Source organism: Cohnella terricola (assembly GCF_007786475.1).
Lineage (GTDB): Bacteria > Bacillota > Bacilli > Paenibacillales > Paenibacillaceae > Cohnella > Cohnella terricola.
The window spans coordinates 1-57,671 of record NZ_VNJJ01000007.1 but is presented as its reverse complement, the minus strand read 5'-3'; the positions used below and the strand labels follow the sequence as shown (position 1 = coordinate 57,671).

43 protein-coding genes and 1 pseudogene (1 of these 44 running past the window's edge) are annotated in these 57,671 nt (G+C 51.2%); 33 read left to right on the top strand and 11 right to left on the bottom strand.

Features of this window, described 5'->3' with window-relative positions; all coding sequences use genetic code 11:
• Positions 1 to 230, bottom strand: partial view of a VOC family protein gene (locus FPZ45_RS13970; protein WP_144702800.1) — the 5' portion only. 199 nt of this gene lie to the left of the window's left edge; only the first 230 of its 429 coding nucleotides appear in the window; it begins with the start codon at positions 228 to 230; its stop codon lies beyond the left edge, outside the window.
• A gap of 193 nt (positions 231 to 423) precedes the next feature.
• On the opposite strand from FPZ45_RS13970, the gene FPZ45_RS13965 reads away from it, so the two are divergent.
• From FPZ45_RS13965 to FPZ45_RS13940, 6 genes and pseudogenes are all read left to right on the top strand, one after another.
• Positions 424 to 1,266: a helix-turn-helix domain-containing protein gene (locus tag FPZ45_RS13965; protein ID WP_342780056.1), complete on the top strand. Its 843-nt coding sequence runs from the start codon at positions 424 to 426 to the stop codon at positions 1,264 to 1,266.
• Positions 1,267 to 1,392: 126 nt separating this feature from the next.
• Positions 1,393 to 1,617, top strand: coding sequence for a hypothetical protein (locus FPZ45_RS13960; protein WP_144702796.1), 225 nt, complete (start codon positions 1,393 to 1,395; stop codon positions 1,615 to 1,617).
• 342 nt (positions 1,618 to 1,959) lie between these two features.
• Positions 1,960 to 3,684 (top strand): restriction endonuclease, encoded by a 1,725-nt coding sequence (locus tag FPZ45_RS13955; RefSeq protein WP_144702793.1) that lies wholly within the window; start codon positions 1,960 to 1,962, stop codon positions 3,682 to 3,684.
• A 194-nt stretch (positions 3,685 to 3,878) separates the two neighbouring features.
• Positions 3,879 to 3,953, top strand: a pseudogene (locus FPZ45_RS13950) (IS200/IS605 family transposase); the annotation flags it as partial.
• 307 nt (positions 3,954 to 4,260) lie between these two features.
• Positions 4,261 to 6,186, top strand: coding sequence for an FAD-dependent oxidoreductase (locus FPZ45_RS13945; RefSeq protein WP_144702790.1), 1,926 nt, complete (start codon positions 4,261 to 4,263; stop codon positions 6,184 to 6,186).
• Positions 6,187 to 6,207: 21 nt separating this feature from the next.
• On the top strand, positions 6,208 to 7,413 hold the full coding sequence (locus FPZ45_RS13940) for an acyltransferase (RefSeq protein WP_246120452.1): 1,206 nt from the start codon (positions 6,208 to 6,210) through the stop codon (positions 7,411 to 7,413).
• Positions 7,414 to 7,446: 33 nt separating this feature from the next.
• Here FPZ45_RS13940 and FPZ45_RS13935 read toward each other — a convergent pair whose 3' ends face one another.
• Both FPZ45_RS13935 and FPZ45_RS13930 read right to left on the bottom strand, forming a co-directional pair.
• On the bottom strand, positions 7,447 to 8,697 hold the full coding sequence (locus tag FPZ45_RS13935; RefSeq protein WP_246120451.1) for a sensor histidine kinase: 1,251 nt from the start codon (positions 8,695 to 8,697) through the stop codon (positions 7,447 to 7,449).
• Positions 8,698 to 8,705: 8 nt separating this feature from the next.
• The gene (locus FPZ45_RS13930) at positions 8,706 to 9,401 is read right to left on the bottom strand and encodes a response regulator transcription factor (RefSeq protein ID WP_144702788.1); all 696 of its coding nucleotides are present in this window, start codon (positions 9,399 to 9,401) and stop codon (positions 8,706 to 8,708) included.
• Positions 9,402 to 10,052: 651 nt separating this feature from the next.
• Here FPZ45_RS13930 and rbsK point away from each other — a divergent pair.
• The 6 genes from rbsK (at position 10,053) to FPZ45_RS13900 (ending at position 15,681) form a co-directional block, all read left to right on the top strand.
• Positions 10,053 to 10,967: a ribokinase gene (gene rbsK / locus FPZ45_RS13925; RefSeq protein WP_144702785.1), complete on the top strand. Its 915-nt coding sequence runs from the start codon at positions 10,053 to 10,055 to the stop codon at positions 10,965 to 10,967.
• 153 nt (positions 10,968 to 11,120) lie between these two features.
• Entirely contained in the window at positions 11,121 to 11,963 is an 843-nt protein-coding gene (locus FPZ45_RS13920) for a class I fructose-bisphosphate aldolase (protein WP_144702782.1), read from the top strand.
• A gap of 1 nt (position 11,964) precedes the next feature.
• Positions 11,965 to 13,137: a Gfo/Idh/MocA family protein gene (locus FPZ45_RS13915; RefSeq protein WP_144702779.1), complete on the top strand. Its 1,173-nt coding sequence runs from the start codon at positions 11,965 to 11,967 to the stop codon at positions 13,135 to 13,137.
• A 4-nt stretch (positions 13,138 to 13,141) separates the two neighbouring features.
• On the top strand, positions 13,142 to 14,359 hold the full coding sequence (locus tag FPZ45_RS13910) for a carbohydrate kinase family protein (protein WP_246120450.1): 1,218 nt from the start codon (positions 13,142 to 13,144) through the stop codon (positions 14,357 to 14,359).
• Positions 14,356 to 14,901: a D-lyxose/D-mannose family sugar isomerase gene (locus FPZ45_RS13905; RefSeq protein WP_144702776.1), complete on the top strand. Its 546-nt coding sequence runs from the start codon at positions 14,356 to 14,358 to the stop codon at positions 14,899 to 14,901. Before FPZ45_RS13910 ends, FPZ45_RS13905 begins: the two co-directional genes overlap by 4 nt.
• A gap of 27 nt (positions 14,902 to 14,928) precedes the next feature.
• Positions 14,929 to 15,681 (top strand): DeoR/GlpR family DNA-binding transcription regulator, encoded by a 753-nt coding sequence (locus tag FPZ45_RS13900; protein WP_144702773.1) that lies wholly within the window; start codon positions 14,929 to 14,931, stop codon positions 15,679 to 15,681.
• A gap of 281 nt (positions 15,682 to 15,962) precedes the next feature.
• Here the strand turns inward: FPZ45_RS13900 and FPZ45_RS13895 are convergent, their stop codons facing one another.
• On the bottom strand, positions 15,963 to 16,244 hold the full coding sequence (locus FPZ45_RS13895; RefSeq protein WP_144703195.1) for a winged helix-turn-helix transcriptional regulator: 282 nt from the start codon (positions 16,242 to 16,244) through the stop codon (positions 15,963 to 15,965).
• Positions 16,245 to 16,525: 281 nt separating this feature from the next.
• On the opposite strand from FPZ45_RS13895, the gene FPZ45_RS13890 reads away from it, so the two are divergent.
• The 3 genes from FPZ45_RS13890 (at position 16,526) to FPZ45_RS13880 (ending at position 18,852) form a co-directional block, all read left to right on the top strand.
• Entirely contained in the window at positions 16,526 to 17,374 is an 849-nt protein-coding gene (locus FPZ45_RS13890) for a VOC family protein (RefSeq protein WP_144702770.1), read from the top strand.
• Between the two features lie 49 nt (positions 17,375 to 17,423).
• A complete protein-coding gene (locus FPZ45_RS13885) occupies positions 17,424 to 18,017 on the top strand; it encodes an NADPH-dependent FMN reductase (protein ID WP_144702767.1) in 594 nt (197 codons plus the stop codon).
• 211 nt (positions 18,018 to 18,228) lie between these two features.
• Positions 18,229 to 18,852: a 2OG-Fe(II) oxygenase gene (locus tag FPZ45_RS13880; protein ID WP_144702765.1), complete on the top strand. Its 624-nt coding sequence runs from the start codon at positions 18,229 to 18,231 to the stop codon at positions 18,850 to 18,852.
• A 71-nt stretch (positions 18,853 to 18,923) separates the two neighbouring features.
• Here FPZ45_RS13880 and FPZ45_RS13875 read toward each other — a convergent pair whose 3' ends face one another.
• A complete protein-coding gene (locus FPZ45_RS13875) occupies positions 18,924 to 20,129 on the bottom strand; it encodes an S-layer homology domain-containing protein (RefSeq protein WP_186438396.1) in 1,206 nt (401 codons plus the stop codon).
• Between the two features lie 169 nt (positions 20,130 to 20,298).
• Between FPZ45_RS13875 and FPZ45_RS13870 the strand changes: the two genes are divergently transcribed.
• The 5 genes from FPZ45_RS13870 to FPZ45_RS13850 all read left to right on the top strand — a co-directional run bounded on the left by FPZ45_RS13870 (position 20,299) and on the right by FPZ45_RS13850 (position 30,983).
• A complete protein-coding gene (locus FPZ45_RS13870; RefSeq protein ID WP_144702759.1) occupies positions 20,299 to 21,531 on the top strand; it encodes an aminopeptidase in 1,233 nt (410 codons plus the stop codon).
• A gap of 390 nt (positions 21,532 to 21,921) precedes the next feature.
• The gene (locus FPZ45_RS13865) at positions 21,922 to 25,059 is read left to right on the top strand and encodes a hybrid sensor histidine kinase/response regulator (protein WP_186438395.1); all 3,138 of its coding nucleotides are present in this window, start codon (positions 21,922 to 21,924) and stop codon (positions 25,057 to 25,059) included.
• Positions 25,053 to 26,192: a response regulator gene (locus FPZ45_RS13860; RefSeq protein WP_144702753.1), complete on the top strand. Its 1,140-nt coding sequence runs from the start codon at positions 25,053 to 25,055 to the stop codon at positions 26,190 to 26,192. Before FPZ45_RS13865 ends, FPZ45_RS13860 begins: the two co-directional genes overlap by 7 nt.
• 187 nt (positions 26,193 to 26,379) lie before the next feature.
• Entirely contained in the window at positions 26,380 to 29,877 is a 3,498-nt protein-coding gene (locus FPZ45_RS13855; RefSeq protein WP_186438394.1) for an InlB B-repeat-containing protein, read from the top strand.
• Positions 29,878 to 30,086: 209 nt separating this feature from the next.
• A complete protein-coding gene (locus FPZ45_RS13850; protein ID WP_144702747.1) occupies positions 30,087 to 30,983 on the top strand; it encodes an SDR family oxidoreductase in 897 nt (298 codons plus the stop codon).
• Positions 30,984 to 31,167: 184 nt separating this feature from the next.
• Here the strand turns inward: FPZ45_RS13850 and FPZ45_RS13845 are convergent, their stop codons facing one another.
• Entirely contained in the window at positions 31,168 to 34,542 is a 3,375-nt protein-coding gene (locus FPZ45_RS13845; protein ID WP_144702744.1) for an S-layer homology domain-containing protein, read from the bottom strand.
• 546 nt (positions 34,543 to 35,088) lie between these two features.
• Here FPZ45_RS13845 and FPZ45_RS13840 point away from each other — a divergent pair.
• The 5 genes from FPZ45_RS13840 (at position 35,089) to FPZ45_RS13820 (ending at position 41,362) form a co-directional block, all read left to right on the top strand.
• Positions 35,089 to 35,385 carry a hypothetical protein gene (locus FPZ45_RS13840; protein ID WP_246120449.1) on the top strand — a complete coding sequence of 99 codons (297 nt, stop codon included), beginning with the start codon at positions 35,089 to 35,091 and terminating at the stop codon, positions 35,383 to 35,385.
• Positions 35,372 to 36,100, top strand: coding sequence for a TDT family transporter (locus tag FPZ45_RS25345; protein ID WP_186438393.1), 729 nt, complete (start codon positions 35,372 to 35,374; stop codon positions 36,098 to 36,100). Before FPZ45_RS13840 ends, FPZ45_RS25345 begins: the two co-directional genes overlap by 14 nt.
• A gap of 199 nt (positions 36,101 to 36,299) precedes the next feature.
• The gene (locus tag FPZ45_RS13830) at positions 36,300 to 36,593 is read left to right on the top strand and encodes an AbrB/MazE/SpoVT family DNA-binding domain-containing protein (RefSeq protein ID WP_144702741.1); all 294 of its coding nucleotides are present in this window, start codon (positions 36,300 to 36,302) and stop codon (positions 36,591 to 36,593) included.
• Between the two features lies 1 nt (position 36,594).
• The gene (locus FPZ45_RS13825; protein ID WP_144702739.1) at positions 36,595 to 37,020 is read left to right on the top strand and encodes a type II toxin-antitoxin system death-on-curing family toxin; all 426 of its coding nucleotides are present in this window, start codon (positions 36,595 to 36,597) and stop codon (positions 37,018 to 37,020) included.
• 22 nt (positions 37,021 to 37,042) lie between these two features.
• Positions 37,043 to 41,362, top strand: coding sequence for an AAA family ATPase (locus tag FPZ45_RS13820; RefSeq protein ID WP_144702736.1), 4,320 nt, complete (start codon positions 37,043 to 37,045; stop codon positions 41,360 to 41,362).
• A gap of 73 nt (positions 41,363 to 41,435) precedes the next feature.
• On the opposite strand, the gene FPZ45_RS13815 is transcribed toward FPZ45_RS13820, so the two are convergent.
• Together FPZ45_RS13815 and FPZ45_RS13810 are read right to left on the bottom strand one after the other, a co-directional pair.
• A complete protein-coding gene (locus tag FPZ45_RS13815; RefSeq protein WP_144702733.1) occupies positions 41,436 to 43,175 on the bottom strand; it encodes an ABC transporter ATP-binding protein in 1,740 nt (579 codons plus the stop codon).
• 174 nt (positions 43,176 to 43,349) lie between these two features.
• Positions 43,350 to 43,949, bottom strand: coding sequence for a TMEM175 family protein (locus tag FPZ45_RS13810; RefSeq protein ID WP_144703192.1), 600 nt, complete (start codon positions 43,947 to 43,949; stop codon positions 43,350 to 43,352).
• 216 nt (positions 43,950 to 44,165) lie between these two features.
• Between FPZ45_RS13810 and FPZ45_RS13805 the strand changes: the two genes are divergently transcribed.
• Positions 44,166 to 45,359: an MFS transporter gene (locus tag FPZ45_RS13805; protein ID WP_342780053.1), complete on the top strand. Its 1,194-nt coding sequence runs from the start codon at positions 44,166 to 44,168 to the stop codon at positions 45,357 to 45,359.
• 450 nt (positions 45,360 to 45,809) lie between these two features.
• On the opposite strand, the gene FPZ45_RS13800 is transcribed toward FPZ45_RS13805, so the two are convergent.
• Entirely contained in the window at positions 45,810 to 46,439 is a 630-nt protein-coding gene (locus FPZ45_RS13800; protein ID WP_144702730.1) for a YfbR-like 5'-deoxynucleotidase, read from the bottom strand.
• A gap of 64 nt (positions 46,440 to 46,503) precedes the next feature.
• Complete coding sequence (locus FPZ45_RS13795) at positions 46,504 to 47,247, bottom strand: sulfite exporter TauE/SafE family protein (RefSeq protein WP_246120448.1); 744 nt, start codon at positions 47,245 to 47,247, stop codon at positions 46,504 to 46,506.
• 147 nt (positions 47,248 to 47,394) lie between these two features.
• Between FPZ45_RS13795 and FPZ45_RS13790 the strand changes: the two genes are divergently transcribed.
• The 3 genes from FPZ45_RS13790 to FPZ45_RS13780 all read left to right on the top strand — a co-directional run bounded on the left by FPZ45_RS13790 (position 47,395) and on the right by FPZ45_RS13780 (position 48,928).
• Positions 47,395 to 47,967, top strand: coding sequence for a DUF1349 domain-containing protein (locus FPZ45_RS13790; RefSeq protein ID WP_144702727.1), 573 nt, complete (start codon positions 47,395 to 47,397; stop codon positions 47,965 to 47,967).
• Positions 47,968 to 48,072: 105 nt separating this feature from the next.
• Positions 48,073 to 48,639 (top strand): hypothetical protein, encoded by a 567-nt coding sequence (locus FPZ45_RS13785; protein ID WP_144702724.1) that lies wholly within the window; start codon positions 48,073 to 48,075, stop codon positions 48,637 to 48,639.
• Between the two features lie 10 nt (positions 48,640 to 48,649).
• Complete coding sequence (locus FPZ45_RS13780) at positions 48,650 to 48,928, top strand: hypothetical protein (protein WP_144702721.1); 279 nt, start codon at positions 48,650 to 48,652, stop codon at positions 48,926 to 48,928.
• 323 nt (positions 48,929 to 49,251) lie between these two features.
• On the opposite strand, the gene FPZ45_RS13775 is transcribed toward FPZ45_RS13780, so the two are convergent.
• Positions 49,252 to 50,097 carry a S1C family serine protease gene (locus FPZ45_RS13775; RefSeq protein WP_144702718.1) on the bottom strand — a complete coding sequence of 282 codons (846 nt, stop codon included), beginning with the start codon at positions 50,095 to 50,097 and terminating at the stop codon, positions 49,252 to 49,254.
• Positions 50,098 to 50,302: 205 nt separating this feature from the next.
• Here FPZ45_RS13775 and FPZ45_RS13770 point away from each other — a divergent pair, with 205 nt between their 5' ends.
• The 4 genes from FPZ45_RS13770 to FPZ45_RS13755 all read left to right on the top strand — a co-directional run bounded on the left by FPZ45_RS13770 (position 50,303) and on the right by FPZ45_RS13755 (position 57,444).
• Complete coding sequence (locus FPZ45_RS13770) at positions 50,303 to 52,057, top strand: methyl-accepting chemotaxis protein (RefSeq protein ID WP_186438392.1); 1,755 nt, start codon at positions 50,303 to 50,305, stop codon at positions 52,055 to 52,057.
• Positions 52,058 to 52,230: 173 nt separating this feature from the next.
• Complete coding sequence (locus tag FPZ45_RS13765; protein WP_144702712.1) at positions 52,231 to 54,993, top strand: response regulator; 2,763 nt, start codon at positions 52,231 to 52,233, stop codon at positions 54,991 to 54,993.
• A 13-nt stretch (positions 54,994 to 55,006) separates the two neighbouring features.
• Positions 55,007 to 55,897: a CheR family methyltransferase gene (locus tag FPZ45_RS13760; RefSeq protein ID WP_222430779.1), complete on the top strand. Its 891-nt coding sequence runs from the start codon at positions 55,007 to 55,009 to the stop codon at positions 55,895 to 55,897.
• Positions 55,894 to 57,444: an ATP-binding response regulator gene (locus tag FPZ45_RS13755; protein WP_144702709.1), complete on the top strand. Its 1,551-nt coding sequence runs from the start codon at positions 55,894 to 55,896 to the stop codon at positions 57,442 to 57,444. The genes FPZ45_RS13760 and FPZ45_RS13755 overlap by 4 nt, the downstream gene beginning before the upstream one ends.
• Positions 57,445 to 57,671 lie beyond the last annotated feature (227 nt).

Sequence of the window (57,671 nt, the reverse complement as noted above, 5' to 3'; positions counted from 1 at the left end):
AACTCGGAATATTTGCCGGTGTCGACGATTTCCTTTTTCGTAAACGACTTGAAGTAATCTTCCGTCAGCAACATGGCAAACATGTTGTCGCCGATCACGAGACAAGCCGCTTTTTCTTCGTCCGTAAATTGCATGTTGAACTCGAAGCCGAGCTCCGTGAAGAACGCCATCGTTTTTTTCACGTCCTTCACATGCAAGTTCACAAAAATGTGGGTTGATGTTAATGCCACTTCGATCACCTCAATAGTATTTTTGTTTAGCTTATCACAGTATGTGCATCGTATATCAATAGGGACAATCTGTATTGTACGAATCGGAAGTTCTGTGTCCATGCGCACTTGTTCAAACAATGGATGATGTGATACATTAGCGTCGAAAAGCTGTCCGAACTCGAAATGAGATATTCGCAAAGTATTCTCGGAGGTGGGACTCCTGGGCAACCTTGCTATCGGGCGCATCTTGCCGCGCCTTATTCTGAAAGAATACATTAGAGACATCTGGGTGTTTGAGAGCGAAGGCGGGCTTACCGAAGACGAGATGCAGATCGTCGCGCCCAACGGCTCCGTAAAGTTGCTCTTGTACTATAAGGGGCAGCTTGCTACAGCCCGGATCGGCGAGCATGCATTTTGGATGCCGAAACACCGGCTGTTCGTCGAAGGGGTATCCGACTGCCCGATGATCGCCGGTTTCGATCGGGACAAGCCGTTCGGCTGCATCAGTATCGAACTCCATCCCGCCGCCGCCTATCGGCTGCTCTCCGTTCCGCAACACGAATTGCGCAATGCGATTGTGCCGATTGGCGAGCTTATCGGCGCACCGGCCGCCCGTATCCTAGAAGAGCGGATTTATTTGGCATCGAATCCGGCGCAAAAGGCAGCTTTGATTCAAGAGTACCTGACCGGGCTGCTTGCCCGGACGGAGAGGGACGCGACGTTCGAACATGGCGCGACCACGATCATGAACTCGCGCGGCCTGGTCTCGATGGCGGCGCTGTCGCGCGAGACGGGCCTAAGCGAGCGATGGCTTCGCGCCAAGTTTGCGGAGCGGCTGGGTATCAGCCCCAAGACGTTCGCCTCGATCGTTCGGTTTCAATCGTGTTATCAGGCGATGCTCCGAGACAAGCGCGGCTACCTGCAAGAAGGGCATTTTAACGATCGGTACTATGATCAGGCGCATTTCATCAAGGAATTCAAACGATTCATGGGGCACTCACCGGCCAGGTATACGGCACTGCAGAACGAGGTGGGCGAGATTATCTACAAATAAATAAGAGTGCCTGTCGGTTGGAGGCGTACTTTTTCTAGCAGGACTTCATAATCGTTCCCTCTCAATGTTTTTTTGTTATAATTTGATATATGAGAGTATCCATCACAAGAAAGGTGGACAAGCTTAATGAATATAAATATTGCAAGCCGAAACAAGAAAAAGGTGCCGCTTGTGAAAAAATATACTCATGAAAAGAGACTCCATGCATTGTTAAATGCTAAAGCTTCTCTTTCGATTGAAGGAATGCATCTCACTGCTCTTGAAGAACAATTAATACTAAAAAGAGCTAATGGGAAGATGAAAAATAAAGAATTTTTAGCTCTTGCTATGGAAATCTCAAAAAATGTATAACCCGAATAATTCGAAGTATTGTTACCCTAATAGCGATGTTTTAATTAACATACCTGGGTTTACAGAGCAAGAGCAATTAGATGCTTTCGAAAGGATCATAACACTTGATCGATTGAGACTGCTCAATGAGTAAAAAATCTGCGCTAAGGGCTCGCTTCCCTCGCCTCCTCAAGCAAATCCACAACCTTCGGTTGTGGATTTTGCACGTTTATATGCCCAAAACTAATCTGTCCGAACACCGTTCAGTCGACCGACTCAAAATTGGGGATTTTAAGAGGAAAAGTATGATTCATGTAGAAAATTGTAATATTGGTATTTCAACAAAGGATTGGAGGGGCATATATGAAAGGCGATCTTGTTAGAGCAGGCAACACCCAAGCGCATTGGAATGTACAAGGTACCCGAATATTGAAATATTCTTTAGAACTTTATCACAATGGTTTGAAAGAGCATAAGGTCATTTCTGCGCCAGAGATGGACATTCTCAATAATAAAGTACAATTGCAAATACAGAAATGGTCTGAGAAGTGGTATGCGGTTCAGTCCAAGCAGAGAATAGCTGAAGAAAAGGAAGCAAGCATAGAAGAAGCAAATCGATTAACAGAAGATGCGCAGGAAGCGATCCATGTTATTGAGAATATATTGATCCAGACTTTGTCCATTGACGATACAGCCAATTGGGATATTTTAAAGAAAAACGAGAAATATGCGGAAAAATCTCCATCGAAACCGACTCCGCAAGCCAAGAAGGAGTATCCGCAACAGCCAATCAGAATGGAGCCGTCCTTCTCTATCCTGGATAAAATCTTCAAATCAAGAAAGGAACAAAAAATCAGGTTTTCAGAATTAAAATACCTGGAGTCGGTAGGAAATTGGGAGAATGAAAAGTCGGAAATTGATCGTTACAATCTTATGATCGACCAAGAAAATGAAAAAAGTGTTCAAGAGTGGCAGCTTCTTCTGAGTGAATGGGATAATAACAAAGACAGATTCGTGAAAGAACAGGATCAATACAATAAAAAGATCGACGAAATGAAGGAAGCGTACTTCAATCTTAATGAGGATTACGTCGTTCAGTATTGCGAGATGGTCTTGGAGAACTCGGCGTACCCGGAAGCCTTTCCCAAGAGCTTTGAAATAGAATATAATCCGGAAACTAGAATACTAATCGTTGAATACCAGTTGCCGTCGCTTGAGTGTTTCCCGACTTTGAAGGATGTCAAATACGTTGCTACGAGAAAGGAATTAAAGGAAACTCCTCTCTCGGAAAATCAGATTTTGAAAATGTTTGATGAATCTATGTACAAAATCACCTTGCGAACGATACATGAACTGATTGAGGCGGATGCAGCTAACGCAATTGATGCTATCTCGATTAATGGTTGGGTTAGCGCAATGAATCGGGCAACGGGCAAGGAAGAAAATAACTGTATCCTATCAATTCAAGTTAAGAAAAACGAATTTTTAGAAATCGATCTGGCAAATGTTGATCCCAAAATCTGCTTTAAAAGCTTAAAGGGAGTGGCAGGAAGCAAGCTTAGCGCGCTAACTCCGGTGAAGCCGATCCTGCAGATCAACAAAACGGATAAGAGATTCGTTGAAAGTTATGATGTAGCCAATCAACTGGACGATACGACGAACTTGGCAGCGCTGGACTGGGAGGATTTCGAACATTTGATTCGAGAGGTTTTCGAGAAAGAATTTCAGACTCACGGCGGCGAAGTCAAGGTAACGCAAGCCAGCAGAGACGGCGGCGTTGACGCTGTAGCATTTGATCCCGACCCCATTAGAGGGGGCAAGATTGTCATACAAGCGAAAAGATATACCAATACTGTGGGCCTTTCAGCCGTTCGGGATTTATACGGGACAGTCGTCAATGAAGGAGCCACCAAAGGAATTCTCGTTTCCACCGCCGACTACGGACCTGATGCTTACGAGTTTGTAAAAGATAAACCGTTGACGCTGTTAAACGGATCGAATCTATTGCATCTTCTGGAGAAACACGGGCATCATGCCAAAATCGATCTTAGAGAGGCCAAGCGTATATTGGCTGAAAAAGCTAAGTGACGTTATTGGGATTGAATCACGTTGCATTGTGTTTCAATGATGTCAACAAGTTGCCTAAAGGAATACGAATGATTCACCATATCTACGGTAAAATTCTCGGGTGTTGTCTTCGGGCAGAAGCTCGATTCTCACCTCCATAATTGTGAAAGCCGACCAGACGGTCGGCTTTTTCTATGCCTTTCTAGTTCGTCTGGGATAAGAGCGGTTTAGCGCATACAAAATGGAACTGCAAATATCACATCGTATTTGTGCCCATATATCGTCGACAAGGGAAGCCTGATTCGTCAGGCTTTTTCACTTTTGTGTAGGAAAATTATTGTCTTCAAATATTGCACAAATTTGCCCACATTGCCGACAACAGACACTATGTCACCAACATTATGGAGGATATAAAAGGATAAAGCATTTCTCGAAGCTGGAATCGTTATTATTTTTTCAGCAAAAGTTAAGAAATCGGGAAGAAGTCGGTGCACCGGTTCATAAGAACTGTTGGCTATACTTGACCTCGTTGACGGCAACTACGGATTTCCTTCAACGATGCAAGCATAACTCTACTTCTAAGGACGGATACCATCGATGAAAAACTTGTTTGCAAGACGCATTACGACGACCGGAATAGCCATTCTTCTTCTTTTTGGACTGCTTGCCGCGGGTTGCAGTCCCTCTTTATCCGACAAGCGTAAGGATGATCCTTCTGTAGTCAAGACTCAGAAAGCCGTCGAATCGGCGTATCGGATCGACCCCGATTACGACTTGATTGTCGCGGGTACCGATCCCGAAGGGATTGCCGCTGCAATTTCCGCCGCGCGCAACGGCCTGCACGTGCTTCTTGTCGACGGCAGAGGCCGCGGCATGCTTGGCGGTCTGCTGACGGAAGGCGGACTGAATTCACTGGATTTGAATAGAATTCCCGGGAGCCAAAGCTCTTTTCTGAATAAAGGATTGTTCCAGGAGTGGTACGACAAGATAGAGGGAAGCTCGTTCGACACGATCACCGGCGCTAACGCATTTTACGATATGGTGAAGGTCGAGCCAAACATCGATCTGATGATGGGTCTTCAGGACTGGAAGCCGTTCGCGGAGAACCGCAACGGTAGAATTCAAGTAACGGGAATGGAACTGACCAAGTCGGACGGCGCTGTCCTCGCCGTCCGTTCCGGCGCCGTCATCGACGCCACGCAAGATGGGGACATCTATGCGATGGCAGGCTCGGACTACACTGTCGGCAGGGAAGACGTTGGCGATAAGACAAGCCTGATGGTGTCCACGTTGGTCATTCGGATGAGCGGCGTGACCGACTCGATATGGAAAAAGATGAGGAAACACGCCGGATCGGGGTCGGACGAGAGGAGCATCTGGGGATACAACGAAGCGAGGGAGTATCAATCGAGCGATCCCAAGCGAATCAAGCTTCGCGGATTGAATATCGGCAGGCAAAACGACGGAACCGTCCTCATCAACGCCATGCAGTTGTTCGGAGTCGATCCCCGCGATCCCGAGTCGGTCGAACGGGGGCTGAAGGACGCCAAGAAGGAGGCTCCGTTGATTGCGGATTTCCTTCGAAAGAAGTTTCCGGAGATGAAGGATTTGCAATATGCCGGAACGGCCGAGGAACTGTACACCCGGGAATCCCGGCATCTGATCGGAGAGTATCGGCTCACGACGGCCGATGTCATGGAGGACCGCACGCACTGGGACGACATCGCTTACGGCTCCTATCCCGTCGATATTCAAAGCACGAACGACGGAGTTGTCGGCACGGTTCTTATGAACCCCAAGCAGTACGGGATTCCTTTCCGCTGTCTCGTTCCTGCCGGAACGGACGGTCTGCTGGTCGTCGGGCGTTCGGCGAGCTACGACTCGATCCCGCACGGAAGTGCCAGAGTCGTCCCGCTCGGCATTGCGACGGGGCAGGCGGCCGGAGCAGCGGTCAAAATCGCGCTAGACCGCAAGATCAGCTTCGCCGATTTATCGCGTTCGAAGGAGGCAATTGTCGAACTACAAGGCACGCTGGTCGAGCAAGGCGTAGAACTGACGGCCCAAAAGCTGCCGACTCCGAGCTATATGAAGCATGAGCAGTACAAAGGACTGTTGTTCGCCGCCAGCACCCTGTTCGTCTCGGGGGGCCTCAAGAACGATTGGAAGCTGGACAGCCCCACGAACTTGCAACGGTTTTACAATTCTGTCAGCACTGTCAGGAACCTGCACTCGGATTTGTTCCACGGCGATCTGTCCGGCGTATTGACCGATTATGACGCTGCCGCCAAAATGTCGTTGTCCCTGGACGATGCTGCCTTCATATTTGCCAAGGCCGCGCAGGAAGACGACGAGCTCACGTCCGAGAACGCTCTGGATGAACTGATCTCGCACGGCTGGATCACGAACGAGACGTTGGATACGATCTCCAACCGCAGCCGTCTGACAAACGGGGACCAGTATATGCTGCTCCGCGATATAATGGTGAACGGGCTGGGATATCGTTTCGATAGCGATCCGGCCTAAGATAAAGGGAGGCCTATTGGATTGAACGACACCGCCGCGCCCTTGCGCAGAGAGAATCTCGCCCCGTTGCAGATCGTCAGGGCGCTTTGCATCATTGCAGTCCTCTGCGTTCATTCGACTTCCAATGCTATCGCAGAGATGAAAGAGTCGAACTATTACCTGGTATACAATTTTCTGAATACATTCATGAGGTACGGCACCCCTACGTTTATTTTTTTGAGTAGCTTTGTTTTGTTTTATAATTACTACGAGGCGCCGTTGACCGGCGGCCGAATCGGCCGCTTCTACGGCAGAAGGTTGAAGTTCATCTTGCTTCCGTACTTCCTCTTCTCGGTTTTTTATTATCTCGTGGCTTACGAATTGAACCATTACGATCTTTCGTTGGCGGAGGCGATTGGCCAGTTCGGCAGGAAGGCGCTTGTCGGCAAGGCGTTTTTCCATCTTTATTTCGTTTTCGTCAACGTTCAGTTTTATTTGTTCTTCCCGCTGGCCCTCTGGACTCTGAAGAAGGTTCCAGGGTTGCTGAAATGGTGTATTCCGCTCGGACTGGCTCTTGAATACGGCTTTGTTCTGCTCAATAAATACGACTGGCATGTGACCCATCCGGGCAGTTGGATGCTCTCGTACGTCGCTTATTACTTGCTAGGGGCGTACCTGGGAAGCTGTTTTCCGAGAATCAAGGGTTGGATCGTCGCCAGTCGCGACAATGCGACGAAGGCGAGGGTTGCGTTCTGGGTGCTGATATGGGGAGGGTGGCTGGCCGCGGCGTTGAGTCACGTGTTCGTTTATTATCAGCAGCGCATGTACGGGACGCGTTACAATACGCTTTTGTACGACTTTTTATGGAATGCCCACACGTATCTCGGCGTCGTCGTTCTGATTCAAATCGCTTTTTTCATCCACCGCCGTCTCTCCAAGAGAGCGTTAAGGATGTTGAGTCTTCTCGGCTCGCTTTCCTTCGGAATCTATTTGATCCATCCGTTCTTCCTTGTTGTCTATGAGAGCCATCCGCCGTCAACCGGCAACTCCATGCTTATTCATGCGTGGTATGCGGGAAAATTTCTAATTGTGTTGGGCTGCTCCTGGCTGACGGTAGGGTTGGCTGCGAGATATTTCCCCTTCTCCTGGATCTTCTTCGGAAATTCTTCGTTACGCGAGGTGGGAAAAGCGCGGCGTGTATCGGACCCGGGGGAGACCGGGAAAGGCGGAGCTTGGCATGCCGATTAGTATGGGAGACAGCCCGAGACGGCGGCCTTCCGCTTATTCGGCCGCCGTCTCGGCTTTCTCGCGAATCGGAAAACGGGTTTCGAAGGACGTGGCTTTCTTGCTGCTCTGTGCGTTAATGCTTCCACCTTGTATTTCGAGGATGCTTTTCGTGATGGCCAAACCGAGTCCGGTTCCGCCGGTCTCCTTGGATCTGGAACGTTCGACCCGATAGAACCGGTCGAAGATAAACGGCAGTTCAAGTTCAGGGATCGGCTCTCCGTAGTTTTGCAGCCGGACCACCATCTCCTTGCCGTCAATGAAGAAGTCGATGTCGATATATTTGCCGGTATGACCGTAACGGATGGCGTTGGAGAGCAGATTTTCATACCCCCGTACTAACAGCCCGCCGTCCGCGAGCATGGTGAAGTCGCCCTCGTGCACGTTTAGCCGGCATTCCATGCCCGCCTGTTCCAACACCGGCACGAACTCTTCGACTAACTGCCGAATGAGCCCGACGAGATCGAGCTCGCTCAGATCGAGGGGGATGCCGTTGTTGATGCGGGTATATTCGAACAATTGGTCGATCAATTTCCGCAAAGCCAGCGATTTCTCATAGGCGATATTGACGTAGTAGCGCAATTCGGTCTCATCTTGATAACGATCCTCCTCGATCACTTCGAGAAAGCCCAGAATGGATGTAAGCGGCGTCCGCAGATCGTGCGATACGCCCGTGATTAGATCGTTCTTCGTTTTCTCCGCTCTGCGCTCCTCGTCGATCGAAGACTTTAACTGCCCGCTCATCCGGTTGATGCTGAAGGCCACTTCCCCCAGCCTACTGCCGGAGACTTTCGGAATCTGATAATTGAAATTCCCTTTGGCGATTTCCTCCAGGCCGCGCGTAATCTCCCGGAGCTCATGGTCCCACTCGACGCTCAGCTTGTTCATACTATCCGCGATCGCGCTTAGCTCATTCTTGCCCTTTACCGCCGCTTGATGTTCGAATCGTCCGTTCGCGATTTCCTGCAATCCTGCGTCGAGCTTCTGCAGATCCTGCACCAGAAAGGCGCTGGCCGGGAAGAAGGCGAACGGAAAGATGACGGTACCCGCGACGATCATGGCGCGATTCGAACCGTAGTTTTCGATGATCCATACAAACGGGATGTTCGCGACTGGAATTTGGACGAGCATCTCCGTCAGGAAGTAGCCGACCAGGATCGTAACCGCCGTCAGGCCTAGACTGGAAAGAATAATCAGCAGCAGGCGCCAACGAATCGTATACCGCCAAGAATATCGGATTTTTCTCACCTCTTATCTCAGAATGTTTCGATTTTGTAGCCGATTCCCCATACCGTTTTAATAATTCGGGGTTCCCGGGGGTTCGTTTCGATCTTCTCGCGGAGCTTGCGGATATGCACCATCACGCTGTTCTTTGATTCCATGAACGGCTCGTTCCAGACTTCCTCGTAGATTCGATCCATGCTGGGCACCACGCCGCGGTTGACCGCCAGAAGGCGGAGAAGCGCAAATTCCCGAGGCGTAAGCTTGACCTCCCGCTGATCCACCGTGACCGTATGGGAGGCGATGTTAACGACTACGTTATCGATCTGGATCTCGTTCGCGTTAGCCGGCGCGGCTCCGAAACGGTTCACCCGCCGCAACTGCGACTTGATGCGAGCGACCAGTTCCAGCGGGTTGAACGGCTTGGTGACGTAATCGTCGGCTCCGACACTCAATCCGGATATTTTATCGATATCCTGGCTTTTGGCCGACAGCATGATAATGGGAATGTGGTTCGTCTCCCGTATTTTCATGCACGCCTCAAGTCCGTCCATCTTCGGCATCATAAGGTCGAGAACGATCAAATCGACCTGCTGGGCCTGCAGGATGTCGAGCGCCTCCAAGCCGTTGGAGGCTTGCAGGAGCCGATAACCTTCGTTCTTTAGATAAAGACTCATTAGCTTGATGATCTCCGCTTCGTCGTCGACCATCAGAATCGAGCTTTTGTTCATGGTTCCTCCTTCATACGCCTCTTTATACGAGGGTTGTTCATACAGCGATCAATAGAAGACTGTCCATGTTGAGTATAGGCTAATCTTCTTAACAAGAAGGCTTGAAAAATCTTAATAAATGCTTAATTTGGGGGACCCACTGGGGCGAACGAATGGGAAATATACCGGCGATGTCGAGGATGTCTCTGTCCCCTTCTTCTTGGATTATTTGCGTTCACATCTGCATTTCTTAGAAGATCGTCGGCGAGGGAAAGCCGCCCGACGACTGGCTCGGGTACGTTCTTCCCGTGTCCGCCGATGCTAGTATGTCCATGCTCGCATGGCTAACGGACGTCCGCGCCGTTATTTCTATGAAATCAGCGTTTTCCGGGATCTTGCGGACACCAGAGCGCTTATTTGTCTGAAAAAGCATAGATTTGGCCATTTTTGCACGATTAGCGGCTGTCACGTCCGTAAGAATTTCAATCAGCGGATAATCGGACAATTAAGTGCTGTCAGGTCCGCTAAGCTCGGTGGTGCAGGGGTGGGCTGCTTGCTTTCCTTAGTCAAACGAATCGTCTATCCTAATAGTGTACGATATTCAAAAGAGTTCGCTTTACCGTAAGATGCCTCTGCGCAGGGGCGTACACTTTTAAGGATCAGGTGACGATAATGACCAATGTTTTCTCTATTGGAAGCTTGAATATGGATGTCGTCTATCAGGTTTCCGCTCTTCCTAAGCCGGGAGAGACGATCCAAAGTTTATCTCGGAAGCTCTTTCCCGGGGGGAAAGGAGCGAATCAAGCCGTGGCCGCCGCGCGAAGCGGCGGTTCCGTCTGGATGATCGGAGCGGTAGGCGACGATTCGTACGGAGAAGCGTTGCTAAGCGCGCTTCAGGCTGACGGTATCCGGACCGAGACCGTTCATCCGACGGAAGGGGATACGGGTACGGCATTTATTACCGTGGATGCGCATGCCGAAAATCATATCGTCTTAGCAGCCGGGGCAAATGGCCGCCTGTCGCCTTCCGATATTCCGGAATGGATATGGGGAGAAGCGGCGATGATCATGCTCCAGAACGAAATTCCATGGCCGGTGAATTGGCATGTGCTGGAATCTGCCCGGAAACGGGGCATTCCCGTCATCATGAATGCCGCGCCTGCCATGCATATAGAGGAAGAGGCGTTCCCGTTAATCCCGATTCTGGTCGTGAATGAAACGGAGTTGGAAGCGATTAGCGGGCAGCGCGTAAGGGACTTAGCCGATGCTCGGGCTGCCGCGGGAATGTTAATCGTTCGTGGCGTTAACAACGTGCTCGTTACTTTGGGCAGCCAAGGCTCTTTGTGGGTCGCGCACGGAGAAGAAGAGTTCTGGACGCCTGCGTTCCGGGTTGAGCCGGTCGACACGACTGCCGCCGGCGATACATTCATCGGTGCTTTCGCTGCGGAGTACGCATCTGGCGCTCCCGTTCAGCAGGCACTCCGCTTCGCCTCGGCTGCGGCCGCCATCGCCGTAACCCGCGAAGGAGCGCAAATATCCGTGCCTAGACGCGAAGAGATTCTGCATTTCATGGAACAGCGCGGTTGAATACAAACCGAGCCATATAAATTTGGGCAAACCTGACATGCGTTACTTGGTTGGGTTTGCCTTTTTTTCTCGACATCCATCGGTTAATCGTTTATGCTAATGTTTGAAACGAACATTAATGTTGTAAACAAAACAATTTCCGAGGTGACGAGGATGAGCGCAAAAGCTCGAATGAAACGAATGTTCAGCGAAGAGGGTAAATGTTTCGATGTTGCGATCGATCACGGTTTTTTTAACGAGTTCTCTTTTCTGGCATCCATCGAAAATATGAAACAAGCGGTCGAGACGGTTGTCGACGCGAATCCGGATTGCATCCAGCTTAGCATTGGCCAGGCCAAGCATTTGCAGGAGCTTCCCGGCAAGCACAAACCGGGTCTCGTGCTGCGTACGGACGCCGCCAACATCTACGGTACTAAGCTTCCGAAATATTTGTTCAGCGAAGTCGCCGATAACGCGATCGAACACGCGGTCCGTCTCGACGCAGTTGCCGTATGCGTGAATCTCCTGCTTTTGCCGGATCAACCTGATCTTCATTACCAATGCGTGAAGAACGTGATGAAACTGAAATCCGAAGCCGAACGGTATGGCATGGTGCTCATGGTTGAGCCGCTTGTCATGCTTCCGAACGATAAGAACGGCGGCTATATGGTCGACGGAGATATCGAGAAAATCATGCCGCTCGTTCGGCAAGCCGCCGAACTCGGCGCGGACGTCATTAAAGCGGACCCTTGCGATAACGTGGACGAGTACCATCGCGTCATCGAAGTCGCATCCGGCGTTCCGGTGCTCGTTCGGGGAGGCGGCCGCGCTGCCGACGAAGAAATCATGGACCGCACGGTCCGGCTTATGAATCAAGGAGCCGCGGGTATTGTTTACGGAAGGAACGTGATCCAGCACCCGAACCCGGCCCGGATGACCAAAGCGCTCATGCAAATCGTGCATAAAGGCGCAGACGCCGAGACGGCGTTGGCCATTGTGAGAGGGGAGCGCGACTGATATGGCGGGGACGGAAGCGGCTAGAAAAATAATCCGATTCGGCGTCATCGGATGCGGCCTGATGGGCAAAGAGTTCGCGAGCGCGGCGGCACGTTGGTGCCATCTGTCGGATGTGAACTTCGAACCTCGCATCATCGCTGCGTGCGACGCGAATGCTTCGGCGACATCTTGGTTCGAGCAGGCGGTGCCGAGCGTCAAGTATGTTTATACTGACTACAAAGACTTGCTCGAAAATCCGGAAGTGGACGCGGTCTATTGCGCCGTACCTCATCATCTTCACGAGCGCATTTACATCGATATCATTCGGGCAGGCAAGCATCTGCTCGGGGAGAAGCCGTTCGGTATCGATCAAGAAGCGAACCGTCAAATCTTGAGCGAAATGAAGGCACGCCCGGACGTTATCGTACGTTCTTCCTCGGAATTCCCGTTCTTCCCGGGCGCCATGCAGATTACGAAGTGGGTTAACGAAGGGCGGTTCGGGCGAATCATCGAGGTGGAAGCGGGCTTCTGGCACTCCAGCGATCTCGACCCGCGCAAGCCGATCAATTGGAAACGCAGAATCGCGACGAATGGCGAATACGGCTGCATGGGCGATCTTGGACTTCATGTGCTACATTTGCCGATGCGTTACGGCTGGCACCCTCGCAACGTCAGGGCGCTGCTGAGCAAAGTCGTCGAGGAACGTCCCGACGGCAATGGCGGCATGGCACCTTGCGAAACGTGGGATAACGCGATCCTCGCCTGTGACGTTCGGACGGCAGACCAAAGCTTCCCGATGGTACTTTCCACGAAACGTATCGCTCCCGGTCACGCCAATACGTGGTTTATCCGAATTCAGGGAACGAAGCTGTCCGCGGAATTTTCGACCAAAAATCCGAAGCAAGTCGCGTCCTTGCCTTACGAACCCGGCGGCTCGCAAGCGTGGCATGTCGCGGACGTGCCTTACCAGTCGGCATACGGGACGATCACGGGGGGGATTTTCGAATTCGGGTTTTCGGATTCCATCCTGCAGATGTGGGCGGCTTTCTGTGACGAGGTTGCGAACGGAAAAGACGGCATGCTGCAGCCTTTCCATTGCGCGACGCCGGAAGAAGCGGCCGGAAGCCACGCTTTGTTCACGGCGGCGCTCGAATCCCACGCCACGGGGCAAACCGTTAACGTGATCGGAGGTTAAGGCCGTGACCACCTGGAACCTGCCCTATCCGGTAGCGGTAGCCGGACACATATGCTTGGACGTTATCCCCGCCATGCGCGGTACGCACGAATCGCTGCAAGACGTATTTGTCCCGGGCAAGTTGATCGATATCGGCCCGGCCGTGCTCGCGACCGGCGGTGCAGTCGCTAATACCGGGCTCGCGCTGTTCCGCCTCGGCATACCGGCCCGGTTGATGGGCAAAATCGGGGACGACTGGTTCGGTCAGACGATTCTCGGCATTTTGCGGCAGCACGATCCTTCCTTGGCGGAAGGGATGATCGTCTCCCCGGGAGAAGCGAGCTCATACTCCGTCGTGATCAATCCGCCGGGGATCGATCGGATGTTCCTGCACTGCACGGGCGCGAACGATACGTTCGCATCGGACGACGTCTCCGACGAGGCGCTGCGGCAAGTCGGTCTATTTCATTTTGGTTATCCGCCGCTCATGCGCCGTATGTACGAAGACGACGGGACGGAGTTGGCCTTGCTGATGCAACGGGCGAAAAGGGCGGGCGCGACGACTTCGCTCGATCTGGCAAGGCCGGACCCCGCCTCGGACGCGGGCCGGGCGGATTGGCGGAATATTTTGAAGCGCGTATTGCCATCCGTGGACTTGTTCCTGCCGAGCATCGAGGAAATCATGTTTATGCTTCGCAGGGAGCAATATGATACACTTTCGAGTAACGAGCTAAGCGCTTATATGAATGCTGAATTGTTAAGCGAGCTTACCGATGAACTGATTGGCATGGGCGCGGCCGTTGTCGCGCTCAAGCTTGGAGAGTACGGGTTATACTTGCGCACGACAAGCGACGAAGTCCGATTGGCCGAGGCCGGTCGATACGCGCCCGGACTTCAGAATGAATGGGCAGGTAGGGAACTGTATGCTCCGTGCTTTAAAGTGTCTGTCGCGGGGACGACCGGCGCGGGAGATTGCACGATCGCGGGATTTCTCGCGGGCTTCGCCCAGGGGCTGTCGCCGGAGGAAACGATGATCGGCGCGGTAGGAACGGGCGCTTGCAACGTAGAAAGGCCGGATTCGGTCAGCGGCATCGTGCCATGGGAAGCGCTGCGCGAACGGGTCGCTGCGGGATGGCGACAGCACGGCACCGGCGACTTGTTAAGCGGGTTCGAAGAGAATCCGCGGGAAGGTGCAGTCGTCTGGAGCGGACCGAACGATGCGAAGGGGGAGAACAGGACATGAAACGAAGCGAATACGAGAGTGCAAAGCAGCGTACGGAAGAGATGTTCGCGAAGGCGGGGATCGTCCTGACCGCCGAAGAGGCAGACAAGATCGAAGTCGCCGGCTTCGGCTTGAACGATCTTGAACGGCAAGGTCTAGAGCTGATCACGTACGTGAACAGCTCGCGCTATTGCGCGAAGGAACTTGTCCTGTTCCCGAGGCAATCTTGCCCGGAGCACCTTCATCCTCCGGTCGGAGACGATCCCGGCAAGACGGAGACGTTCCGTTGCCGCGCGGGTAAAGTGTTCCTCTACGTGAACGGGAGATCGACGGACGGCATTCAAGCCGTCGTTCCGGCGGGAAGCGAAGCTTACTATACCGTAAATCATGAAATCGTATTGGAGCCGGGACAGCAATATACGATCGAGCCGGGAACGCTCCACTGGTTCCAAGCGGGCGATGAAGGGGCGATCGTGTCGGAGTTCTCGAGCACAAGCCGGGACGAATACGATATTTTCACCGATCCGCGCATCGAACGGATGCCGGTTATCGAAGAAGAGTAGCCCATGAAGTAAGGAGTTGGATTTACTTTGCACGAACTTAACGAACGCCAGCAGAAGATCGTCGAACGGCTGGAATCGGAAGGCGAAATCAAAATCAACGAGTTGAAGCTGCTGTTCGACGTCACGGAAATGACCATTCGCCGGGATCTCGAGAAGCTCGAGCAAGCGGGCTTCGCCCGTCGGACGTTCGGCGGAGCGATCTTTATCGGGAAAGACGTGGCATTGAAGGTGCGTACCGGCATTCAGGTGGAGGAGAAAATCAAGATCGGGCGCAAGGCGGCATCGTTGATCCAGCCTGGCGACTCCATCTTCATCGACGGCGGCACAACGACATTTGAAATTGCCAGATCGATTAAGCCTAGAATGGATATCACGGTCGTTACGAACGCCTTAAACGTCGCCCACGAGCTGCTGGACAAAAAAATACCGACGATCGTCGCCGGGGGGATGGCGATGGAGGCGACGGCAACGCTCATCGGTCCGATCGCGGCTTCGACGATCGCTTCGCTGGCGTTCGACCGCGTGTTTCTTGGCGCAACGGGGCTTACCGCTTCGCACGGTTTTAGCAACTCCAACGCCCATGAGACGGAAATCAAGAAACTGGCGATTTCAAAGGCGGCCGAAGTGAATATCGTGATCGACCATACGAAATTCGGGGCTAAAGAATTATTTTCCTTCGCGCGTTTGGGCCAAGTTCACAGGCTGATCACCGACCGGTTGCCCGAAAACGAGCTAAAGGAGGCTTGCCAGTCTGCTGGCATTTCCGTGATTGAGGCATAAGCAAATACATTTTCTGTCGTTCATCGTAACGGAAATCAGCGACGTTATTTCATCGAAATCAACGTATTACAGAATCTAGCGGAAGTCAGAGACCTTATTGTGCCTCGCATAGCATGAAACCATCCGTTATCGAGCGATTAACGGCTATCATTTCCGCTAGAATTCACATTGATGGCTGATCGGACAAATAAGAGCTGTCATTTCCGCTAGCTTCCCGGTGGCTCCCATCAGCAACACAGAAAAGCCGACCCGAGGTCGGCTTTTTTGCGTTGGAGGAGAATTTACGGGGAGGCGCTGGGCAGCCAGGTTTGCGACCATCGTTCGACTTCCCTCATGATAGGTTCGAAAGCTAAACCCTTATCCGTCAATGAATATTCGATTCGAACGGGCGTTTCCGGGTAGATCGTCCGCTTGACGATCCCCTCGTTTTCTAAATCCTTTAACCTATCCGAAAGGACTTTGCCGCTTATGCCGAGGGCCGATTCCATATGGCAAAAACGCTGCGGACCGGACAACAACTGATAAATGATCATCCCTGTCCATCGTTGGGCTAATAAACGCATGGCTTTTTCAAAACTGGGACAAATCCATGTATGCAATCGAATCCCTCCTTAGCCTCGTTCTATTATCTTACAATACTTCATATAAAATATCTAATTACTTTTTATTCGTAACTATATTGACTAACGGTGGTTATGTGTAATAAAATTACTTACATAAAGTAACTAACTGTATAACATACAGAGACTGGCTGGTGGTTAGTGAATAATCATGATAGCAAGGTCGTGATATGGAAATCGTAAAAGCGAGCGATATCGGTGCAGTCCTGTTAAGGAGGTAGAAAATGAATTTTCATCGCAAGCCAATCACATACGTTGGTCAAGTAAATCTCAAGGTAACGGACTTGAACCGTTCTTTGGAATATTACCAAAAGATTATCGGTTTTCGGGTATTAAGCCAAACTGAGAAATTTGCTGAGTTAACGGCCGATGGAAAGACCGTCCTGTTAACGATTGAACAGCCGGACGACGTTGTAGCCAAGCAAGGAAGAACGACCGGATTGTATCATTTTGCGTTGCTTCTCCCTTCGCGCTCCGATCTTGCGCAGTTTGTCGTGCATCTTTCCGAACGGAACATCCCGATCGGTTCGGCCAACCATTTGGTAAGCGAGGCGCTGTACTTGTCGGACCCGGATGGAAACGGGATTGAAGTATATCGGGATCGCGATCCTTCGGAGTGGTCATGGGACAATAACGAAATCGCGATGGCTACGGATCCATTGGACTTTAGAGACCTTCTTGCAGGCGTTAAAGAACGGACTTGGAACGGTTTGCCTTCCGATACCGTGATGGGGCATATCCATTTGCACGTTTCCGATCTGAACCAAGCCAAACAATTCTATCTTGAGGGACTTGGATTTGAGCTTGTTTTACGCTTCGGTGGGCAAGCGCTGTTCTTCGCCGACGGTAAGTATCATCATCATATCGGTTTTAATACATGGAACGGGGTTGGCGCGCCCCAACCACCTGAAAACAGCGTTGGCCTTAAATCGTATACTATCGTTTATCCGGACGACGAGGCCAGAGCGAAAGCCGTTGCGAATTTAAATCGGATCGGTGCTTTCGTAACGGAAGATGGCGAAGAATTCCTAGTTGCCGATCCGTCGGGAAATCGAATTCGATTATTGGTGTAACCACGCAAGAAACGAGCAAATAAGGGCAATATATAGGCGGTGCGAAAACATGGCATTATGGGATAAATGGTTTGGAAAAACAACCAAGGAGGAACATACAATGACAAAGCTTAATATCGGGATTATTTTAGGAAGCACACGCGAAGGACGCGTAAGTCCGCAAGTAGGAGATTGGGTAAAGGGGATCGCGGACAAACGTGGGGATGCCAATTATGAGATCGTGGATATCGCCGATTATAAGTTGCCGTTCTTGGGCACAACCGACGGCACGGAACCGGGGATTGCAGCCTGGAATGGAAAGCTTGCAAGTTTAGATGGTTTCGTATTTATCGTACAAGAATACAATCACAGCATTACGGGTGCATTAAAGAATGCGCTCGACTTTGCCCGGGAAGCATGGAACAACAAATCGGGAGGAATCGTAAGCTACGGATCGACAGGCGGGGCTCGTGCTGCTGAACATCTGCGGGGGATCATGGGCGAATTGCTGATTGCGGACGTGCGTGTGCATCCGACGCTTTCCTTGTTTACGGACTTCGAGAACGGCACGGTTTTCAAACCGAACGAGTTGCACCTTAACAACGTCAATGCCATGCTCGACCAAGTAATCGCCTGGGGCGGCGCTCTGAAAACATTGAGATAAATTGCATGATAAAATCATAGCCCATAAGTAGGCAACCTAAAAGGCGTGAGTTCGGTACTTTACCGGACTCATGCCTTTTAGGTTTGTAGTCGAGGAGAATGCAAATTGTATAAACATTATGTATAAAATTGCATGTATTCATTTGAACTAATTTTTTATCATATAGGTATTTAGTGGAATTATTTGTATTCGAATAGTGGAGGCCGACTCTATGATTTCGGAAATTTCTATTTTACCTATTCAACTTTCTTATCCTATCGATGATCGCATCATTACGGCCCTTGTTTTGAATGATGCGCCTTTGATTATGAAGTTCGATCATGTATTAAGCGATGATGAATGCCAGGCCCTAATCGAGTCGGCTTCGTCTCGTTTGACGAGATCGAAATTAGCAAACAAAGAGGTCAGCCAAATACGCACGAGCAGCAGCATGTTTTTTGACGAAAACGAAAACCCGTTCATTGCTGCGATTGAGAATCGCATAGCGAGTCTGATGCATGTGCCCCGTTCCCATAATGAAGGGTTACAAGTTTTGCATTACGAGCCCGGACAAGAGTTTAAGCCGCATCACGATTACTTTGGTCCCCATCACCCTTCTAGTCAAAATAATCGAATAAGCACGTTAATCCTGTACTTGAACGATGTAGAAGAAGGAGGGGAAACCACGTTTCCTCGCTTAGGGATTGCCGTTAAACCGACAAAAGGTTCCGCCGTATACTTCGAATACTTCTATAATGACCCGCAAATAAATGAACTAACGTTGCATAGCGGCGGGCCTGTTATCAGAGGCGAGAAATGGGTAGCTACGCAATGGATGCACAGGCAACCGACTTGAAATTGTTGAAAAAGGCAAATACCTAGATCACGCCATGTGACCTTTAGGTATTTGCCTTTTGAATTTCTTTCTTAATAACCGCCTACATATTTTCCGCCGACCCATATGATAACATCGTTATCGCCGTTTTTAGTCAACTGTTCCGGATACCTTGCCTTGTATTCAATCGTAAATTTCAAATACCATTTATCCCCAGGCGGAAAGGCTACCGGATGGGCCTCATCGGTTAACTGTTCGTACGTGTACTTCGTCGTTACGCCATCGACTGTTATATTCAAATCCAGCACTTGTTCGGATCTAAGGCTTATAATAACGGACTTGGCCTTTTGTCCGTTATTAGGATCGAATGCGGCATAGAAAGTTTTATTGCCTTTTTTATTTTTATACAAGTCGACATCGACCCCGGTTGCAGAATCAGGATAGACGTAGTGCACAGCAAGCCCATCCCTTGGAAGTATATCAGCCAAATCTATCTGAGGTTCCCGAAGCGGAGCTTTTTGATAGATGTTATAGAGCCGGTACAGAATAGATGAGATTTCTGCACGCGTGACAACCCGCGAAGGATAGAAATTGCCCTGCTTATCGATAACCATAAGTCCAAGCTTATTAAATCTATATAGTGCTTCAGCTTTCATATATTCAATATCCGACGAGATTTGAATACCGGATTTGTTATTTTTGTCTACGCCGACGATCGGAGACATCGTGGACGCCGTTTTCCACCAAGTATCATATTGCTTCTCGTTCAGCAGCACCTTCTTTTTAATATCCTTTGCCTTTGCCAGCGTCTGCATGATCGATTTGTTGCTTGGTTCATCCATATACAGATATAGATCGCTGAATAAAGCATCCAGAACCATCATCAATTCCCATCTCGTCATTACCTTGTCCGGCGAATACGAATAGGTTTCCTTGTTCCAATTTTGCTTGTCGGCTGCATAGATCGGATCGATTGCGCCGTATACCTCTGAAAATGGTTTGCTTGCCCAGTGTGTTTTAGGAACGCCCGGAATGCTTTTCGGCTTGGATGCCCTTAACTCCGGAAATAAGCGATAGATCATGACGGTTACATCCGCCTTGGTTACCGATTTGCCAGGCTTAAAGGTGCCGTCTTTGTAACCTTCGATGACTTTACGTTTGACCATGAAATCAATCGCCGTGCGTGCCCAGCTAAATTCTTTGGTATTGACATCGGAAAACGCGGCGTTGGCTGGCGGCGCAACTAATGTAAAAATCAAAATAAAAGCAAACGCGGATAAAATCCATTTTTTAAGCAAGGGTGGCACTCCTTTTTCTAGTTGTTGGAATTTGTCGAATTGCGAACTAGTTAATATTACCACGTGCGGGGGACAAATGGGGCAATATAAGAGGGGGAGCGGCAAGATTTTCCGATTTGGTACAATAGACGATAAGCGTTCCGCATCTAAACTAAAGGAGCCCTAAAAAATGAAAAATTTCGAAGTCCTTCTCAACAAATATGCCGAACTGGTTATCCGGGTCGGAGTGAACATCCAGGCCGGGCAAGTGCTTATCGTGCATGCCCCGATCGAGACTGCCGAGTTAACGCGAGCCATCGTGGCGAAAGCCTACGAAGCGGGAGCCAAATACGTCCTGGTGGAATGGGGGGACGATGCGGTTACTCGGGCTCGGTTCGAGAAAGGATCGGACGATTCCTTCGATTATTACCCGCAGTGGCAAGCTGACAGCATGGTGAAGTTTGCCGAAGAGGGCGGAGCGATCTTGCATATTAAAGTGCCTAACCCCGATCTGTACCAAGGAATCGACTCGGGCAAAGTATCGCGAGCGGTCAAAGCCGCGGCCGTCGCGAATAAAGAATATTCAAAGTATACGAGGAATAGCAAAATCAGCTGGTCGCTGATCAAAGCGCCGACTCGCGCATGGGCGAACAAAGTGTTCGCCGACCTTCGGGAGGAGGAGCGGGTCGATGCGATGTGGGAGGCGATTTTCCATATGGTTCGCGTATATGCGGACGATCCGGTCGCCGCGTGGCAGGAGCACATTTGGCAATTAAAGACGAGGCAGGATCTCCTCAACGATAAGTGTTACAAAAGCCTCCGCTACCGAGCTCCCGGAACGGATATCCGCGTGGAGCTTCCCGAGGGGCATATATGGCGCGGCGGTGGTGGAGAGAACGAGAAAGGCGTCTACTTTGTCGCGAATATGCCGACCGAAGAAGTCTATACGATGCCGCATCGTTTGGGCGTAAACGGGACGGTGAAGAGCACTCTGCCTCTCAACTTGAACGGCAGGCTCGTCGAGGGGATAACTTTTACGTTCAAGGACGGTAAAGTGGTTTCCTACGACGCGGAATCGGGCGGTGAACATCTCGCCTCCTTGCTGGACACGGACGAAGGCGCGTCTTATCTCGGGGAGATCGCTTTGGTCCCGCACGACTCGCCGATCTCCAACATGAACAGGGTTTTCTACAATACGGGAATCGACGAGAACGCCTCATGCCACTTCGCGCTGGGCAGTGCATATCCCGTTAATCTGGAGGGCGGCACGAAGCTTTCCCCCGACGAGCTGCTGGAGCGGGGGGCGAACGTCAGCTTGACGCACGTCGATTTTATGATCGGTTGCGCCGATCTCGATATAGACGGCGAGCTTCCAGACGGCACCTGCGAACCGGTTTTCCGCAAAGGAAACTGGGCTTATTAACGCGGATCCCCCGATATAGGGGGATCTGCTTTTTTTTGAATGCGGACGGCGGCAAACTCTAACGGAAATCAGCGTCGCTATTTCGTTGAAATCAACGTATTACAAAATCTAGCGGAAGTCAGAGACCTTATTGTGCTTAGAAAGGCATGAATCCGGCCTTTTTCGGGCGAATAACGGCTGCCAGTTCCGTTAGAATGATATTCAGCGAATGACGGGGCAATTAAGTGCTGTCAGTTCCGTTAGCATCGGCGGTTTAGGCGAGATCCCCATCCGAAGAGCATTTTGACGCCGAAGACGGTTTTTGCTTGCTTGTGAGGATTTTGGGAGAATGCTGTGGTAAAATCCGCGTATGAGCGTTTTGGAGTCTAAGAGGGAATGAGGAGGTTGACAATGCGAAGCTTGAGCTTGCGACGAGGAATGCGTTTCGGTTACCGGGCGGCGGGGCTCGCGTTGATTCCACTGTTTTCGTTCGTTATTCTGACGGCTATCTATCAATATACCATTCCCGACCGGACGGCTCCGGAAGCGCGGCAGGGCGTACTTGATCTGAGCCAATGGGATTTCGGCAGCAAAAGCTTCATCCCTCTTAACGGGGAATGGGTATTCTACCCGAATGAGCTTTTTACGCCGGATGATTTCCGCAATGGGCGCGCGGCGGACACGCCTTCCATCTACGCCGATATTCCAAATGCATGGTACGGCAGCAACCCTGCCGACGAAGCAAGCCAGGCGAAATACGGAACCTATCGCTTGATCGTGAAGTTGAATGAGACCGGGGGCGGCAACTATGGCTTGCGGGTATCCAACGTCAACTCGGCGCATCGCCTTTACGTGAACGGTCTTTTGCTTGGCCATGGAGGCACCCCGGCTGCCGAGAGCCAAAACTATATTGCTGAAAATAAGCCATACAGCACGTTTACTACGATACAAGGGCCGGAAATGGAAGTCGTCTTGCAGGTTGCGAATTTTACGTTATCTAATGGCGGAGGATTCGAGGATTTATATTTCGGGTCGCAGGCCGATATTCTCCGGTCGGACCGCATTTTATTTGCTTTCGAATTTTTCGGACTGTTCATCTTGCTACTTTTCGGAGGGTACCACCTCAGCATTTACGCCATGCGTATGAAAGACAAGGCGTACCTTTACAGCGGACTTTACTTCCTTACCTTTCTGGTGTTGGTCGTACTGGACGGAGACAAGCTCGTACTGCAGCTTGTGCCTGGCATTTCAAGCGAAGCGTATCACAAGATGTATAACTTGGGCGGATTCTCGAACATTGCCGTCTTAGCGATCTTCCTTTATTACTTGGACGGCAAGCTGCTTACACGCAGACATCTCGCCGTGCTGCTATCTCCGATCGGCATCTATTTGGGAGCCGTGCTTGTATTGCCTTACGAGGTATATTCCAAGACCGGCAATCTGCCTTGGGATTACGTCACGCTGGCGGTTGCTTTCTATTTATACCGAGCCATCAGACTTTACGTGAAGAAGGATGGGAAGCTGGAGCGCAAGGAAACCATACTGGTGATCGGAATGCTGGTCTCCGTCATCATGGTCCTGCTGGTGGGAGTGCTTTACTCGCTCGACTGGGTACAGACTGACTTCGGGCGGCGGATTGCTTTCCTAGCAGTCATCATGTTCATGAACACCTTGCTCGCGCTGCGACTGACGCATGCAACGGAGCAGACCGAGAAGCTGACGGAGCAGCTGCTCGTTCGCGACAAGCTGAAGGACGAGTTCCTGGCGAATACGTCGCACGAGTTGAAAACGCCGCTGCACGGCATCCAGAGCATCGCTTCTTATTTGCTGGACGGCAAAGCCGGCGATTTAACCGATAGGCAGCGCACGGAGCTGTCTCTTATTCAGGATACCTCTACTAAGCTTTCGGCGCTCGTGAACGATCTGGTCGATGTCGTTCGCTTGAAGCATGGCGATCTTCAACTGAGCCAAACAGCCGTGGATCTCCGGGTCGCCGCGGAGACGGCGTTTCAGGTGCTGGAATTCGAGCTGGCCGGCAAGGAAGTACGGTGGGTGAACCGTATTCCACCCGGCGCTTTGGCCGCTGCGGATGAGAATCGGGTGCGGCAGGTGTTGTACAACCTGATTCACAATGCCATTAAGCATACGAAAATGGGCCATATCGAGATCGACGCCGCATCGGCGGAAGGCTGGCTGAGCGTATCCGTCGAGGATACGGGGATCGGCATTTCGCCCGATCTCCACGAAGCAATATTCGGCTACTTCGAACAGGCGGATCAAGCCATGCCGAACGACGGTTACACGGGAATGGGGCTGGGGCTTTATATCGGCCGTCAATTGATCGAGAGGATGGGGGGCCGTATTTTCGTCGAGCGGTCCGAACCGGGACAAGGCACGCGGATGACCTTTACGCTCCCCCTCGCACAGGAAGGCAGGGAAGCAGCTTCCTTATCGGCTTCATTTTCAGCGGAAGCGAGAAGCGAGATCGCCGCTGCGGTTCATACGCAGTTGGATATCGTCGACCCGATGAGGGAGAATACCGTGATGATCGTTGACGACGAGGCGTCCAACGTAAGAATTCTACTCAATCTGCTGGGCGACGAATACAACGTGATTACGGCTTTTTCCGCGAAGGAGGCGCTTCGTAAGCTCGAAGCTTTCCCGCATATCGATCTGATGATTCTCGACGTCATGATGCCCGAGATTTCGGGGATCGACCTATGCCGGACAGTGCGGGAAACGCGCTCGGTGCTCGAGTTGCCGATCCTGTTCGCCACCGTGAAGGATTCCCTGCATGATATCGAGCTATGTTTCCGGGCAGGAGGAAACGACTTCATCGCCAAGCCGTTCGACGCGAAGACGTTGGCTGCCCGGGTTCGGACGTTATTGTCGATGAAGACCTCGATGGATCAAGCCATCCGCAATGAGATCGCGTTCCTTCAAGCACAGATCAAGCCGCATTTTCTATACAACGCGATCAGCAGCATTATTTCCTTCTGCTATACGGACGGAGCAAAAGCCGCTTATCTGCTCTCGATGCTGAGCCGCTATTTGCGAATGGTGTTTCAGCGGGATCTTCACACGCTATTTGTACCGCTTAGCGTTGAATTGGAGCTCATTCAGGCTTATGTGGAGATCGAGAAGGCGCGGTTCGGCGACCGTCTTTCCTTCAAGCTGCAGCAGGATCCCGGGCTAGAATCGGTGGTCATTCCATCTCTTACGATCCAACCGTTCGTCGAGAATGCGATACGGCATGGCATCTTTGAAAAAGACGGCGTAGGAACCGTGACGTTATCGGTTGCGGACGGGAACGGGTACATCCGGTTTGACGTTCTCGACGACGGCGTCGGCATGGCGGACGATGTGCTCTATCGGTTAAAATCCGGAGAACGTCCGGATGGGTCCGGCATCGGAGTGACCAATGTCCGCAGACGGCTGGAAGCCATGTCGGGCACGAGCATATCCATCGAGTCCGCCTTGGAGCAAGGAACGAGGGTAACCGTATATTTGCCGAAACGAGAGACGGACGGAGGGGAGCCGAATTGCTGAACGTCATGATTGTAGAAGACGAGAAGCCGATTTTGGATCTGATGGAGAGGCTTGTCGGACAGCAACCGCTGTTGAACGTCGTCGGGGCGTTCACCAGTCCGATCACCGCGTTAGAAAGTCATGAGGAGTTGAAGCCCGACGCCGTTTTCCTCGATATCGAAATGCCGAAGATGGGCGGCATTGAGCTTGCGGACAAGCTTAGAATGCAAAACGAGGAGCTTCAAATCGTGTTCACGACGGCTTATCCGGGTTATGCGGTAGAAGCCTTCCGCGTCAGCGCGGTCGATTATTTGCTGAAGCCGGTCACCCCTGAGGCGTTGGAGCGGGTCGTGGCAAGACTATCGAAGATTCACGCCATGCGCTCGGCGCTTAATCCTGTTAGCGCGGATAAAGAGGAAGCGACCGTTCGTTGCTTCGGCACGTTCCAAACTCGGGGTCAAGACGGAAGCCCGATGAACTGGCCGACCCGAAAGACGGAGGAGCTGTTCGCTTATTTGCTTGCCTATCCGAACCGGCTAGTGGGCAAATGGCAGCTGGCCGACCTGCTCTGGCCCGATCTGGATGAAGACCGCGCGCTCCATAATGTGCATAACACCGTCTACCGGTTAAAAAAAGCGCTAAAGGACGCGGGAGTGGGCGTAGACTTATCCAATAGCAACGAAGGTTATCATTTGCGGATGTCCCCCGGTTTCTCGGATCTGGAGCGATTCCGGGACTTCATGAACGGTACGGCGGAGATCGACGAGCGAAATGCGCCGGAAGGCGACAAGCTGCTTCGGTCCCATGCCGGACCTCTGTTCGGAGGCAAGGACTATGTCTGGAGCGCGGGTCTCGCCGCCGAGATTTCGGCGCAGCAAGCAGGTCTTGCCCGCATGATGACCGCCTATTATCGTCGAAGCGGAGATCGTGCGGCGGCGAAAGAGGCGCTGCGCGTCTACTTGTCCTATGCCCCGCTGGACGAGGAAATGACGGGCGAGCTTCTTCGCTTGTATGCCGATGACGGGGAAGCGGGTCCTCTTCGCGCGCAATACGAGCAGCATGTCAGAAGAATGGAGAGCGAGCTTGGCATAGCCCCCTCGCAGGAGATCCGGAAGCTGGCGGCTAAATTCGCCACGGCGTCGACGGAAGCGTAGGGAATTCGAATCGTATATTCGATCAGGAGCAGGAACGGAGGGATCGGCATCCCTCTGTTTTTTTTGCGTTATTGCTTGCGAAGGCGATCTTGGGAGTAATTTGGGAGAACGGTTTGATATTCTGGCGATAGTTGCCATACTTTGGCGATAAACCGAGAAACTGGCTCGATTAATGGGAGGGAAGAGAATGTTCAAAAGAATGAGGAAAGGTTTCAACTACGTATTGGCATCGGCGGTATTCCTTGGCACGGTGCTCATGACATCCCCGCAAAGCGTATATGCGGCTCCGGGGTTTGCGGGCGGAGACGGTTCGGCCGGTTCTCCTTTCGAGATTGAAACCGCGGAGCAACTAAGTCTGGTCAAGAATCATTTGGGCGAGAACTTTAAGCTGATCGATGATATCGATTTGACGGACTATCTCGCGTCCGGAGGCGCGGGATATAACGGCGGCGAGGGATGGGAGCCGATCGGATCGGGAGGCGGGGGCTTTGCCGGTACGTTCGATGGAGACGGGTGGACGATTAAAGGTTTATTCGTAAATAGGCCTAACGATAATTATCAGGGATTATTCGGATTTACCGAGATAGGCTCTACAATAAAAAATGTTGGTTTAGTCGATGCGACTGTAATAGGCGGTAACGGCGTCGGCAGTCTCGTCGGAGTTAGCAAGGGATCCATTGCGGGCTCTTATGCCTCGGGAACGGTAGAAGGGAATACTGCCGTCGGCGGGTTGGCGGGTTATAACTACGCTACGATTTCGAACTCTTATGCTTCAAGTGATTTAATAGGCGATGGCGATAATGTCGGCGGTCTGGTCGGAGAAAATACAAATGTCATTACGGACTCCTATGCCTCCGGAACCGTAACAGGCCGCAGCGATGTCGGCGGGCTTGCGGGCAAGAATAACGGATCGATCGCTAATTCCCATGCCACGGGCGACGTAACGAGCAGCCAGTATGGCGCGGGCGGGCTGGTCAGTTACAATAACGGAGGCTCCATATCGAATTCTTATGCCACGGGAAAGGTAAAGAGTAACGGGATTGGCGACAACGTCGGCGGTCTGATCAGCGTGAACGCCAGCAATGGTTCCGTTACGAACTCTTATGCCACGGGAAATGTAGAGGGGGGAGATCATGTCGGGGGCCTTCTGGGATTTAACTCGGGAAGCGTTACCGGCTCCTATGCCTCGGGTGACGTACAGGCACGAAATGAAGTCGGTGGGCTGGTAGGCTTTAATGCTGCATCGAATCATATCGGGGACTCCTATGCCACCGGAGCGGTAACGGGCACGGACCGTGTCGGCGGGCTCGCGGGGATCAACCAAGGTACGATTACTAGATCTTATGCCGCGGGGGCCGCGACAGGAGTCAACGAAGTCGGCGGTCTTGTAGGCCATAATGATGCGATTATTGAACACTCCTATGCCACGGGATCGGTAACGGGCACGGACCGTGTCGGCGGGCTCGTGGGGTCGGATACCAACAACGGCATTGGGTCTTCCTACTACGATATGGATACAACGGGAATGCAGGATGAGAATAAAGGCGAGGGCAAATCATCCGATAAAATGAAGACGCAAAACGAATATGCGGGATGGGATTTCACAATTTCGTGGAGCATCGCAGAAGAGAAGAATAACGGATATCCTTACTTACGCCGGTCTCCGTTATTTACGATCGTTTATGACGCCAACGGAGGCTCCGGAACCGCTCCCGTCAATCAATTGAATCCGCCGGGGACAAAGGCAATCATGGCGGGCCTAGGCGGTCTGACGAATCCGGGCTTTACGTTCGCCGGATGGAATACGCAGGCGGACGGACAAGGCGTGAGGTATCCGTCGAATACGGCTTTTGCGGTGGGGACCGAGAACGTCACGCTGTACGCGCAATGGGTGCTTACTCCCACCATTCCTACCTTTACTGTGACCTATGACGACAATGAAAGTACGGATGGTTACGTTCCGATCGACATCAATGCGTACGAAGAGGGAGAGACGGTTACCGTACTGCGCAATATGGGCGATCTGTCGAAGACAGACCACAGGTTCGTCGGATGGAATACGCAAGCGGATGGCCAAGGGACAAAGTATGCGCCGGGCTCGACCTTTACGATGGGAACGGAAGACGTCACGTTGTACGCGCAATGGGAACTCATTCCCGCCATTCCTACCTTTACTGTGACCTATGACGACAATGAAAGTACGGATGGTGACGTTCCGATCGACATCAATGCGTACGAAGAGGGAGAGACAGTTACCGTACTGCGCAATATGGGCGATCTGGCGAGGACGGGTTACAAGTTCGTTGGCTGGAATACGCAAGCGGACGGACAAGGGACAAGCTATGCCGTCGGCGATACCTTCGAGATGGGGACGGAAGATGTCACTTTGTATGCACAGTGGAAGGCTATTCCGACCTATACTGTGACGTACGACGGCAACGGACACACGGGAGGCAGCGTTCCTACCGACAGCGGCGCATATGTATCGGGAGCAGCGGTATCGGTATTAGGCAACACAGGCAGTCTGACAATGACGGGCTATACGTTCCAAGGATGGAATTCGCAAGCGGACGGGAAAGGAACGGACTACGCCGCTAATCAAACTTTTGCTATCGCCAATAATACGGTATTGTTTGCCAAATGGGCTGCGACAAGCGGCAATAGCGGTGGTGGTGGCGGCGGTCCGGTTCCGTCGTCTACGTCAACGAACGGCAAACTGACGCTTCCGGCAGGCAAAGCGGGCCAAGTCAGCTTGGAGGAAGAGATCACGATCATCGTCCCGCCCGATGCGACGGACAAAGAGCTGACGATCACGATAGAAAAAATACTGAACGCTCAAAAGCTTTTGACCCAGCAACAGGTAAAAATCAGCTCGATCTTCGATATCACGAAAAACTTCCCGGAAAATTTCAAGAAGCCGGCAACGATGATCATTTCATTCAATTCGGCGGGCTTAAAAAATAACCAAAAGGCAGCCGTGTTCTATTATGACGAAGCGAAGAAGTCGTGGGTGGAGATCGCCGGTGGCAAGGTCGATCGCGGTCGCATCTCCGTAGAGGTCGATCACTTTGGGAAGTTCGCGGTTTTCGCTGTTGATATAAAGAGCGATACGCCGCCTAAAGATCCTTCGACAGGCGCGAGTCCGACTAACTTCAGTGATATTGCTGGCCACTGGGCAGCGGCAAGCATCCGGCAAGCCGTTGGGAGCGGAATCGTGAGCGGTTATCCGGACGGTACGTTTAAGCCGAATCAGAAAGTAACTCGCGCGGAATTCGCGGTCATGCTGATCAAGGCGTTAAAGCTGAAAGGAGAAAGCGAGACCTTGAAGTTCGGGGACGAGGCGGACATTCAGGCTTGGGCGCGGCAAGAGGTCGCGCAAGCGGTACAAGCCGGTATCATCAGTGGCTACTCGGACGGTACTTTCCGCCCGGACGCGAAGATTACCCGTGCCGAGATGGTGGCAATGCTCGCTAAAGCTCTCAAATTGACGATCGAGAAGACGGATGTAACCGGCTTTACGGACGACAAGATCATCCCAGAATGGGCGAGGGGCGCCGCGGCCGCTATGAAGAATCTCGGTATCATCGGCGGGACGGGCTTGAACCGATTCCAGGCCGACGCCGAGGCTTCCCGAGCGGAAGCGGTAACGGTTCTGCTGAGAATGCTGGAAAAAGCAGCTAATTAAAAAATATACGGAGCCGAGCGGTGTGAACTGCCGGTTCTTTTTTTTGGATCAGACCTTCGTCGGAATAGGCAATAAGTGAAGCAGAACAGGCAATTATCGGGACAGAATGCGTTCTAAAATGAAGATAACCTTGTAACCGCGAGTTTCGATCGCAAGTCGATCATTCCGGCGGCTCAAGTAAATTCTGGTTTACAGAGGAGGATCTCTTAGTGCGTATTTTTGTAACAGGAGCGACTGGGTTTATCGGCTCTGCCGTCGTGGGCGAATTGTTAAACGCAGGACACGAAGTCGTTGGCCTGGCTCGCTCGGATGAAGCAGCCAGCTCTCTGCTTAAAGCCGGAGCGTCCGTGCACCGTGGTTCTTTGGATGATCTGGATAGCCTGAGAAGCGGTGCCGAAGCATCGGATGGCGTCATTCATACTGCCTTTAACCACGATTTTTCGAACATGGCGAATGCCGGAGTAACGGACCTGCATGCCGTTCAGACTTTCGGGGAGACGCTTGCCGGTTCGGGCCGTCCTTTGGTTGTTACGTCGGTAATTGCTCACCTTGCACCGGGACGAGTCGGAACAGAGGAAGATGCTCCCGATGCCAACACGGCAGGCAAGCACCGCATCGCTTCTGAAGATGAGGCTCTTTCCTTGGCTTCCAAAGGGGTGCGCGTATCCGTGTTGAGGCTCCCGCCTTCGGTACACGGCGATGGCGACCGCGGCGGCTTTGTTCCGGCACTGATTAATGTCGCTCGGCGCACAGGTGTCTCGGCATATGTGGGCGAAGGCTCCAACCGCTGGTCCGCCGTGCACCGACTGGATGCCGCACGACTTTTCAGACTGGCGCTTGATGCTCCTGCGGGCTCCAAGCTGCACGCCATCGGCGAGGAAGGCGTTTCTTTTCGCGAAATCGCAGATGTCGTAGGGCGTCGCCTCGATCTTCCTGTAGCTAGCAAGTCTGCGGAAGAGGCTCGCGAACACTTTGGTTGGTTGACGCATTTCGCATCGCAGAACATTCAAGCTTCGAGTAAGCTAACCCAAGAACTGCTCGGCTGGAAGCCCGAGCATACGGATCTTCTGCGTGATCTGGAAGGCGATTATTATTTGAAGAACTGATTTCGCGCATCATCGCGGTTCCGCTTGATGGACGATTCCGTCAGCCTGTTCGTTGTTGCGTCTTTGATTCAATTTATACAGATAAAAGAGAGCGCGATAAGCAGCGCTCTCTTGAATGGGCTGTGTATCAGCATTTGCGCAAAATACGCCAAATACCGAGTACAGCGAGATATGAAACAGGCTCTTATTGTATCAAAAATCGCATTAGAATCGCCGCGATTTCCGCGCGGGTCGCCGTGCCGGACGGGTCAAGATTTCCATTGCCTTTGCCGGAGATGAGACCTTTTCCAACCGCCCACTTCATAGCGTCAGTCGCCCAAGCGGAAATTTTGTCTTTGTCTGCAAAGCCGGACAGATCACCCGTCGCGGTAATATCAAGGTTTTTATACTGTGCGTAGCGATACAGCAAGGCGACAAGCTGCTCTCGGGTCACTGCGTCATCGATGCCAAAGCTGTTGTTGCCATAGCCGCTCACAATGCCGTTCTGCGTCGCCCATTTGATAGCATCCGTATACCACGTACCGGAAGGTACATCAGTGAATGTATTTTCTCCGGTCACATGCGGGTTGCCAGCCATGCGATATAGCACGGTTACAATCATGGCGCGGTTGGCGGTCAAATGGGGGCTAAAGGTCGTTTCGCTTATTCCTGACATCAAGCCGTTCTGGCGGACATAGGCGACTGCGTCAAAGAACCAGTCTTTCTTGTCAACATCGGCAAAGGAGGAGCCGCTGACGGGAGTGCCACTGCTAGGAGTACTGCCGCCAGGAGTGCCACCGCCAGGTGTGCCGCCCCGAGGAGTGCCACTGCTAGGAGTACTGCCGCCCGGAATGCCGCTGCCAGGTGTACCACCGCCACTAGGTGTACCACCGCCACCAGGAGTGCCTCCACCAGGAGTGCCTCGGCTTGTATCGACAGTGGCAGAAATGTTCACTTTGATTTGCCCTGTGGTTTGGCTCTGCGCCCCCTTGGTTACGGTGATGGTAAATACATAGCTGCCGTCTGTGCCGCTTCGATTTGCGGAGGTTCCGGCGATCGGCGAAGTGTAGCTGACCTTATTGATCGTGACCGCAACATTGCCGTTCTTTACCGCTGCTTCGGCAATTGCTTTCAATGCCGTCTCAATAACCGATTCGCTGGTTGCCTCCTCTTGGGTCATGGTGCTGTAGCTTGCGCCTTCTGCCGCTGTTTTTGCCTCCACCACAATGGCAATGTCCGGGTCTGCCGATTCATTCACCGTCATGGCAAGGGTCTTGCTGTCACTCGCGCTTCCTTTGGAAAGCGCAACATCATAGTTATCTGTGCCGCTGTTGTAGGAGACGACCGCCGTTACCCCTGCGGCATCGCCGGTAAGCAGTCCGTTTACATAGCTTTGTACTGCAGCTGCTTTGTCCGTCTGCGATGCACCGAAAGGGACATCGACCGATCCGTCCACCAAAGCTGCCTTTGCCGCCGCTACTGCCTGCGCATTGCTAAGACCAGTGAAAGGCGTTGCGGTGATGACAATGGCTTTCAGTGCGGTGGTTTGATTCTGCGAACCTTTTGCCACCGTGACGGTGAAGGTATAGCTGCCGTCTGTGCCCTGCGGGTTGTCGGCATCGCCCGCTATCGGCGCAGTGAAGCCCGCCTTGGTGACGGTGACCGCAACATCGTTGTTGTTTACGGCTGCTTCGACCAGATCTTCAACATAGCTTTTTACACCGGCTTCATTGCTGTACTCTGCCTGCGTGATGCCGGGATAGGCTGCGTTGTCCGCAGCTGCCTTGGCCGTCCCCACGATCGCGATGTCCGGGTCTGCCGATTCATTCACCGTCATGGCAAGGGTCTTGCTGTCACTTGCGCTTCCCTTGGAAAGCGCAACATCATAGTTGCCTGTGCCGCTGTTGTAGAAGACGGCTGCCGTTACCCCTGCGGCATCGCCGGTAAGCAGACCGTTCACATAGCTTTGTACTGCCGCTGTTTTGTCTGTCTGCGATGCACCGAAAGGAACATCGACCGATCCGTCCACCAAAGCCACCTTTGCTGCCGCCACTGCCTGCACATGGGTAACACCAGTGAAAGGCGTTGCGGTGATGGCAATGGTTTTCTGTGCGGTGGTTTGACTCTGCGAGCCTTTTGCCACCGTGACCGTGAAGATATAGCTGCCGTCTGACCCAATTGGGCTCTCGGCGTCGCCCGCCGCAGGCGGGGCGTAGCTGACCTTGTCCACAGTGACCGTAACATCGCTGTTATTCACCGCTGCTTTGACCCGATTTTCAACATAACCTTTCACGACGGATTCCGTTCCGTGAGCAGCCTGTGTTGTTGCCGGGTAGGCAGCATTTTCCACCGCTGTCTTTGCCGCCGCTACAACGGCTATGTTAGGGTCAGGTTTTATTGTAAGCGTATGTGTTTGAATGTTGTTGCCAAGGGCGTTGGTCGCTTTAACGTCGAGATTGGTTGTTCCACTTTGTACGGGTGTGCCGGAAATCACGCCAGTATCCTGATTCAGTGATAAGCCCTCCGGTAAGTCGTTCAGCATGCTCCATGTGATAGGTGTTTGACCATCAGCAGTGAGGGTATAACTGTAGGATGTATTCTCCGTACCGTCAGGCAGGGATTCTGTTGTGATGAATGGATACGGGTTGTAACAAGCTGTAAAGATCGTCCCTGTAGGAAGATTAGGAACCGGCGATCCGCCTGTTCTAAACCCTATTCCATCAAACCAGCCGAGTGCGGCAGATTGTTGGGGAGCTGTAAACTGAAAACCGTTCTGAGGCGTGATTTGCGGCAAGGTTAACGTACCGGAGTAGACCACTGTGGCAGATGTCAGTTGCCCATTGCCCAGTGTACCATTACTGCCCATATCATAAGTAACAGTTTTCAATCCGTTACGGCCCAGTGCGCCAACATTCATAATTTCAAGCACGGGGCGAAAACCAATGCTCGGGTCGTTGAGGTTATTTCTGCTGAAGCTCGCCCAAACGCCCACATCAAAGTTTCCGCGTACAGCACTGTTATCACTAAATAAGAGGTCTATTTCTTGCCCCCAAGACCACTTCGCATTCCAATTTTTCAAATAATTCTCGTTTTTATTTTTAATCTGATCCCATTCATTGTTAGCTGGCGCCCCCGAAATGGCGCTGCTTCTTTCATTGCCGACAGACAAAGCACGAAGATTGTAGAGGACGCCGTTTCTGGAATAATTCTTTCCAAAAATCAAACCCGCTGTTTGAAGCACACCCCAAGAGGGAGCAAGCGTCACATTGTAGTCCGCCACGAACAAACTGCGGTCGCCGGATCTTCCAGAAGAGGGGGCCATACCTAATGCATCGATTGAATAGGCATTAATTGTTCCGACATAGGTAAAAGGCACCCATTTCAGACTGATGTCAGGCAAACTACTGTTCACCATCAACCCCGGAATATCCTGATCCGAAAGATCAAAATAATAGGTGCCGCCAGGGGTAAGACTGAACTGCTCCACGAGACCAGCTGCCCGTGCAGGCAAAGGCAGCATGGCAAGAACCAGCACCGCCGCCAGCAAAAGGCTGAAAATTCGTTTTCGTATTTCCTTCATATTTCTTATGTCCTCCTTAAGTGTTGAAGCCGCTGGAAGCCCGTTAGCTCATAAAGTAAACGCATATTCCAACAATCAATGTGACGATAACCAGAAAGGCAAAAAACCACTTGGTAAATTTCCAACTCGCTCCCGAACCTTCCCACCACAATTTAAAATAAAAGATTAAGCCAAGAACAACAGTAAAAATAGAAGAATACAACGCAGTTTCCGAATTGCTCCACTGATCCATATTTTCCTCGTTTAATCCTCCCGGTATATGCAAAAGTAAAAACGGCAACTACCCCATATATAAATAAAACAAATCTATGGATTACTCTATACCTATAAAGGGGTATCTTTATGAAGAAACTCGTAATGAAGGAAGGGTTTCGAGTCAAAATGAGGGGAGTCGAATAAAAGTCATATCCTCATAGTGACTTCCCGCCGAAAAAAGTCATAGAGACATATCACTATGAGGAATGACTCGGTTATAGTAATCTGTTAGCATGCAGGTCCAACTGCCAATTCAACTAACGACTAATTTCGGCAAAAGCGAGTGGGGATATGAAAGTTTCGATAGAACGGATAGGGAAGGAGCGGGAAGAGGAAATCCTTATCCGATGCCATGAGGTCAACGGCAAAATATACGAAATCGTAGACAAGCTAAAAGCGGAAGAGCTTATTTTGCTCGGCTATCAGAACGACAGTATTCACCGCATCAAGATTAACGACATTTCAGCGGCAGATTCGAAGCGGTGCTCGATAACGGGGAACGCGTGGTCATATCGCGGCAGTATGTGCCGGTGCTTAAAAATAAGCTTGGATTGTGAAAGAAGGAACGTCTACTATGAAGCCAAGTGAATTCGTCAAAAAGGTGATTTTAAATTTTTTGGTCATCTTCGCATCCATCATCATCGTTCTCACGTTTTTGCGGCAACTTTTTTATCCGGATATGCCCTTCGATTTGAAGTCGATTTATATTATCATGGGCTTTTCGCTCATCAGCGCAGGGGTTGGACTGATTTTAAATCCTCCGCTCCATATCAGCGAGAGGAATATGCGGATAAGATTGACTCTTCATTTTCTGGCTTTGGAAACGATACTGATCTCCTTGGCGGCTATTTTCGGTATTGTCGAGAATGTCGTCAACATCCTCGTATTGGCATTGGAAATAGCGGTTATCTATGCCGTCGTTCGTCTGTTGTCATGGCGCAACGATATGAAGGCGGCCGAGCAAAACGATTTTGCGGCAAGCGGTAAATTCTACGAGATCCCGATACTTAACCTTTATTCCGACGATGTTTGGAAACAGCTTGGAAGGAACTCTACTTATGCGGCAAACGACGAGGTAGATCAAAGCTTCAAGGAAGCGTACACTGTCCATTTTCAAGGCGCCAAGCATTTAAGCCTCACGGATTTGCCGCTGTTCTCTCCTCTGCTCGCCAATATGCTGCAAGGCGGCAAAGCGACGATCGATCCCTATTATTGCATCGAAACGGAGAACGAGCTAATTCTAAAATTCTTTGATTATACGTTAAAAGGCATTGGCCGTTTCACATCGGAAGATACTTATTGATAGTGCTCGGATTTAAGGCGATGCATGTTCACAGTTATCATATCGGACGCAAAAAGGCCTAACATCGATAATCGGATGTTAGGCTTTTTAAGATTGGATTCTTTAAGAAGAACTGATAAAATAGATTTAAAATGTTATAACTGTTATTACTGGTATAACTTTGTGGCTGTCGATCATACTATGTAAAGGAGAATGAAAAATGAATGGTGTGGTCAAATTGACAGACGATAAAGGGAAAGCGACTCGTTATACTCGTAAAATAGGGCGAATGGGGAATAGTTTAGGCGTAAGCTTGCCTAAGAGCCTAGCTAAAATGTTAAATGTTTCGCAAGGCGATGAAATCGAATTCGTCGAAAACGATCGCGGTGAAGTGGTTTTGAAAAAGGTGCGGCATGGCAAACTGCCTGATGGTGTTCGTCCTGAAGTTCTTGAAGCTTTCTTCGATGTCTTCGAAGAAGATGAAGGGATTCTTGAGGACTTAAGGGACCGCTGATATGATAAATTTTCTGACCAAAGAAGAGGTTATCTCGGCACATTATTTCATGATGAAAAGAATGAATGACATAGAGCAAGCCGGAGTGAGGGATCATGGTTTGTTGGACTCCGCGGTGCACAGACCGCAACAAAGCATTATGGGGAAAGATGCTTACGCTTCTCTGTTTGATAAAGCCGCGGCATTATTGGAGTCTCTTGTAAAAAACCATTGTTTTCACAATGGCAATAAGCGGACAGCCTATCTAGTTACAAAGGCATTTCTGATGTTGAATGGGTACCACCTGCGAATGGAGCGCAATTTTGCAGTGGAGTTTATAGTCAATGTTGCTCTAGGAGTACATACATTTGAGTCGATCGTTCATATTCTTGAAGAGCAATCTGAGGGCCGAGGCATTACTGACAATGCTCTATTTTTCTCGGAATAAAAATACAGCTAGATAGGTGTGCATGATCATCGGCGACGATAAGTGGTTAAAAGAATATATTGTGGACTCGCAGCTGGAGATATCGGAGTTTATTCGGCTTTCCGTTCTCGTAACGGAGATGGTGTACCGCGAACACCGGCAGACTTCGGTGATCGGGTGCTTGAGTCCTTCTACGATAAGCCTGCAACGGGATGGGAAATCCGCGCGGTTGTCCGAAAGCTCGCAATGGCAAGGAGCCTACCAATCTCCGGAGCAATCTGGCCGGCTCAATCGGGTACCGGATGAACGCAGCGATTTATATGTGCTGGGCGTCATTTTGTACGAGCTGCTAACCGGCCGGTTGCCGTTTCGCCCCGATCACGAAGAGGAATGGGATACCGCGCATATTCATATGATCCCGCGTCCCCCAGCCGAAATCCGGCCGGAATCGGATGGGCCGCTGCAATCCGTCATTTTAAAGCTGCTCGTCAAATCGCCCGAGGACCGTTACCAGAGCGCTTACGGTTTACTAGACGATCTAAAGCAATGTCGGAGGATGTTGGAGGGCGACGGGAAGCTGGCTCCTTTTGATATCGGCCGGTTGGATCACATTCGTACGTTCCGCGTTTCGGAATCCTTGTACGGACGCGACTCCGCTATGGAGCAACTGGAAGCGGGGCTTGAACAGGCAGTTCATGGTTTGAAAGCGTTCCGATGGGTGATTGGCGAAGAAGGGATCGGTAAAACCGCGCTCGTTCATAGACTTCGATCGAAAGTTGTTCGGCGGGGAGGTCGGTTTGTCGAAGGGGGGGGCCAACCGTCGCTACAGCTTAAGCTGTATGAGCCCCTTATCCAAGCCTTGCGGCAATGGATTCAACAGCTTTGGAGCGAGCCGGCCGATGTCATTGCGGGGGTGAAGATAAGGTTTCGCACGGAATACTGGCTGCACTCGCGGCTCATCATCTCGTTATTGCCCGAGGCCGAGCCGCTGTTTGAAAGCCGATCGGCCGAGACGGCCGCCTTGGGCGCGGAGGACTGGAATCGTTTCGGTGAACTATTGCCGGGTCTGGTTCGTTGTTTTGCCTCATGCACGCCTCCGCTTGTCCTGTTTATCGATGACTTGGAACGGGCCGATACCGGCACGCTTGCTGTCATTCGCGTGCTGACGATGGAGGAATCGGTCCCTGGGCTGCTCCTGATCGGGGCTTGCCGGGAGCAAGCGAACGAACACGCATGGCTTGCCGAGAGATGGCGCACGAATCCAGCGGAACAAGTCGCGCTTCTGTCTTTCGGTTACGAACACGTAAGACGTTATGTTGCAGATGCCCTGCATGAGGATTCGGCTCGTATCCGTCTGTTGGCCAGGTCTCTTTATAATCAGACTGCCGGCAATCCCCGTTCCTTACGCCTGCTGATGGAAAGCTGGCTAAAGGAGAAAAAGCTAGGCTTCGACGAAGAGCGGCGTCAATGGACCTGGGATCCGGAAGTCGTACGGCAGATGGGCGACTCGGAAGCCAATTATCGTCTGATGGAGGCGGGCTTTGTCAAGCTGCCGGATGAAACGAAGAGACTCCTGGCCATGGCTGCCGCTATCGGGCCGACTTTTCGTCTGTCCGTCCTATCCGAAGCATGCGGATATGCGCCAGAAACGGCGTTCCTTTTAATAAACGGCGCGGAAACGGAAGGAATCGTTTGGCGAGAGGATGAAACGGCACCCGAGGACGGACAAGATCGAATCTATATGTTCGTACATGACGACATGCATCGCATGGCGTATGCCTTCGATACGGAACGGAACGCGCAGCGGCATCTGAAGATCGGACAGCTATTGCAGCGCCGTCAGTCGGGTTCGAACGAAGATACGATGCTGGCTGCGATAGATCATTTGAATCTGGGCGTCACGGTCATGCCTGACCGGGAAACGCGGCAGTTGGCCGAGCATAATCTTCAAGCAGGACTGAAGGTTTTGGAAGATGGACATTATGCCAAAGGAAAACGATATGCCGAAGCAGGGCTGCGTCTTGCGGCAGAGGAACAAGAGATCGAATCGGGCTCGCTCATCCTTCAATTGAGGGTGGCCTTGGCGTGGTCCGAATATATGTGCGGGAATACCGAGCAGGCGAGGAAGCTTTTGCTGGAATTGAAAGATTGTGATGGCAAGCTGAGCCGGGCAGAGCGTTCGCAGATTTGGAAGCCATTGATTCAATTCCACGGGTTCGTTGAGAACGAGATCGCCGTGCAGTACGGAATAGAGGCCCTGACGGCTTACGGCTGGAAGCCGCGAGAGAAGAGTACCAAGTTCGCCATCATCAAAGAAGTCATGCATACCAGATTTCTTTTGAATCGAAATCGCGATCGTCTTCATCACTTCGCCCCTGATCACGATGAAGATTACGCTGCATTATGCGGACATATGGAACAACTGTTTTTTCCGCTCCTCGAACACGATGCGGGGGCGTTAGTGGAGCTGTACGCCAGATTTATTCGTTATGGGATTAAGAAAGGGATGAACGAATCGCTGGCCCTCATGATCGGCGCATACGAACTGCTCTTGCAGAGAGTGATTCCGTATTATGCTGAAGTTGTTCCGTTCGGCGATCTGGAGTCTATACATAGCACGATAATATCTGATTCAAGATTTAAACATCGATTTGCCCTCATTTGGGGAATGTCCAAACAATTGGAGAAACCTGCGGAAGCATCCGCTTATATGGTCAAAGCCATGCGCCGTGGATTGGAACTCGCGGACAAGGAGTTTGCCAATGCAGCTTTGATTACATGCCTTGTTACTTATAACGGGGATCTCTATGCGTTATCCGATTTGTTGAATTTCTTCGAGATTCACATGCGGCAGAATGCGAATGATAAGATCCTGGAAATGGTAAGCGTTGCAAGCAACTATGTGGCGACGCTTCAAGACGAAACGTTGCAAGACGATTTCGTCGCCATTCCCGCGCCATCAAAAGGAGATTCGGAACAGCAGGACGAGGACAACTACAGTTGCGGTTGCAGGCTGGAAGCGGCTTATTTGACCGGCAAGTACCGGGAGGCACTGTATTGGGCAAAGTGGGGAAGAGAGAACGAGCTTGCGGCGGATTGGGCGCGAGTCCGGAAGCAACGCTTTTATGAAACGTTGACTTTAGCTGCTTTATACCCGGAGGTGAATTCGGAAGAGCGTCGGCGTATCCGGAAAGCTATGCGCAAACAATTGCGAAATATGAAGAAGTGGCAGGGGTTTCTTGGCTTGAATTCCTCCGGTCATCTGTTAATGAGAGCGGAATGGGAACGAATAGCCGGAAATCAATTGGGAGCGCTGCGCGAGTATACGGCAGCGGTGAAGCAGGCGAGAGTCGAGAAATACGGTTTAATGGAAGGGATCGCTTGCGAACGGCTTGCGGATTGTTATCGTAACGATCTCATTAGCCGGTCGGGGGCGATGATCGCCATGATGGACGCATGCACCGCTTATTCCGTTTGGGGCGTAACATCGAAAGTTACGCAAATTAAGAACAAACATGCCGATCTGTTGAATTATGCTTCAAGGTCTTATGAAGGTCAGGTCTTGGAGGGGAAGACCGATTACGAACGCCCAATCGCAACATTGCCGCAACGGGACGTTCCGGGGGAGCAGGGGGCTTCGAAGAGCGAAGACGATCTGCTGCGAGAGATCGTCAGTTGGTCCGGCAAGCTCAACAAAATCAACTGGATGGAAAGCTTCCTTGAGGCAGCCCTTCGTCAAGCGGGGGCAGACCGAGGATTCGTGTTGATCTGCAGGGAGAACGGCTATTCTATCGGAGCCGGGTTGGACATTCAACCGGACGACGAAGCGGCCGGGCTGTATGCGGAGGGCGTCTTGCGTCATACGCTCGCGACCAATGAGCCGTTCGTGCTTCATGATGCGAGCCAAAGTTATTTTATGAAAGACCCCTATATTGAAGCCCGGAGACCCCGATCGATTCTGTGCATGCCGATCGTTGTTCCGGGAGAGCGATCCACCTTATTGCTATATCTCGAAAATCGGCATGTGGCGGGCGTGTTCATCGATCGCGATGTGAAAGTGCTGGAGCTCATCCTGACGCGAATGATTTATTATAAAATGCTGGATGACGAAACCGCCGCTGCGGCAGAAGCTCCTTTCGCTGCAAGTTCCGTTCAACTGGGGATGATCGAGCCGCTGACCGGGCGGGAAATCGAAATCATAGCGGCTATCGCGGAGGGGTTATCCAATAGAGACATTGCGGAGCGTTTCGGGATTGCAGAAACGACGGTCAAGACGCATACTTCCAGGATTTTCGGCAAACTTGGCGTAAAGCGGCGAGGGCAAGCCGTCGTTCGGGCCAAAGAACTGCAATTGATTGACTGACGGCAAGCCGCAAAAGCTGATCAAAACGGAGTCGGACGCATAAAGCGTCGACTCCGTTTTGAATTGTGGAAACCTATTGCGCTTCGAACTGCTTGGCGTACAACATGGCATACGTCCCGTCGAGCGCAAGCAACGAATCGTGCGTGCCTTGTTCCGCGATCCCGTCTTCCGTCAATACGACAATGCGCTGCGCATTGCGGATGGTCGAGAGCCGATGGGCAATGACGATGGTCGTCCGTCCCCGGGCCAACAGGTCCAAAGATGCTTGAACGATGCTTTCGCTCTCGTTATCCAGTGAGCTTGTCGCCTCATCCAGAATAAGCACGGGCGGGTTCTTTAAGAATACGCGAGCGATGCTTAACCGCTGCTTCTGCCCTCCGGATAGTTTGACGCCTCGTTGCCCGATCTCGGAGCGATAACCGTTCGGCAAGTTAAGGATGAAATCATGGGCATTGGCGAGCTTGGCCGCCGCGATAATTTCTTCGTCGCTGGCTGCTTCGTTTCCATAACGAATGTTTTCCATCACCGTTCCCGCAAACAGGTAAACATCCTGCAGGACAACCCCGATATGTTTTCTTAACGAGTGCAGGTCGAGTTCCCGGACGTCGAACCCGTCTAGCGATACTTCTCCGTCAGTCGCATCATAGAAACGGGGAACGAGCGAACACAGAGTCGTTTTTCCCGAGCCGGACGGTCCTACAAGCGCAACGTACTCTCCCGGTCGTATACGAAGCGAGAGCTTGCTTAGAACGCTATCCCCCTGCTCTTCGTAACGGAAGGAAACCTGCTTGAACTCGATCTCTCCTTGCACCTTGGGCAAGACGATGGCGTTCGTTTTGCTCTCGATGGACGGCTTCAGATTGATGATTTCCATGAAACGCTGAAATCCGGTGATTCCTTCTTGAAGTTGCGTGCTCATGTGATTCAGCCGTTGAATAGGTTCGATCATAAAGCCGATATAGAGCAGAAAAGTAATCAGATCGGCCAGATCCAAAGCATGGTGGACGATATTGGCGCTGCCAAAGAGGATCACGGTAATCGTGATCAGTTGAATAATCGTTTCGAAACTATTGTAAAAGAGCGCTTCCGCCTTGTGCGTCGCTTTTCGGCTTACAAGGAAACGATCATTTTCCCGTTTGAACTTCTCGATCTCGACGTCGCCGCCGGCGAACGACTGGACGACGCGGATTCCCGATAGACTATCCTCTACTTGAGCATTTACGGACGCGATTCTTTCTTTGTTTTTTCTGATCGTCCTGTTCAGCATTTTATTGAAATAGATGGCCAAGAGAAATAAGAACGAGAAGAAACAGAATACGGCGATCGTCAGGGGCGCGTTGATTGAGAACAAAATCATAAATGCCCCGATAAATCGGACGAGATATTTCACGTAGTCTTCCGGCCCATGATGGTACAGCTCGGAGAGCAGCAGCAAATCGTTCGTGATTCGCGACATGAGGCTGCCGGTCTTTTCTTGGTCGTAGAAGCTCAAGGGGAGCTTCTGCATATGGGCGAACAGCTCGCTGCGCATGTCGCTTTCCATGCGAGAGCCGATGACGTGGCCTTTATAGTCCACATAGTAATTTCCGATGTTCTGGATCGCGACGAGAACCAGCATGAGCGCACCGATCCCGTAAACCTCATGCAGAGCGGTTGATAAATCGCCTTGCAGAACGTTTTTGGTGATGTATCTAACGAGTGCCGGAAATGCCAAAGCGATGCCGGATACGATAAAGGAGCAGGCCAAGACCGAAAGAAACGAGCTTAAATAAGGTTTGTAATAGGAAAAAAATTTGCGAACTGGCGAATGCATCGAATATTCCCCTTCTAAGCGTTATTTAGATAACGCATATAAAGGGGTACACCGTTCATGCGTTTAGAAAGTGTTCCCCCTTATATGCCGGCACGGTGAGATTCGTTTTATTTTTCATGCGAATAGCCTCCTTATGCTTGATGCATACACCATAAGCCAATTCGTATTTATGCTTCAAGGCTTTGTTTGATTATAATCAGACTTGCGCAAGGCATGCTCGATCCGCTTGTCCGGAAAAAACCAGATCGCGGCGACGAGTACGAAAAAGGAACCGGACACCCAAGGGCTCAAATAGGCGGTCAGGACAGCGGTGAGGTAGAGCACAGGCGATAGCTTAACTTTCCAGTCGTTGCCCATCGACGAGACGAATGTGGAATCGGTGGGGTGCTGTTTAATGATTGCCCGCTGAAGCAACCAGTAGGAGGTCGCCGCAAGCAGCAGAACGATCCCGTACAATGCCGTCGGGGTAGCGGCGAAATGGCTTTCCCCCATCCAAGCGGTCGTAAAGGGCACAAAAGTTAACCAGAAGAGCAGCAGCAAGTTGAGCCACATCAACCGGCCGTTGATCGTACGAACCATGTGCAGCAGATGATGGTGGTTATTCCAATATAAACCGACATACACGAAGCTAAAGATGTAGCTTAGAAATTTCGGACCAAGGGCAGTTAAGGACTGCCAGTCGTGGCCTTCAGGCAATTTGAATTCCAGTACCATAATCGTAATGATAATAGCCCACACGCCGTCGCTGAACGCTTCCATTCGGTTCGCTTTCATCATGTTCGCTTTGCCCCCCGCATTCGATTAAATCTAATCTAGATTTCCACAATTACAAGATATTTGATATGCCGGATATTATCAATGCCAACAAAACGTATACTGGAAGAATTTCCTCTACAAGAACGGCTCGAAGCGCGGTTGTCAGGCACGACCGTCGACGATACAATGTGTAAGGTAAATCGTTGTTATCGCAACAAGGAGAGTGAGACGGTTTTGGCATCAGGCGTTATGGCATCGGAGTCATTTTCCTTTCGCAATCGTTTAGCGATTTTGCTTCTGGCCGTCGTGGTGGCGGGAATGAGCCAAGGACTGCTGCTGCCGCTATTATCGATCATCCCGTTCATATCCGGGGTTTCCCCGGATATGAACGGGATGAACTCGGCGGCTATGTATATCGGGATATTCTGCACGATGTTCTTCGTAGAGAAGCCAGTCCTTCGTTTTGGTTATCGAAACGTAATCCTGGTGGGACTCCTGTTAGTTACGTCTGCAGGTATCCTTTTCCCATTCACGGAATCGCTGGCCGTTTGGTTCGTCTTGCGGTTGATTGTCGGCGTGGGAGATAGCGCCCTTCACTATACGACCCAACTATGGATCGTCAGTTCAAGCCCGGCCAATGCGCGGGGAAAATTTATTTCTTTCTATGGCATGGCGTACGGAATCGGCTTTAGCTTGGGACCGCTCGGCATCAATCTGCTTCCGCTCGGAAGAGCCGTTCCGTTTCTCGTGACCAGTATGTTCTTCGTCTGCGTATTGCTGCTAGTGCTGCGCCTGAAGAACGAGATCCCCGAACGGGCGCGCAAAGAAACGACAAGCGAGAACCGGTTCATGAAGACCTATCGGATGGCGTGGTTCGTCCTCATACCGGGCCTGCTATACGGTCTGATGGAGTCTTCCATGAATAGCAGCTTTCCGCTGTATGGCCTGCGCATTAGTCTGGATCAGCATTGGATATCGCTTCTGCTGTTATCGTTCGGCGTGGGAGGGCTCATTCTACAACTGCCGCTTGGCATATTAAGCGATAGAATCGGGCGCAAGCCTGTGCTTATTGCATGCGGATTATTCGGTTCGCTTGCTTTCTTCGCAATACCGGCGGCGGGGAGCAACGTTGCGTTGCTGTTTGCATTGTTCGCCGTGGCGGGAGGAGTCGTCGGCTCTTTCTTCACATTAGGTCTCGCTTATGCGGCAGATATATTGCCCCGATCGATATTGCCGGCGGCGAACGTCATCGCCTCGATTCATTTCAGCATTGGCAGCATGATGGGGCCTGCTCTCGGGGGTTACGGCATGCGCTACGTATCCGATCATAGTATTTTTCTGTTCCTTGGAGCGGCGTTTCTCTTCTTCGCCTTGCTTGGCTTCGGATTTCGTCCGAAGGAAAGAGCCGAGGATCCTGCATCATCCTAATCTAAAAAGCCGACCTTGTGAGGTCGGCTTTGTTAGTGGAAAAGTATTTCGCTGTACGTATGTAATATGTGCTACGCAGACCTTGGGGCCGAAAGATGCGTCGTACCGCAGAGCGGGCACCTTTTTGACTTAAAAGGATAGTAAAGCAGATAAAAAAGCCCGCATAAAAAAATGAAAACGAGCCAATTGAATTTTTTAGTGGGTTGAACATTACGTTTGCACAAATCGCAATGCCGAATCTCAGCCATCGGTGAAAACTCCTTTAATTGATGTAGGTAAGGTCGAATATGTATTCGACGTAAAAATGCATTGTCCTCTAAATATCGTTAATTTTTTTGGGCATTTGTTCCTAATGTGCATTAGTCGCTTTATAGGTCTTATTTGGGCTTAATGGCACATATATCTAGTTCCGATTAAGCGCTTACATAAAAAGAGAAAAAAAAGAAGCGGCTATGATGCCAACGCTTCGTTGGTGATTTGCTCGATGTCGATCGGGGATCTGGACCCTTCGCTGACCAGGTCGGGCAAGATATGTCGTAGAAAATAGTCCACGCAATGGAGCTTGATTTCTTTGATCTTGATCAGGGCGTTCCGGTACATGACGATAAATTCTTTTTCCGTATTGCCCCGCTGCAATTCCGCGAAAGCCTCGTAGATCTGATCCATTTTGTCGGCGACTTCCAGAATTTGTCCTTCGACCGAATCATCTTTTCCTTCACGTAATTGCCGGCGAAAAATGTGCTGAAATTCCGCGGGAATGTGCTCGTCGATGAAATGAGCGACCATGCCTTCTTCCACCTTCTGTAGCATGGCCCGAAGCTCCAACGAGTAGTGTTTCACGGGCGTCTTGATGTCGCCGATGAAGATTTCTCCGTAATCGTGGCTGCTCGTGATTTCATATAGCTTCTTCCAGTCTACGGCGACGCCATTGCTTTCTTCGATATCGGCCAATGTTTTCGCATATTGCACGACTTTCCAAGAGTGGGCCGATACGCTATGTTCCTGGAACTTGAACTTCCCCGGACAGCGAATGATTCGCTCTAAATCGGTTAACGATTGAAAATACGTATGGATTCCCATAGCTCACAGTCCTTTCCCGAATGAAATGTTGCTGCCGATTTACGCTCAGTATACATTTCATTTGTTAATGGACGATTAACTTCAACGAACCCGCCGCCGATAGCGCGAGCACGCAGTATTGGAACCAGCGATCGGACAGCTTCGCCAGTACGCGAATTCCGATCCAAGCGCCAGCCATGATCGGAACGATCATCCACGCATTAAACAACAGGGAATCCCATGTAATGATGCCCAGTTGAACGGAGAATGGAACCTTCAGCAGATTAATGAGGAAGAAGAACCAGGCTCCGGTTCCGACGAATACTTCCTTAGGCAATTTTTTCGCCAGCAGATAGATCGACATGACGCCGCCCGCGGCATTGCCGATCATCGTTGCGAATCCTGCCATGCCGCCAAGAAAAGGATTAAACCACGAGGCAAACCAGCCCTGTCCGGCGAACTTCTCGCCGAATCGCTCCCGAATGAAGTGCAATCCGATCAATGCCAGTACGAGATACCCGATCGTCAGTTTTAATTGATGATCGTTGACGATTTCCAAGAAGAAATAGCCGGCCGCTACACCGATCAGCACCCAAGGAATAAGAACGATCAAATACTTCCAGACGACTTTGCGGCGATAATAGATCACGGCGATGATATCGCCCGTAATTAACATGGGCAGGATGATGCCGACCGAATCTTTGGCAGGGAAGATCATCGCCATCAGAGTGACGGCGAATATGCCCGAACTCGGGACTCCCGTCTTGGAAAAGCCGATCATGAAAGCGGCCAAGACGCCGATGAAGATGTCCAATCCATCTAGCTGCACGTATTCTCTCTCCCCGACTCGTTCTTTTCGTTCATTTTAACACGTGCTTTGGCTTGGCTCTATCATTCTCGCAAATTCGGCAGGCGGCTGTTAGGAGGAACGGATGTAAGTTATACTCTACATAAATACAACGCAAGGAGAGAGACTATGAATCCCTTCGGAAAATGGTTGAACGAATCTCGGGTAGACGTAAAGGATAATCTGCTTCAGATCCCCGCGCCGGGCAAAACGGATTATTTTATCAATCCGGAGAACGGCGACGTCAAGAATAACGCTCCGTTCCTCTATGCGGATGTCCAAGGCGATTTTATTTTGCGGGCCAAAGTCAGACACGACTTCCTGTCGAAATACGACGGCGCGGCGTTGTTTATAATGGATAGCGATCAGCGCTGGGCGAAGCTCTGTTACGAATATACGGATTTCAATACATATGCCGTCGTCAGCGTCGTGACCGACGGGGTGTCCGACGACGCGAATGGACCGAACTTGACGGACAAAAGCGTATGGCTGCAAATCGGTCGGAAAGATAACGCCTTCTCGATGCATTATTCCACGGATGGTACGGAATATCGAATGGTCAGGGTATTTAATCTGAACGTTCCGGAAACGCTAAAAGTCGGAATCGTATCGCAATCGCCGACTGGCGAAGGTCTCGTCAGCGATTTCTCGGAGATCCAGCTTGAGAAAGTAACGATGAAGCAGATTAGAGCCGGGAAATAAGCTTCAAGGAAATGGCTAGACGATTTGCTAACGATAGCGCCCAAACGAATATAGGTAATCGCTCATAAGGTGGATTAAATATCATCTATTCGATGAGGTGCCTATATGGTCAAACGCGCTAACCGGAACCGTTGGATAACGGCGAATATATTAATCGGCGTGTCGAGGGCGATGTTGCCTTTTTACAAGGCGATCGCCCTCAACCCGAAATATGCGGCCCGATGGAGCAAGGCAGTAAAATCTGCTAATCTCGCGCAGATGCAGAAGCTGCTGCGGCTCGTTTCGCCATCGGCCAGCAAAGAATTCGGCTCGAACGGCATAGGGTATTTCATTTCATTCTCGTTGCCCCGGGCTAACGATTACTTCACGAACGGGACTACCATTCCGCCCGGATCAGTACAATTTTTTTTCGAGACACGGGTACATCGCTCCATCGCTCGCAGTGTTGTGCCGCTGTATCGTAAAATGGCGACAAGCCGCACGTTCGCGCAAGCATTAGCGAAATCTATCCGCAGTAGTGACACAAAAGCTGTATCCCGCTTGATCCGTCTGCACGTTAACACACCCGCATTAAAGTCCGTTTCGATTGAAAACTCCGGCTTTGCCCTTTTGTTCGACTACAAGTTCAGCAAATATCCCTATCGAAATCTATTATTTAGAGACGTTAATTAGCAGGCAGCGTGTGAAGGCCAAAAAAGTGCCTTGGCTAGGCGAATTCCGGGGCAACGTGCGAATGTGGGCCAAAAAGGTACCTTGGTTAGACGGATTCCGGGCCAATGTGCGAACGTGGGGCAAAAAAGTGCCTTGGTTAGACGAATTCCGGGTCAGCGTGCGAACGAAGGCCAAAAAAGTACCTTGGCCAGACGGATTCCGGGTTAGCGTGCGGATGTGGGCCAAAAAAGTGCCTTGGTTAGACGGATTCCGGGCCAACGTGCGAACGTGGGGCAAAAAAGTGCCTTAGCTAGACGAATCCCGGGGCAACGTGCGAACGAAGGCCAAAAAGGTACCTTGGTTAAACGGATTCCGAGACAGCGTGCGGATGTGGGCCAAAAAAGTGCCTTGGTTAGACGGATTCCGGGGCAACGTGCGAACGAAGGCCCAAAAAGTATCTTGGTTAGACGAATTCCCGAGCAACGTGCGAATGAGGGCCAAAAAAGTGCCTTGGCTAGACGGATTCCGGGACAGCGTGCAGATGAGGGCCAAAATAGTATCTTGGTTAGATGGATTCTGAGACAGCGTGCGAATGTGGGCCAAAAAAGTACCTTGCGCGCTCGAGCTTAATCCCTATTCGCCCGCGGCAAGCCACCCCGGCAGACTCTCCAGAGCGTCAAGCGGTACGGCCAAACCGGCCTCCACGGTCTTGCTATCATGCGTGATCTCTGTCGTGGCGAAAATAACCGCAATCGCTTTGCCGTCTTCGTTGATGACGGGGGAACCGCTATTGCCTTTGAATATGGGCGCGTCAAGAGCTATGACCGGCGTGCTCCGGCCTTGAACCGGCATCGTGCCCAATAAAGTTCCTTCGCTCACAATTTGTGAGAAGTATAGCGGGTTCCCGATCACGTAGACGTGTTCGCCGGGTTCCCATGTCCGCTCTCGCTCAACTTCGATGAACGGCAATTCTTGGCTGCCGGCGTCCACTTTCAAAAGGGCAATATCCAGTTCGGGGTCGCCGCTCGCGACCTTCGCCACATACCCCTGATCATTCTCCGGAAATTTGACGAGAATATAACCGTTATTTTCGATAACGTGGTAATTGGTCACAATGTACCCGCCCGAGACATGGAAGCCCGTGCCTTTGCCTTTGTCTGTGCTGACCAGAACGACTGCCCGTTTATAGCTTTGAATTTCTTCCCGGCTGGATAGCTCCTTCGATTTGGAGAGGAAGGGCAGCGTCTTCATGTTGTAGATTTGCGGCCAGAACGCCAAAACATTCCCGATGAGTGCGGCAACGACCAGGGAGAGGATAGTATTCCTGACCCACTTGCGCTGAGAGGGAGGGGGAGTTCCGTCTTCTTCTTCGTCTTCTTTCCATTCCTCGTCCGAATAGAACTCATATTCTTCGTTGTCCCGTTCGTCCTCGGGATAACGCAAATCTTTCTCGTCGCTGCAATTCGGATGTTTTTCCACGCTTGTCCCCTCCCTTTCGTTTCTCCCGTTCATTCAACACGATCTAAAATTCATTATCTTCATATTATCATTCATTGTCTAATTTCGACGGAGAAGTTCGAATCCCCCTTCCGGTATTTGCAGGAAAACCCGTGTGTCCTGTCGAATGATCATGACGGAAGTAACGGTTAAAGAGGCATGCTAAGGCCAGAGGGGTATGGACAACATGACACGATTGAAAAGCCGTTTGGTATTCAAGTTATCCGCCATTATATTGGCGATTCTGTTGCTTTTATCCGCGGTCCTCATCTACATTCAGGTTCAAAATACGAAGAAGGCCAGCGAAGAGGCGATTGGCAACTTCAACATCCGCACCGCGGAAGCATATGCGGGACAATTCGATTTAAGAGCCTATGAAGCTTTTCTTCAGGACGAGAAGGAGAGCGAGCTTTACTGGAGCATTCGCGAGGAAATGAACAGCTTTCGCGAACGGATCGGCGCATTGTACGTGTATACGGTGAAGATCAACGATAAAGGGCAGCCCATCCTTCTGATCGACGGACAGGCTCGGGACTCCGATGCGGCTTCTCCGATCGGCGAGGTGACCGATATACCGAAGAAGGCGATCGAGGCGCTTCTGCAAGGGGAAAGCGCGAAGTCAGGCATCATTCGGAATCCGGATTATGGCGATTATATTTCCGCTTACGCGCCGCTTCGCGATTCGGCCGGCAAGGTCGTCGGGGTCGTGGGAATCGATACCGACGTCTCCGTCTCGCGGACGATCTATCGGGAGGTCGTTCGCGACAGCGTGTCGACGTTAGTCGGGATGGGCGCGGCCGTGGCGGTCTTTTTCGCATTGATCGTGTGGTTTCTGTCGCGGGTCTTACGTCCACTCGGGATGGTCGTCCAGGGAGCGGATGCGATCGCGAGGGGGGACTTGGCAGAGGCTAAAACCAGGCTAAGCGCAGGTAAAATCAACTCGAAGGATGAAATCGGACAAGCCTATTCGGCCATGATGAAAATGATCGAAAGATTAGGTGTCACGCTGCAGGACGTCATGTCGGAAATTGCGCTTACCTCTCGGAATCTAGTCGATTCCGCCGGCCAGTTTGGCACGGAAACGGAGAGGCTAGTCGCCATGAACGAGGAGCTCGAGCGTTCGGTCGAGACCTTAGCGGCTGGCGCGAGTCACCAACGGGAGGGGGCCGAACAGAGCGCGAGATCGATGGAGGATATCACGATCGCCGTTCAACGGGCATCCGAAGCCGCAGCAAGCGTGACGGGGGCTTCCGGTGAAGCGTTGGCGTCCGTGGAGGAAGGTAAGGAATCCATCCGCCGGCTAAGGCTGCAGATTGTCTCCATCTCCGATTCCGCCTCTCAGACGACGCAGTCCGTACATCTCCTTAATGCGTATATGGATGAGATCGAACCGGTGCTTCGGGCGATCACGGATATCGCCGACCAGACTAAGCTGCTAGCGCTGAACGCCTCTATTGAAGCGGCGCGGGCGGGAGAGCACGGAGCGGGCTTCGCAGTCGTGGCGGGCGAAGTGCGCAAGCTCGCCGAATCCTCGGCCGTATCCGCGACGCGAATCACTTCGCTGTTATACCAGATTAAGCAGGAGGCGGCACGAATTGGCCTGCGAATGGAAGAAGGAAGCCGCGAAATGACCGTTGGTGCCGAACTGTCCGATCGTGCGGAAACGTTGTTCGGTTACACGACGGAGCAATTCGTTCACGTAAACGGCCAAATTCAGGAGATTTCCGCGGTGATCGAGGAGGTTCTGGCGAGCACCGAAGAAGTCGCCGCTTCGGCGGAGCAAATCTCGCAAGTCTCCTCGGGGGCGGCGGACAATGCGGCTTCGCTGCAGCGGATGTCTGCGAACCAATTGGAAGCGGCAAGAAGAATCGCCGAGACGACGGAACAACTGAAGGATCGGAGCAGTGGATTGGAAGCCGCCGTAAAGAAATTCAAACTTTAGCCTTGCAAACGAATAGACGACCGTTTATCCAACTTTCGGATAAAGGTCGTCATTTTTATACAAAATATATTTTACTCTTTATGGAAAAAACTACAAACTTGTTATATAACTATTATATAGGCAAAACTTGATACGCCACATATTCCGCCAAGGAAGGATATGTTCTGGATCCTATGAAATTTCGAACGAAATTATATCTTGGATTTGGTACGATTCTCGCATTGCTCCTTCTCTTCTCGTTTATTGTTTTTCAGCAATTATCGGTCATGAATCGGAACATGCATGGCGTCGTGGAAGACAACTATGTAGCCGTAAAGCTTGCCAATAGAATTAACGCAGAGATTAACAACCTTAGCATTGAAATGAACGAAAGCTTGCTGGATCAGGATAAATCGTTGCTTCCAGGCCGACTGGAGTCGATCGAAAGCTTTAAAATCGCACTGAACTCGAAAATGGCCGATCTGGATCTTATGGCGTCGGAACAGCCCGAATTGAAACAGAAGATCGGCACGATCGACGCGTTGTATCATGCTTACGTTCGGCATATCGACACGGCTATCGAATTGCTGAAGGACGGGCAGAAAGAACAAGCCGTCCAATTGCATAATGACGAAACGGAAAAAATCAGAATTGATTTGTTCCAAACGGTCGTCGATTTGCGAAAACAGCAAGAATCCGGCATGGAGGATTCGCTCCGGCATTCCTCCAGCACTTATCAGATAACGGTTCGTTTTATGATGATTTTGGTCGGATTCACCGTGCTGGCGGGAATCGCGATCGCGGCGGGCGTCTTCCGCAGCCTCACCAGCAGTCTGGAATTGATCGTATCCGCCATGAAACGCGCCGGCAGAAGCGATCGCACGGATCTTCCCCGAATTTATATTAAGACGAAGGACGAGCTCGGCAGCATCACCGAAGCCTTCAACCAAATGGCCGCCGAATTGGAGGCCAGCGCCAATCAGGAGCAAGAGCATAACCGCTCCTTGCAGCAGCTCAGTTGGCATAAGTCGAAAATTGCCGAAATCACGACTTTGTATCAGTCTATCCAAGACTTGGACAGTTTGGCGAATCTCTTTATCACATCCGCGGCTGCCGCATTGGAAGCAAGATATGGCGTGTTCTATCTGAAACAGGAGAATGAATCCGGCGCTCCGCGATTGGTGAAGATAGCCTCCTACGCCGGAAACCGGGAAGACATAGGCGCTCACGGCTTCGCTCTGGGAGACGGTCTTGTCGGCCAATGCGCGCTTGAGAACAAAAAGATTATCGTTAACGATCCCCCTAAAGATTACGTGAAAGTCCGTTCCGGCATAGGCTCGGCAACGCCTGTACAAATCGTTATCTCCCCCGTGCAATTCGAGAAAGACGTGATCGCGGTCGTAGAACTGGCGGCGATCCACCCCTTTACGGACGGTCAGTTGTCATTGCTGGACGAACTGATCGTGACGCTCGGCATTACGATCAAAAGCATTTCCGGTCATATGCAAGTGCAAAAGCTGCTGAAAGAAGCGCAATTGTTCGCGGAAGAGCTGCAGACCCAATCCGAGGAATTGCAATTGCAGCAAGAGGAATTAAAAACCTTGAACGAACAGCTCGAGGAACAATTCAAGAACTCCAATCGGAAAAGCATGGAGCTGGAAAAGACAAAAGACGAGCTTGAAGAGAAAAACCGTCAAATTATGCTGGCTTCGGGATACAAGTCGGAGTTTCTGGCGAATATGTCGCACGAACTGCGGACTCCACTGAACAGTCTGCTGATATTGTCGCAGATGTTATCCGAGAACAAGGAGGGCAACCTGACTTCGAAACAGATGGAATTCGTTCGCACCATCTATTCCTCGGGTAGCGATCTGCTGAAATTGATCAACGAAGTGCTGGATTTATCGAAGATCGAGTCCGGCACAGTCGAGATCGTGGATGACGCCGTACGATTGCAGGATATCGCCGATATGGCGGAACGTCATTTTTCCGCGGTAGCCGCCAAGAAGGCGATCGCGTTCGATGTCGGGCTGGATGACACGCTGAAGTATATGGACATTCATATTCATACGGATATGCAGAAGCTGCAGCAGATCGTGAAGAATCTGTTGTCCAACGCATTCAAATTCACGGAGCAGGGCCGCGTCTCCCTGCAGTTCAGATATGCTTCAGGCAGCGAGGTTCAGACTTACCCGATACTGTCCGCGGAGGAAATCGTGCTCGCGATCGAAATCTCCGATACGGGAATCGGAATCCCCAAGGTTAAGCAAGAAATCATATTCGACGCCTTTCAACAAGCGGACGGAACGACCAATCGCAAATACGGAGGAACGGGGCTGGGTCTGTCCATCAGCCAAAAGTTCGTCGGATTGCTCGGTGGGGTGATCGGTGTGGACAGCGAAGAGGGCCGGGGCAGCACGTTCACGATTTATCTTCCCTTCGGGGGAGCATATGCAGGTATGCAGAACATCTACGAGCGGGAAGCGGCGGCTACGATTGCGGAAGGATTCGCGTCCGGAGTCTATCCGTTCATCGCCGACGGCCAGTCTACGCCCGATTACGAGGACAAAGGGAAAATGCAACTGTCGGGCAAAAAGATTTTGCTCGTCGATGACGATATGCGGAATATCTATGCGCTCACGACGGTGCTGGAATCATACGACATCAACGTCGTTTTCGCGGAGAACGGACAAGAGGGCATTCATCAGCTTGGGGATCATCCGGATACGGACCTCGTGCTCATGGATATTATGATGCCGAAGATGGATGGATACGAAGCCATCAAGGAAATCCGTAAGCAGCAACGGTTCGGCGGCCTGCCGATCATCGCGCTGACGGCGAAAGCGATGAAACACGATCGGGAGAAATGCGTCGAGGCGGGGGCGTCCGACTATATCAGCAAACCCGTCAACGTAGAGCAGCTGATCTCGCTTATCCAAGTCTGGCTACATCGATGAAGGGTTGAAAAACATGAACAGTCATCTCATGGAACAATCGGAGGATCTGGAAAGAATCGAGCTGTTATTGTTGCTTGAAGGCATCTATCAGCAATACGGTTACGATTTCAGAAACTATTCGTTTCAGTATATTCGCCGGAGAGTATGGAACCGCATTCGTTGCGAAGGGCTGCAATCCATCCCATCCTTCCAGGAAAGAGTATTGCGAGAACGCGAGATGATGGATAGGCTGTCCGTCGATTTCTCCATCAACGTTACGGAGATGTTTCGGGACCCGAGCTTTTTCCTCGCTTTTCGCAAGAAGGTCGTTCCATTGTTGAGAGCGTTGCCGGGAATCCGCATCTGGCATGCCGGGTGTTCGACAGGAGAAGAAGTGTATTCGATGGCGATCCTGCTATTCGAAGAAGGACTCTACGAGAAGTCGACGATCTACGGGACGGATATGAGCGGGAGCGCGCTGGACAAAGCGAGCAAAGGTATTTTCCCGATTCGCAAAATGCAGATGTACACGAAAAATTACATGTTGTCCGGCGGAAAGCAGGCATTCTCGGAATATTATTCGGTTCAAGAGAAAGGGGTCGTCTTTCACTCTTTCCTAGCCGAGAATATCGAATACTTCCAGCATAATTTGGCCATCGATCATTCGTTTAATGAGTTTCATATCATTATTTGCCGGAATGTTCTCATTTATTTTAACGACATCTTACAGCAACGCGTGCTCAATCTGTTCCGCGAGAGCCTTGTGCCCTTAGGGTTTCTGGGACTCGGCAACAAAGAGTTCATCCCGAACAACTTGCAGCGTAACGACTTTATCGAACTCGATCCGCAAGAGAAAATCTACCGGAAAAATGCCGCATTGCTTGGCAGGGCGATCGGCACAGGAAGAGGGTGGGGACGGTTATGAATGCCAAAGTTCTAATGGTGGACGATCACCCGGAAAATTTGTTGGCCTTGGAAGCCGTGCTGACCTCTCCGGAATTGGAGCTGATCGGACTGCAGTCCGGTGAAGAGGCTTTGCGTTACGGGCTGCGGGAAGAGATGCAGGATGTCGCGGTCATCCTGATGGACGTGCAGATGCCCGGGTTAGGCGGAATCGAGACGGCGAAGCTATTGAAGAACAGGGAAAGAACGAAAGATATTCCGATCATCTTTATGACCGCGATCAGCAAATCGATCGAGCACGTGATGCAGGGTTACCATGCAGGTTCGATCGACTATATTTTCAAACCCTTTTACCCTGAGCTTCTGAGGCTTAAGGTCGAAGCCTTCGTCAAAATCCATTACGAAAAGAAAAGCGCCGAGAACGAGCACAAACAGCAATATGATCGCCTAGAGTCCGTCGTTCAGGAACGTACGAAGGAACTCATCCATGCGAACAAAGAGATTCGGAACTCGCAGGTGTTATTTAAAAAATTGTTCGTTTCCAGTCCTAATCTGCTTGCCATTCAGATTCTGGAGGATTTGAAGTATATCGACGTCAACGAGAGTTGGGTGCGCCACACGGGCTACTCCCAAGATGAAATGTCCGACAAGGCAGGTAACGTATTAAAGATCGTTCCCGATCATGCGGACGAACAAATTCAGCGGCTGGGTCGGAAGTATAACAACCTCAAGATCAAGTATGCGACGAAGAAAGACGAATCCCGGGACGGCTTGATGTCAACCGAGATTATCGAGATCAACGGGACGAAATGCCTGCTGCTCGTCATTACCGACATTACGGAGAAAGTGGCGATGGAGAAAGAGATGGCACGGCTGGGCCGCTTGAATCTGATCGGCGAAATGGCCGCGGGCATCGCCCATGAAATACGCAATCCGCTTACGACGATTCGCGGTTTCTTGCAGATGCTAAAGAAAAATCAAACGATGTCGGTCGATAAAATCGACATTATGTTGGAAGAATTGAACCGTGCGAACGGCATCATCACGGAATATTTATCCCTAGCCAAAAATAAATCCTCCGACTTGAAGGCGCTGCAGCTGAACGGTATTGTCGAGTCGTTGTTTCCGCTTATTCAAGCGGAAGCGCTTTTAACGGGGAACAACGTCAGCGTGAATTACGGAGATATTCCAATGTTAATGCTGGATGAGAAGGAGATCCGCCAACTCATCCTCAACATCTGCATTAACGGTTTGGAGGCGATGCAGTCGGCCGGGAATTTGAGGATTTTCACGTATTGCCACGGCACCGATGTCATATTGAAAATAGAAGACCAGGGCTGCGGCATTCAGAGAGAGAACTTGGATAAGCTCGGCACGCCTTTCTTCACGACGAAGGAAAAAGGGACGGGCCTCGGTCTGGCGATCTGCTTCAGCATCGCCTCGAGGCATAATGCCATGATCGACGTGGTCAGCGGCAATGGCGGCACCGAATTCCTTGTCAAATTTAAGAAACACGAGCACATCGAGCCGATCCCCGAGGTTTCCTCTACGATGTGCGGGGAGCGATGACATACATTCGACCACACCATTAGTCGTGATCTGGTACCTCCAGTCCGGCGAAACCTAACTATATCGTGCGAAATGGGGCTGCGTGCGACTATAGTCCGACTAAACCCAAGCGTGTTGATTAACCAAAAAAAGTAGAAAAAAGGCCGCCCATTCGGTAAAGTGTTTGTACCCCTACAAACACCGAAATGAGGCGGCCTTCTTGAAAAAGTCTACTCCATTATGGAGAA

Excerpts from the sequence above, each read along its gene's own strand:
- FPZ45_RS13960 (WP_144702796.1), top strand. The coding sequence starts at position 1,393 with ATGAATATAAATATTGCAAGCCGAAACAAGAAAAAGGTGCCGCTTGTG.
- FPZ45_RS13955 (WP_144702793.1), top strand. The coding sequence starts at position 1,960 with ATGAAAGGCGATCTTGTTAGAGCAGGCAACACCCAAGCGCATTGGAAT.
- FPZ45_RS13945 (WP_144702790.1), top strand. The coding sequence starts at position 4,261 with ATGAAAAACTTGTTTGCAAGACGCATTACGACGACCGGAATAGCCATT.
- FPZ45_RS13930 (WP_144702788.1), bottom strand. The coding sequence starts at position 9,401 with ATGAACAAAAGCTCGATTCTGATGGTCGACGACGAAGCGGAGATCATC.
- rbsK (WP_144702785.1), top strand. The coding sequence starts at position 10,053 with ATGACCAATGTTTTCTCTATTGGAAGCTTGAATATGGATGTCGTCTAT.
- FPZ45_RS13920 (WP_144702782.1), top strand. The coding sequence starts at position 11,121 with ATGAGCGCAAAAGCTCGAATGAAACGAATGTTCAGCGAAGAGGGTAAA.
- FPZ45_RS13915 (WP_144702779.1), top strand. The coding sequence starts at position 11,965 with ATGGCGGGGACGGAAGCGGCTAGAAAAATAATCCGATTCGGCGTCATC.
- FPZ45_RS13905 (WP_144702776.1), top strand. The coding sequence starts at position 14,356 with ATGAAACGAAGCGAATACGAGAGTGCAAAGCAGCGTACGGAAGAGATG.
- FPZ45_RS13895 (WP_144703195.1), bottom strand. The coding sequence starts at position 16,244 with ATGCGTTTATTAGCCCAACGATGGACAGGGATGATCATTTATCAGTTG.
- FPZ45_RS13890 (WP_144702770.1), top strand. The coding sequence starts at position 16,526 with ATGAATTTTCATCGCAAGCCAATCACATACGTTGGTCAAGTAAATCTC.
- FPZ45_RS13885 (WP_144702767.1), top strand. The coding sequence starts at position 17,424 with ATGGCATTATGGGATAAATGGTTTGGAAAAACAACCAAGGAGGAACAT.
- FPZ45_RS13880 (WP_144702765.1), top strand. The coding sequence starts at position 18,229 with ATGATTTCGGAAATTTCTATTTTACCTATTCAACTTTCTTATCCTATC.
- FPZ45_RS13870 (WP_144702759.1), top strand. The coding sequence starts at position 20,299 with ATGAAAAATTTCGAAGTCCTTCTCAACAAATATGCCGAACTGGTTATC.
- FPZ45_RS13865 (WP_186438395.1), top strand. The coding sequence starts at position 21,922 with ATGCGAAGCTTGAGCTTGCGACGAGGAATGCGTTTCGGTTACCGGGCG.
- FPZ45_RS13855 (WP_186438394.1), top strand. The coding sequence starts at position 26,380 with ATGTTCAAAAGAATGAGGAAAGGTTTCAACTACGTATTGGCATCGGCG.
- FPZ45_RS13845 (WP_144702744.1), bottom strand. The coding sequence starts at position 34,542 with ATGAAGGAAATACGAAAACGAATTTTCAGCCTTTTGCTGGCGGCGGTG.
- FPZ45_RS13840 (WP_246120449.1), top strand. The coding sequence starts at position 35,089 with ATGAAAGTTTCGATAGAACGGATAGGGAAGGAGCGGGAAGAGGAAATC.
- FPZ45_RS25345 (WP_186438393.1), top strand. The coding sequence starts at position 35,372 with ATGAAGCCAAGTGAATTCGTCAAAAAGGTGATTTTAAATTTTTTGGTC.
- FPZ45_RS13830 (WP_144702741.1), top strand. The coding sequence starts at position 36,300 with ATGAATGGTGTGGTCAAATTGACAGACGATAAAGGGAAAGCGACTCGT.
- FPZ45_RS13825 (WP_144702739.1), top strand. The coding sequence starts at position 36,595 with ATGATAAATTTTCTGACCAAAGAAGAGGTTATCTCGGCACATTATTTC.
- FPZ45_RS13820 (WP_144702736.1), top strand. The coding sequence starts at position 37,043 with ATGATCATCGGCGACGATAAGTGGTTAAAAGAATATATTGTGGACTCG.
- FPZ45_RS13815 (WP_144702733.1), bottom strand. The coding sequence starts at position 43,175 with ATGCATTCGCCAGTTCGCAAATTTTTTTCCTATTACAAACCTTATTTA.
- FPZ45_RS13810 (WP_144703192.1), bottom strand. The coding sequence starts at position 43,949 with ATGAAAGCGAACCGAATGGAAGCGTTCAGCGACGGCGTGTGGGCTATT.
- FPZ45_RS13800 (WP_144702730.1), bottom strand. The coding sequence starts at position 46,439 with ATGGGAATCCATACGTATTTTCAATCGTTAACCGATTTAGAGCGAATC.
- FPZ45_RS13790 (WP_144702727.1), top strand. The coding sequence starts at position 47,395 with ATGAATCCCTTCGGAAAATGGTTGAACGAATCTCGGGTAGACGTAAAG.
- FPZ45_RS13785 (WP_144702724.1), top strand. The coding sequence starts at position 48,073 with ATGGTCAAACGCGCTAACCGGAACCGTTGGATAACGGCGAATATATTA.
- FPZ45_RS13770 (WP_186438392.1), top strand. The coding sequence starts at position 50,303 with ATGACACGATTGAAAAGCCGTTTGGTATTCAAGTTATCCGCCATTATA.
- FPZ45_RS13765 (WP_144702712.1), top strand. The coding sequence starts at position 52,231 with ATGAAATTTCGAACGAAATTATATCTTGGATTTGGTACGATTCTCGCA.
- FPZ45_RS13760 (WP_222430779.1), top strand. The coding sequence starts at position 55,007 with ATGAACAGTCATCTCATGGAACAATCGGAGGATCTGGAAAGAATCGAG.
- FPZ45_RS13755 (WP_144702709.1), top strand. The coding sequence starts at position 55,894 with ATGAATGCCAAAGTTCTAATGGTGGACGATCACCCGGAAAATTTGTTG.